Here is a 57,671-nt window from a genome sequence, read left to right on the forward strand (position 1 = left end):
GGCAACGGCGACATCTTCTTGAAAGGTGCCTGTAAGGGCGGCCGGTTCGCCGGCACCCGTGTGCTCAAGCCCGCCGGCGTATGGATCCGGCAGCGGGTGAGAGGCTGAGCGGTGACGTCCGCGCATTTGGCGAATACGTCGATGACGACCACGGGGGCCGTCGCCGCGATGCTTGGGCTGCGTGCGCGGCCGCTGCACCGTAACCCCAGGACCAACGCGCCCCCCAGGGGGGAAGTGCGCCGGGGCGGCTGCAGCCGCCCCGTGTCGACGGCGTTGGTGAGACCGCAAGTGTCTCCCGTGCCAGATCCGTCACCCCGGCGGGGCAGGCGATGCGTGCTGAGTCACTCCGCCCGGAGCGGCTCAAACCGGCTACTGATCCGGCACCGGAGAGCAGATCTGCGTGAGCGATGCGTGAGCGATGCGTGAGCGGACGGTTCAGCTCACGGTGGACCGAGCGGCATGGGGATCGAGGCTGCACGTCTCTGAACTGGCAAAAACAGGATGCCGCGTCAGGCGCTGGCACCCCGCCTTTCGCGCCTCGGGTTCCGCGTGCACCGGGAAGGGCGGCTGATCTGCCGGTGCTCTCCCGCAAGGTGCGGTTGAGACTGCACGAGACCCTCGACCGCAAGGGGCGGCTAGAGATCGCCTCCGGCACCGGAGAGCAGCCCCGCGCCGTCCACTCGCTGGCGCTGGGTGCCCGCAGGGATCACCAGGGACCGGCTTCCCGGTGATACCGCTCCATCCCAACGCCCCTTGACCGAGATCCGGCAGCACCTGAGCCGGTCTCTGGAAGCCGCACCCGGCCTGCCGCAAGTCGAACCTGGTGGGCGGGTGTTGTCCTGCTCCAAGACCTTCGAACAGCTCGCCCTGCTCGCCGCCGCCCGGGGCAGGGCACCGCGAGCTGGACGGCAGCTGACGCTCCCCCAACTGCGCACGTCAGCCCCTCTGTTGGCCGACGCGGGACCGTCCCGACGTGCAAGCCCTCATGGAGGCTTGTGGAGCCAAGAACGTCGAGATCTGTCCCTGGTCCACCCGGGAAGGACTACTGCTCGAACACCTAGCGGTGCCCTACACCGCATTCGGCCGCCCCCGGACAGGAGAGCAGCCGTCGAGCTACGGTTCCTTGCCAGGAACTCCGCCCCCGGAGACGGCCCCACCCTGTACGCCAGTGACGGACAGTCCGATCCTGAATCCAGCCGTCGCAGACTGACAATGGCGGGCCCGGCCGTCCGGGCCCGGCATTTGCTGCTGAGCTGTGACATCCCCTACGGCGGGGAAGATGGAGAGGTGCGGGGTGTCCTGGACGTCAGTGAGACGCGCTGCTCGTCAGCTCCACCTCGAGCACCTGGTCGGAGCCGGCGGGCTGCTTGCCGTTGTAGTCGGCGTTGGTGGTCAGCACCCAGAGCGCGTTTTTGCCGGGGACCTTCTCGACGGTGCGGAGTCGGCCGTACTGGTTCTTGTAGAGCTCGACCGGGGTACCCACCTCCGTACCGTCGACGGGGATGCGGTACAGGCGTCTGCCGCGCATGGTCGCCATGTACAGGTCGCCGTCGGCGTAGGCGATCCCGCTCGGTGAGGCGTCCGTGGGCTGCCAGTGCGCCTTGGGGTTGGTCATCCCGTCAGTGGTGCAGGGGCCTTCGCACGTGGGCCAGCCGTAGTTCTTTCCGGGCTCGATCAGGTTGATCTCGTCGTACGTGTCCTGGCCGAGCTCCGACTCCCACAGGCGGCCCTGGGGATCCCACGTCAGGCCCTGAGCATTGCGGTGGCCGTAGGAGTAGACATACGAGTCGAACGGATTACCGGGTGCCGGCTTGCCGTCGGTGGTCAGCCGCAGGATCTTCCCGTTGAGGGAGTTCTTGTCCTGTGCCGTGGCCGACACGTTGGCGTCCCCGGTGGTGGCGTAGAGGTAGCCGTCGGGGCCGAACTTCAGGCGGCCGCCGTTGTGGATCAAGGACTTCTGGATCCCGCCCAGCAGCACGTGGTAGTCACTGAGGGTGGAGCCGTCGTATTTCATGCGCACGATCCGGTTTCCCTCCTCGGCCGTGTGCATCACATAGATGTAGTGGTCCTCTTCCCAGCAGGGCGAGACGGCGATGCCCAGCACGCCGTCATTGGCGTCGACGGTCAGGCTCCCCCTGGCCGTCGCCTCCGGCACGGTGCCGATGAAGGTCTTCTCGCCGTTCCGGGTGAGTCGGAAGAGCTTGGCCGAGTCGCGCTCGCCGATCAGTGCGGAGCCGTCCGGCAGCCAGCTCAGGCCCCAGGGGACGGTCCAGCCTGTGGACAGGGTGCGGACGGTGCCGGGTTGCGAACCCGCGTGGTGTCGGGGCGGTGAGGCCGTACTGCTGCTGGTGCCGGCGAACCCGACCAGCGTCGAGACGGCCATGACTCCGACCGCGATCACCGCGCGAAGCCGCCTGCTGCCGGTCGTTCTCCGGGGAATCGTCAAGATGGACACTCTGCTCCCTCCGGGGGCTCTGCGTACGTTGTGACGGAACGTAGGAGGGTGTTGGCCGGAGGTATGCAAGGCGCGCCGCTGATCCACCGGTTGGCCGGGGTGCGGTTGCGGGGTTGTCACCGGTGCCGAAGGTGGCAGAGGAATGTCCGAACTCCTCATGAAAGGACGGACACATCATGGTGATGAACACCATGGAGCCGACAGCGGAGCGGACCCAGGATCCTGGCTCAGCGGGAGCCGGCGACAATCGCGCCGGGAATGGTGCCGGGGCCTGGCAGGCACCCGGATACACGGTGGTGGAAACCGCGCTGGAAGTCACCGCGTACTCCCTGGCCACCCGCTGGCGGTGCCGCTGACGTGCTGCTCAAGGTCTTGGGTACCGCGGCCGGCGGGGGCGTACCGCAATGGAACTGTGCCTGCCCTCAATGCTCCGGGGCACGGGCGCACCCGGGGGCGCCGCCGCCTGCACGCCTCGCTCGCCGTCAGGGCGGGTGAGGGCCGCTGGTGCGTGGTCGACGCGACACCCGACATCACCGAACAGATCGAGGAATACGCCGAGTTGCCCCCCCGGACCCGAGCGGCGGCGTACGCCGGTGGCCGGAGTCGTGCTGACCGACGGCGAACTCGACCACACACTTGGCGTCGCGCGGCTTCGGGAGGCCGATCGGCTGGAACTGCTCGCCACGGACGCCGTACGCCACGCGGTGCTGGACCGCCAGCACCTGGGAGCAGTGCTCGCCCCCTACACCGAACTGACGTGGCGCGAGCTTCCCTCGGGCGGGCACGGCGAACCGCTCGGCGCGCAGTCCGCGGTTCACGTCAGCGCCGTCCCCGTCTCCGGCAAGCGGCCCTGCTATGCCGTGGAGGACGGGGCCGCGCCCGGTGATGACGGCCACTGGGCGCGCGCGCTGCGGCTCACCGATCGCTCCACCGGCGGTAGCGCCGTCTACGCTCCCGCGTTCGGCGTTTGGTCGGACGCCCTGAAGGAGGCGGTCGCCGAGGCGGACTGCGTCAGGCTGGAGACCGCTGAGCGGGCCGTCAGCGAGAAGCCTGCTCTGCGCGCGGTCGTCTCGGCCGCCGCGTCCGGTCCTGTCCTCCTGGGGGCTGCCGCTCCGTCCGTCCGCGCCGCTCCGCCAGCCGGGTGGGCTCGTCCCGGCGTGCTTCGTGAAATGCGTCGAGGAGGGCAATTCCCTGCGTAACCGTATCTATTGCCCTTCCTGAGCGAACGCCAAGGAGTAGGCAGTGGGTGACGTCGATGCGTTGGTGACAGGGGCCGGGGGATTCACCGGCGGGCATCTGACGCGGGCCCTGCTCGCCGAGGGACGCCGGGGCGACGGCGAGCAGACCCTGAGCTTCACCTACATCGACGACTGCGGCGAGGGCGGACGCCGCCCTCGCCGCAGTCCTGCTGTGCGTCATCACCCGCCGCGTGCCCAGCCCGCGGTTCGTGATCTGGATCCTCGGCCTCGCCGCCGTCCGTGCCACCTGGCAGGCCTCTCGCCCGAAGCTCCCCATCGCGCTCATCCTCACGGCCAAGGGGCTGACTCCGCGCACCACCGTCACGCCCGTCACTCCATGGCGACTGCCGGGCCGAGAAGCACGCGGTGACGACGTGCGGGGGCGTAGGGCCGGGAGGGCGTCGAGCCCGGTGGCTCCGGTGACCCCGGAACCGCCGGCCACGCTGCGCGATCGTTCCGACAACCCCCTGCGCGCTTCTGAGCACATCGGCACATGTGAAAGGCGATCAAGTGAAGCACCCCGAGCTCGACGAGGCATCGGTTCCGAGTCCCTCCGCGCGGCCGCCGGACGACGAAGGGCCTCGAAGCACTCCGACCGATCCGGACCGCCGGCCGTGCTCCCCTGAGAGGGATTCGGAATCCGACGGCAACATCAACCATGCACCCCGCGTCTCTCCCGCCGCCCCCTCCCGCATCACGCCGAACGAGGCCGCGCGCGCCCTTGTGTGGTCCGCGGCGCTGCTGCTGAGCGTCCTGCTGCTGCTCCTGGCCATGAGGCTGCCCTGGAACGGTGACCTCGGCATCCATGCGGCGACCATCGAGCGACTGCGCGCCGATCTGATTCATCCCGGCGGTCTGCAGGTCGACGCCGACGTCGACAGCCCGTACTACTCGCCTTGGACGGTGCTCCTCGGCATCGTGGCCAAGGCGACCGGGCTGGGCACCTTCAAGGTGTTGCGCCTGGCGGCCCTCACCGCCCTCCCCCTGCTGCTCACAGGTGTCTGGCACTTCACACGGACGCTGAGCACCCGACGCGTCGCGCCGGCCCTGGCCCTGCTGTGCCTGCTGCTGCTCTGGGGTCCTCCGGTCCTTGCGTGGAGCGGGTTCCTCAACCTCGGCTCGCTCGCCTTCACCCTCGCCTACCCGAGCACCTTCGTGCTCGGGCTCTCCTTCCACTTCTGGGCACTGCTCACCAAGGCACTGCGCTCCGCCGGCCGGTGGCCGGCCTTTCTCGGCCTCGGCCTGATGTGGGCGGTGATCCTGCTCAGTCACCAATTCACGGGGCTCGTCGCGACGTTCGGGGCACTGGGCGTGCTGCTTGCCGTACGCCCTTGGCCCGCCCGGGAGGTCTGGCTGCGGCTGGGAGCCGGGATCGTGCTCGCGGTCGTGGTGCTCGCCCTTTGGCCCTACTACTCGTTCTTCTCGCTGTTCGGTGTCGGCGGGCTCGAAGAGATCCACCGTCCGTTGTACGACAACATGGTGACGCGCTTCGGCCCGGCGCTGATCGGGGTCGCCGCCCTGTACTTCCGGTGGCGACGAGACCGGCGCGACCCGTTGGTGATCTTCTTCGTGCTGGGGACGCTGACGGTCGTGGGCGGTGGTGTCACGGGCCACTGGTCATGGGGCAGAGCGCTGCCCGCGGCTGTCATCCCCGCGCAACTGGCCGCCGCACTCGCGGTGGCGGACGCCGGAAGCAGGAGGGTCCGCAACGTCCTCGCGGCGGTCCTGGGCGGTGCGATGCTGTTGGGGGTGCTGCTTCAGGCCTTCACGTTCGGCTACGTCATCGCCGATGAGGCGTTGCCACCGGCCGTGCGGCACAAGAGCTGGTCGTCCGTGGAGGGCTACGCGTGGATGACCCCCTGGGTGCAGCGCGGCGACACCGTCATGACCACCCGGGACACCAGTCTGCTGGTCCCCGCGTACGGCGCCTACACGGTGGCCCCCGGCTATCCCGATCTCGTCCTGCCGGACGAGAAGGAACGGCAAGCTGCCGTCGCGCGCTTCTTCGCACCCCACTCCTCGCGTGCGGACCGACTGGACGTCCTGCACCGCTACCACGTCAGGTGGCTTCTGCGGAGGGAGAACGAGGGCGGACTGCCCGCGGACGACCCGGCCCTGCACAAGACGACCGTCGGGCCAGGGGGCCAGGCGCTGTACAGGGTGGTGGGATGACGGGGCGCCGAGGCCGACAACGAGCCGGCGGCCGGGATCCGGTGAACCAGCGGAGGTAAGCGGCGGCCGTCTCCTTCACGTCGAAGTCGGCCGCTGCATGCGCCCGTCCCGCGTCTGCCGGACGGGCGCGCAAACCGTGGTCGCCGCCGAGACCGCGTTGTACGGCCGTCGCGTACACGGGCATCCAGCGGCGTGCGGCCACCCAGGCGAGTGCCACCGGGACCATGCCGAGCAGCGAACAGCACGCCGCGGCCAGGGGAGTCCCGCCGAGTGACGCTCCGGCGAGGCCGCTCGCACAGAGCACTCCGCCGAAGGCCGCGTGCACCCGAGGCCGTAGGGCTTCCAGCCCAGGGCGAGCACAGCGGGGCCATCCCGCAGACCGGTCCGAGGGCCGAGAAACGGCCCTGGTCGAGCCGGCGCAGCGCCGTGGCCGCGACCGATGCCGCGGGCTGCACCGGGAACTGCGGCCGGCCAGGCGCAGCAGGGGATCCGCTGCCGCCAGGTCCAAGGCCGCGACGCACAGCGGAGTGACGGCCTGCAGCACCGCACAGCACACTGCGCCGTGGGCCACCGAGAGCCACCAGGCGCTGTGCACCATCCACCGGGTGAGCCGCTCGGCGCGCAGCAGATAGGTGCCGAGTCCGAGGCGGCGTAGGCCCCGTAGGCGCCGGTGGGCACCAGACGGGCTGTGTAGGCGGTGTAACAGAGCTGGAGGATCGGGCCGATGACCGCCCCGGAGGAGTTCCAGGCGACTACGACGAGGACTCCGCGCGATCAGGCTGCCCCTGTGTATTAGTCGACGACGCTGTGGGCGTTCACACCGATCCCCTTCTCGTACTCGACACCGACGATGGTGATCGGTTTTCCGTCGCCCGCGGCACTTTCGCCGTTGTTCGTGTTCCGTTCGACAGGACCCCAGCCGTTCGCCGGTGAACGACAGGTGGTCTCCAGCGTCAGATCGCAGACGCCGGTGTCCGTCCCTTCCGGAGCCTCCACGGTCCACGCCGTGGTGAAGAACCTGCCCGCGGGGACGTCGTTCGCGATCGTCGGTGAAGTGGTCTCGAGCTTCCGGTCCGAGGGGCCGGTGAAGGTCACCGCGACGTTCCGGGCGGGTGCGCGGCCGAGGTCGGTGGCCGTGGTGGTAAGCGCGACGGGTCTTTCCGGCTTCGACCAACGTGCTGCCGTCCAGAAGGAGCTCGACGGCAGGAGGGTGGGCGGCTCACTTGTCGTCGGCCGACACTCGCAGCAGGACGGTGCCGTGCGCGGGCACGGTCGCCGCGATGGTGCCCGCGGTGTGGTAGCTCTTGTGCTGCCACAGGTCGCGCAGGGTGTACGCATCGACGCCGGGCAGCCCGACTGCCGTCGTTGTCGTGGCGATCCGCTGTGCACTGCCTGACTCGTTGAAGAGGGCGACCGCGCGGCTGCCGTCCTGCATCTTCTTGGCGACGACCCAGCGCTCGCCCTCGGAGGAGACGACCTCGCCCTGTTTGCCCAGCGGGTCCTGGTCGACCGCGATCACCTCCCGGTTGCTGATGATCTTGAAGGTCGCGTCCGACGCTTTGCGTAGATCGGAGCCGATCAGCAGCGGCGCGGCCATCACGGACCACATCGAGAAGTGCGTGCGGTACTCGGTGTCCGTCATCCCGCCATTGCCGACCTCCAGCATGTCGGGGTCGTTCCAGTGCCCGGGGCCCGCGTACCGAGCGAGCGGAAGGTTGCTCTTCATGATGGACAGCACGGACGGCCAGCTGTCGGAAATGTCGCCGGTCGTACGCCACAGATTGCCCACGTCGGCCGCCCACTCCCAGGGCTTGTTCTGCCCCCACTCGCAGATGCTGTACACGATGGGCCGGCCCGTTGTGCTGGAGGCAGCCTTGAGGGCGTTGCGCATCGTGGTGTATCTCTGCTCGGCGTCCACACCCTGGTTGTTGCAGTTGTCGTATTTTCAGTTAGTCGACGCCCCAGTCTGCGAACTGCTGTGCGTCGCTGAACTCGTGGCCGAGCGCGCCGGGGAAGCCCGCGTCGTTGTTGCAGGTCTTGGTGCCTGCGCTGGTGTAGATGCCCAGCTTGAGCCCCTTGGAGTGGACGTAGTCGGCCACCGCTTTGATGCCGTTAGGGCGGCCGGTTTCACCGCGTTCCATACAACTGGGGAAACCATGAGCCGGCGCCCAACAGTGCCGCAGCGAGCACTTGGAGAGCTCTTCACATGGCTGGACGGGTGAGGAGATGACACATCGTTATGTTCCTCTGTGTTGGTCTCCGAGAGCGTGCGCACTCAGCGATGTGTTGCGGTGGCCCCTTGGATCACACGGGGAACACCGTCGGCCTGCTGGTCGCGGGGGACGGTGGGCCGGCCGGTCGCAGCCCGGCCCACTGGGCAGCGAGAAGCAGCAGGTAGTACGGGTTGAGGAAGAGGTACCGGCGCCACAGCCGGCGCGGTTCCAGACCCAGTCGCCACAGCCACTCCAGGCCGTGGTCGCGCATCCACATCGGCGGTCTGCGCAGGGTCCCCGCGTGGAAGTCGAACGCGGCACCGACCGCGAGCAGCGGCATCGGCAGCAGCGGACGCATGGCGTGCACGAAGGTTTCCTGGCGCGGGCAGCCGAGCCCGACCAGGACGATCCGCGCTCCGGACTCGGTGATCCGGGCGGCGATCTCCGCGTCCTCGCCAGGGCGCGCCGCACGGAACTTGGACGCCTCGTGGCCGGCGATCTTGAGGGCCGGAAGCGTGTTCTGCAGGTTCAGCATCAGACGCTCCAGCGTCTGCTCCGTCGAGCCGTACAGATACACCGGGAGGCCTTCGTCGGCCGCTTTGCGCAGTACGTGCCACGTCAGGTTCGGGCCGCACACCGGGTCGGTGAGGGCCGAGCCGTGCAGCAGGTTCAGTGCCCAGCGCACGGGCTGACCGTCCGGGGTCACCAGGTCGAAGGAGTTGAGGCGGGCGCCGTGCTCCCGGTCCAGCACGCCCGTCATCACGCCGTGGACGGCCAGCGCGGTCACCGCCAGCGTGCGCCGGGCGCGGGCCGCGGCGAGCACGGTGTCCACCGCCTCGCCGTAGCTGGTCGCGTCGACAAGGACGCCGAGAACGTTCTTCTTCACCGGCCCGGGACCCACCTGTCCACATTGGCCTCGTAGATCTCGTTCATGATCAGTGGCACGTCGTACGTCAACTGCCATTCCGGATAGTGCTGTTCGAAGCGCGCGTTGGAGCTGATCCACCAGATGTGGTCGCCGGTCCGGGGCGTTTCCACGTGTTCGACGCGCATCTCGTTCCCCGAGATCTTCTCGGCCAGCGCGATCGCTTCGAGGTTGGAGGCGTTGGAGTACCGGCCGCCCCCGAGGTTGTAGACCTCGGCGCTGCGCGGGTTGTGGAAGAACGCCTCGAACGCGGTGACGACGTCATGGCTGTGGATGGCGTCCCGCACCTGTTTTCCCTTGTATCCGATGAGTTTGTACGTGCGCCGTTCCATGGCGCAGCGCATCACGTAGGCGAGGAAGCCGTGCAGTTCCGTGGCGGAGTGGCCCGGGCCGGTGAGGGTACCCCCGCGGAAGCACGCCGTTCTGAGTCCGAAGTAGCGGCCGTATTCCTGGACCATGATGTCCGCGGCCACCTTCGAGGCGCCGAAGACCGAGTGCAGGCAGCCGTCGATGGACATGTCCTCGGAGATGCCGGCGCCATAGCGGTGACCTGGGGTGATCTCCCAGCGCGTCTCCTGCTCGACCAGCGGCAGGGAGTTGGGGCGGTCGCCGTACACCTTGTTGGTGGAGCAGTGGATCAGAGGGGCGTCGATGCAGTGTTCGCGTACGTTCTGCAGCACGTTGAGCGTGCCGCCGGCGTTGATGTCGAAATCGAGGAGCGGGTCACGCGCGGCCCAGTCGTGGGACGGCTGCGCCGCGGTGTGGATGACGACGGCGATGTCCCGGCCGTACTTCCGGAAGACGGCCGCCAGTGCGTCCCGGTCGCGGATGTCCACGTCGTGGTGGACATAGGCCTTGCCGAGGTCCACGGACAGTCGTTCCACGTTCCACGCGGTCGACGCTTCCGATCCGAAGAAGCGTGAGCGCATGTCGTTGTCGATGCCGATGACATCAAGTCCCAAGCGCGCGAAGTGCCGTACCGCTTGTGACCCGATCAGACCGGCCGATCCGGTTACCACTGCGACGCTCATACGATCGCCTCCTGAGGAGAGCTGGCAAAGGTGTTCTGTTCCGGCTTGTGCCGGCGGCGGGCCCGTCGTGACCGGCCGCCCGCGAGCAGGATTCCGGCCGCCCAGAAGAAGGGAGCGGCGCCGAAAGGCGATTCCAGGATGACGCCCAGCAGGGCGACGATGAGGAGCGAGATCACCAGCAGCACGCACAACGACGTCAGCTCGTCGGGTGGCCCTCGGCGCACGGTCTGGATCACCAGGGCCACAAGCCTGGCCAGCAGAGCGACGACGACGGCGAGACCGATGAAGCCCAGCCGGGCAAAACAGGTGACCAGGTAGTTGTGCGGGGACCGCACGCCGATTCCTCGGCCGATGGGAAGGTCGCCATTGGACAGTTGGAGAAAGTCCGGTCCGAATCCCACACCGACGGCCGCCCGTACCGGATCGTCCAGGGTGTACGTCACGACGCGTTCCCACGCGGTCAGACGTGCACGCTTGGTGCCCTGAGCGTTTTCCTCGAACTCTGAAGACGCTGTCGTGGGTCCGTTGAGCACGAGAAGGCGCTGGCCGGCCGGAGACATCGGGAGCGCCACCACCACGGCAAGGACCGCGGTCGCTCCGAACAGCAGTGCGCGGCCGGTGAGGCGACCGTTCCGGCCCGCCCTGAGCATGGCTGCCACCAGCACGCACGCGCAGCACGAGATGAGGCCGGCTCTGTTCACCTGCGCCAGACCGGTGGCGAGGGCAGCGATCGCCACCGGCGCATGCAGCCAGATCCGGCCCCGTGCGATCCGCAGGATCGACATGCCCGCCAGCACGCCGAGCACCGCCACGTCGAAATCCGTCCTGATCTCGAAGATGCGGGTATCTCCCACTGTGGGTAGCGTCGCGACGAACTCCGGTGCAAGGGTTGCCACCAGCATCCATCCGAGGTGCAGCAGCAGTCCGCCGTGGATCATCCGGAGCGTTCGCTCTCTGCCGCGATCGCTCACTCTTTGGTAGGCGCCTGCGGACAGATAGGCGATCGCGGCATAGACGAAGGGCTCCGCGTCACGGGCGGCCATCCACACATCGCCCTGCAGGGCGAGCAGCCGGGCCCCCGTGACCAGCAGCAGCAGTCCGATCAGGAGTCCCGGCCCGTGGATACGCCCATACTTTTTGCCGGAAAGGAGATTCGACCAGATGGCGTGCAGGAAAGCCGCGCAGAGCAGGGCATCACTGATGTAGAGCGGCCCTACGTTCACGTGGGAGACCCAGCGGCCTCCGGTGAGCAGAACGGCGACCGCCACCGATCCGGCGATCAAGTGGTGGTCGATGGTGGGATTTCGGCCGGACACCTGAAGTTCGGACGGGCTGTTGCCCGTTTCCGTTTGCCCGGCCACGTCAGTTTGCGGGTACGCCATGCGCACTTCCGTTTTCACGAATCACTCGCCCTTCAGGTGGCCTTTCCTATGCGGGCGCCGCGACGCGGTCGCTTGCGACGCGAACCGCCTCCTCGTATGCCCTGGTGATAACGCTGATCCAGGCCCGCTCGGTGAAGTGGTCGGCGTACACCTGACGGCAGTGAGCGCGGAGTGACGGGAAGCGGGTGGCCGCGTCCTTCAGGACCGGGGCGAGCGGCTTGTTCCACTCGGTGACCAGGCCGGTTCCGTGTTCCCGTACCGCCTCGGCCACCGACGAGCCCGCGAACGCCAGGACCGGAATCCCGGCCGCCAGGGCCTCGGCGTACACGCAGGGCGCGACCTCGTACCAGCGACTGGGGAAGACCAGGCCCCGGTAGGAGGGCATCCGCCGGCACAGTTCGTTCCGCTCGAGGTGGCCCACGAAACGGACGGAAGCGGGAGCGGCCGCGCGGCACTCGGCGAGGAGTTCGCCGTCGCCGATGACGTCGAGCGGCTCGTCGGCCGGCCACTGGCGCAGCAGTTCCAGGACGCCCTTCTCGGGTGTGAGACGCGCGGCGACGAGCCAACGGCCGGTGTCGTCGCCCTGAGTCCCGTCGGACTGCGGTGCGTCGACGAAGTTGGGGACGAGCGTCAGCCGCTCGGCGGGCACACCGGCACGCTGGTATGTCCGCTCGCTCAGCCGGGAGTTCACGACGATCCGGTCCGCGCGGGCCAGCAGCGGGTCCCGCGTATGGCCGTGCCGTCCTGCCCATGCCAGGGGCAGCGTCGCGGCCCGGGAATCGCGGTAGCAGCCGTACCGCAGGGCGGACCAGGGCTCGCCGTCCGGGCACCGTGTGCAGACGGCGCCCGCACGGTAGAGCGTCGCCGCGGCGCACAGTGGCCGGTAGTTGTGCAGGGTCGCCACGAGCGGGCCGGTCCAGTGCCGTACCCAGGAACGGGCGAAGTTGGGAAACAGGTTGTGCACGTGCACCAGGTCGGGGGCGTACGCGCGCAACCGGGCGAGCGGGTTGTGTCCTCGTCCGGTCGCCACGCGCGCCGCTGCCCGCAGAGGGTAGAGCGGATCCTGGGCCAGTTCGTCGGTGTGGGCGGCGAACAGCTCGACCTCGTGGCCCGCCGTGTGCAACGCACGCACCTGGTCCCGTACGAGTGCGTTCTCCCCGCTGGGTGTTGCGGAGGTGTAGAAGCTGTGGACCACGGCGATCTTCATGACGGGCTGCCTTCGGTGTCAGCCACGACTGGCTCTCTCTGGCCTTCAATGGTCATTTGGGGCATAAGGGACAAAATTGCGTAACCGGTGATCCGCTCTGACTCTTTGGGGAGGGTGCTCCGGTGAGTCCACTCGCCTGGCCGAGCGGCACGGAACGGACAGCTTTCCGATGCTGCTCATCGGGTGATCGTTCTCCTCGGTCAAGCGTCGCCACCCGCTCCACGCGTACCCGTCGGACAGACTCGGCTGCGTCCGCCCGCCTGCCCTGCCCCGGACGATGAGACCTGTGCCTTCACGGCTGCCATCGTCGGCTTTGATCCCGTGGACGGGTGCATGGACCCAAGTGATCCGCTGAAACCGGTTGGAGAGGGTGCCCGTGACTGTTCAGGGAGACGTCCCGTATGTGCCGCTGTCAGGGCGTCGGCAGGCGCAGGATCGGCAGCCGCCTCGCACCGGGCCGAGACGGGACGGCAAGCCCGTCTGGTACCTGCCGGCCGCGTTGGGCGTCGATGTCGTGGGCGCGGTCGTGTCGGCGTACACGGTCTTCCGCCTGGCCGGTGAGGCGCATGCCGGGTGGTACGCGGTGGCGGCAGCCGCGGCCTGGGTGGTGGTGCGGGCCTCGCGCACGCGGTACGCGTGGCGCAACCTGGGAGAGCGCGACAACGGCTCTCCCTTGCTGCGGGACTGGTTGATCCTGATGGCTGTGCTCGCCGTGATGAGAGCGGCAACCGGTGAATTTCCCGCCTTTCACCTCGTGTTGGCCGGCCTGGTCGTGTGCCTTCCTCTCGCGGCGGCCTGCCAAGGCCTGACGCACCGGCATCTGCTGGCTCGGCGCCGCTCGGGCCGAGGCGTCCGCCGGGCGCTGGTGATCGGCGAGGCGGCCGCTCTCGACGGTCTGGTGAATCACCTCGCGCGACGCATCGATCACGCGTTCGTCGTGGTCGGGGTGTGCCCCGTCGGCGACGACGACCCCCACCTGGTGGCTCCGATCACGGGACGGCTCGACCGGCACACCCCGGCGCAACCGTCCGACGACTCCTCGCCGGTGCTGGCAGCGGCCCGAAGGCTGCAGGTGGATCTGGTCTTCGTCGTGTCCGGACCCAGCATGGCCGCCGAGCGACTGCGACGGCTGTCCTGGGCCGTGCACGAGGACGGTCGTCCCCTCGTCGTCGTGCCCGGCATGACCGAGGTGGCACAACGCCGGGTCAATGTCTCGTCCCTGGCCGGCCTGACGATGCTGCATGTCGCCCCGCCTGTCCGCCGCGGCGCTGCCCTGCTGTTGAAGGCGGTGACGGACCGGGTGGGCGCCGCGGTGCTGCTGGTGCTGCTCGCCCCCGTGTTCGTGGCAGTGGCGATCGCCGTACGGCTGGATTCGCCGGGAACGATCCTCCATCGCCAGATCCGCGTCGGGCGGGGCGGCCGGCACTTCAGCCTGGCGAAGTTCCGCACCATGGTCGCCAACGCCGAGCAGTTGAGGTGCGAGCTCGCCGGGACCAACGAGCAGGACGGGCTGATGTTCAAGATCCGCCGCGATCCCCGGATCACGCGCACGGGCCGTGTGCTGCGCCGCTTCTCACTCGACGAGCTTCCCCAGCTGTTCAACGTGCTGCTCGGGCACATGTCCCTGGTGGGTCCGAGGCCACCGCTGCCCGATGAGGTGGCGAAGTACAACGAGGTGGAGGTGCGACGACTGAGCGTCAAGCCGGGGCTCACCGGACTGTGGCAGGTCAGCGGGCGCTCCGACCTGTCCTGGGACGAGACCGTCACCCTGGATCTGCGCTACGTGGACAACTGGTCCCCCGCCGTCGACTTCGGCATCCTGCGCCGGACGGTGCGAGCCGTCCTCGTGGGCAACGGCGCCTACTGACCGCCCGGATTCCGGCTTCGTTCGTGATCAGCGGCAGAGCACAGCGGGCAGCAGGCCGCGTTCCCGGGCGACGCGTACGCCGTGCAGAGCCGCCCCGTACCGCAGACAGCACAGCGCCAGCACAGCCGCGGCCGCCAGCTTGGCCACGAGGATCACCGGCGCGGGGCAACTGCCTTCGAGCTCCCGTTGAACGGACCACAGGGCGACCCAGAACAGGCCGGAGAGAGCAGCGGCCTGCGCGTACGCCCGAGTGACCGGTCGCCGGGTCGCGGGAAAGAGCCGGTTCAGCCATGCCTGGAACAGCGACAGCCGGACGAGCTGGCCCACCAGCACCACCACCATGAGCGCGTGGAGTCCGCCGCCGAGGCGCAGCGCGAGGGCCGTACCGGCGACGAGCACCGTCATCTGCACCAGATGGATGACCAGTTTGGGTCCCACCACTCCCATGGCCTCTCCCACGGTGCCCGAGAACTGCGCCACCAGACCGAGCACGCCGGCCAGGCCCAGGATCGGGACCAGTGCCACGCTGCCGTGCCACTGGCTGCCGAGCAGCAGTGCCACCAACTGCTCGCTGCTCGCGCCGATCACCGCCCACAGGGGGAAGAGGACCAGCGTGGTCAGTGACGTGCAGTCGGCGTAGGAGGCACCGAGCCGGCTGGTCTCGTGCTGGATGCGGCTGAGGCCGGGCAGGAGCACCTTGCTCGCCGCCTCCTGGATCTGCTGCAGCGGATAGGACGCCAGGAGCGCGGCGCGGTCGTAGAGCCCGGCGGCGGCGACGCCCACGTAGCGGCCGATGGAGAGCTTGGCGAAGTCCGCCGTGAGGTATTCCAGAAAGCCGTTGGCCGATACCTTGCCGCCGAAGCGTAGGACGTCACGCATGGCAGGCACATCGAACAGCGGGCGCAGCGAGTGCCGGACCATGACGTAGGGCAGCAGGTTCAGCAGTACCGTCCATCCGAGTTGGCCGTAGACGAGGCTCCACACGCCCGCGCCGAGGAGCGCGGACAAGAGTGCGACGCCGCAGTAGCCGACGATGAAGGAGGAGAATTCGGTGAGGGCGATCGCCCGATATCGCATGCCCCGGCTCAGCAGCCCGGTGGCGACGGTGCCCAGAGCCCCGATCGGCATGCCCAGCGCGATCACTCGGATCATGCTGGTCAGCTCGGAGGGGCCGTGGGCCAGCTCTGTGCCGTACGGCGCGATGAGCCAGACCGCCGCGTAGGAGCAGGTGCCGAGGGTGAGGGCCAGGGCGAAGATCACGCGTACGTCGCGGCCGGTGAGTGAGGGGCGCTGGACCACCGCGGAAGCCAGGCCGCCCTGGGCGAAGTGGTGAGCGAAACGCGGCACCAGGTATGCCAGTGCCATCAGCCCGAAGTCCTCGGGGGTGAGCAGGCGGGCCATCACGGCTGAGTAGGGAATCTGGACGGCGGCGCTGGCCGCGCTGGCGAGGTAGGCCCAGCGCATGCCTCGGACCGTGACGGACGTCAGTTGGGTCATGGGGACACCGGGTCGTCGGTTTCCAAGGGGGCTCCTCGCGTGTGCCTCGTGCGGGCAGGATCCTCTCGCGGTGCAAAGAGGGAGCCCCGGCGGCCACGCAGAACCCGGGGCGAAGTAGCCCCTGAGGCGTAGTAGTCACACAGGTGGCGAGGTGCGCGACGCGCGAGACGCCCATTCACACGTGCGAGTGACCAGTACGAACGCGGCATCGACTGTCCGCCCTGGCCGTCTCCTTCCGGGTACGGCCAAACAGTGCACGGATTCAGTTGCCCACACAAGGTTCGTCAGACATCCGCTCATATCCTTTTCGATGCTTCGGGAGTATCTCCCGACCTCTTCCTGCATTCATGGAGAAAAGCCATGCGCATTGCCGTGACCGGCGGGGGCGGTTTTCTGGGATCACACCTGTGTGAGGCATTGCTGCGGCGTGGAGACGCCGTAGTCTGCCTGGACAACTTCAGCACAGGGCGGCCGGAGAACATCGCACACTTGCGGAAATTCCCTGCCTTCGAATTCATCCATTCCGACGTGAGCGTCGCCGCGGACGTCCCCGGCCCGCTCGATGCCGTCGCCCATCTCGCAAGTCCCGCGTCGCCGCCGGACTATCTGCGACTTCCCCTCGAGACCCTCGCCGTGGGAAGCCGCGGCACAGAGAACGCCCTCGAACTGGCCCGGCGCAACCACGCCCGGTTCCTGCTCGCCTCGACGAGCGAGGTCTACGGCGATCCGCTGGTCCACCCCCAGGAAGAGGAGTACTGGGGGAACGTCAATCCGGTCGGACCGCGCAGCGTGTACGACGAGGCCAAGCGGTACGCCGAGGCCGTCTCGCTCGCTTACCACCGCAGTCACGGCGTCGACGTCGGAATCATCCGGATCTTCAACACCTACGGCCCGCGCATGCGCCCGCACGACGGCCGGGTCGTCACCAGCTTCATCAACCAGGCCCTCGGCGGCGAACCGCTGACCGTTTACGGCGACGGCAAGCAGACCCGCAGTTTCTGCTACGTGAGCGATCTGATCCGCGGCCTGGTCGCGATGCTGGACGCGTCCGTGACCGGGCCGATCAATCTCGGGAACCCGGACGAGTGGACGGTGTCCGAGCTCGCTCAGCTCGTCCTCGAGATCACGGGTTCGGACTCGGAGATCCAGTACCACCCGCTCCCCACGGACGACCCGACCCGTCGCCGACCGGTCATCACACGTGCTCGTGAGCACCTCGGCTGGTACCCGGAGGTGTCGGTCGCGGACGGAGTGCACCGGACCGTCGAGTGGTTCAGAGGCCGACCGCACGACGACGGGCTGCTCGCGGCCTTCGATACCCCGGCGCTCTGAGGCAGACGCTCTGAGGCAGAGAGGAAACCCATGCCCGGACGCACCACAGTGCTGGTGACCGGTGGCGCCGGTTTCATCGGCAGCCACACCTGTGTCGAACTCCTCGGCCACGGCTATGACGTGGTGGTCGTCGACGACTACTCCAACAGCTCGCCCGGCGCGCTGGAACGCGTAGCGAAGATCGCCGGCCGCCCCCCGGCCGCCGTCCACGAGATCGACCTGCTCGACCGCCGGGCGCTCTCCCGGGTGTTCGACGAGCACGACATCGACGCGGTGATCCACTTCGCGGCGAAGAAGGCCGTCGGGGAGTCCGTGGAACTGCCCGTCGAGTACTACGACACCAACGTCGGCGGCACCACGGCACTGCTGCGCGCCATGCACGACCACGGAGTGCACCGCCTGGTGTTCTCCTCGTCCTGCTCGATCTACGGCAACGCCACCAAGGTGCCGCTCACCGAAGAGGATCCGGCGGGCCCCACCAATCCGTACGCCACCTCGAAGTTGCTCTGCGAGCAGGTGCTCACGGACGTCTGCCGGTACCTGCCCGGGCTGTCCGTCCTGGCGCTGCGCTATTTCAACCCGGTCGGCGCGCACCCCAGCGGGCTGCTCGGCGAAGTGCCCCGGGGAGCCGCGCCCAACAACGTCATGCCGTACCTCGCCCGGGTCGCCGCCGGCCGGCTCCCGAAACTCAGCGTCTTCGGCGACGACTACCCCACCGTCGACGGCACGGGTGTGCGCGACTACATCCATGTGATGGACGTCGCCGAAGGCCACCGTGTCGCTCTGGATCACCTCGACAAGGGCAGCGGCATGCAGGTCTTCAACCTCGGCACGGGGCAGGGCACTTCGGTGCTCGAACTCGTCGCCGCGTTCCAGCGTGCCTCCGATACGCCCATCCCCTTCGAGATCACCGGCCGCCGCCCCGGCGACGTCGCCGCCCTCGTCGCCGACCCGAACGCCGTGGCCCGTGCCTGGAACTGGACCACGACGAGAGATCTCACCGCTATGTGCGAGGACGCCTGGCGGTTCCAGGAACTCAACCCGTCCGGCTATCCGAACTGACACAGAGAAGAGGCGAGCGAGATGCGACTCACCGTCATCGGAACGGGATACCTCGGTGCCGTGCACGCCGCGTGCATGGCGGACATCGGGCACGAGGTGCTCGGCGTCGACATCGACTCCGCGAAGATCGCGGCACTCGGAGAGGGCAGGGTGCCCTTCTTCGAACCAGGTCTGCAGGACGTTCTCGGCAGAACCGTCGCCTCGGGGCGACTGCGCTTCACCACCTCCCTCGACGAGGCGGCCGACTTCGGCGACGTGCACTTCGTCTGTGTGAGCACCCCGCAGCGCCCGGACTCGCCCGCCGCCGACCTGGGGGCGGTCGACGCCGTCATCGACGGACTGGCGCCCCGGTTGCGCCGCCGCTGCCTGATCGTGGGCAAGTCCACGGTCCCCGCGGGAACGACGGCTCGGCTCACCGCGCGCGTCCAGGAGCTCGCCCCGGAGGGCACGGACGTCGAGGTCGCCTGGAATCCGGAGTTCCTGCGGGAGGGCTTCGCCGTCCAGGACACGCTCCGCCCGGACCGGCTGGTGGCCGGCATCCAGTCGCGGCGGGCCGACGAAACCCTGCGCGAGGTGTACGCACCCATGCTGCGCGCCGGAGTGCCCTACATCAGCACGGATCCCGCGACCGCCGAGCTCGTGAAGGTCGCGGCGAACTCGTTCCTCGCCACCAAGATCTCGTTCATCAACGCCATGGCCGAGGTCTGCGATGCGACGGGAGGCGATGTCACCACTCTGGCCGAGGCCCTCGGCCACGACACCCGTATCGGCCGCCGCTTCCTCTCGGCCGGTCTCGGCTTCGGAGGCGGATGCCTTCCCAAGGACATCAGGGCGTTCACGGCACGCGCCGACGAACTCGGCGTCGGCAGCGCCGTGTCGTTCCTTCGCGAGATCGACGAGATCAACGCCCGGCAGCGGCGGCGCACCGTCGACATCGCCCGGGACATGGCGGGCGGAGGATTCGACGGCCGACGCATCGCAGTGCTCGGCGCCACGTTCAAGCCCGACAGCGACGACATCCGCGATTCGCCGGCCCTGGCCGTCGCGGCCGCGATCCACCGCGAGGGCGCGGACGTACGGCTCCACGACCCGGAGGGAATGGACAACGCGCGGGCCGTGCTGCCCCTGCTCGATTACGTCCCCGATGTGGCCAAGGCGTGCGAGGGCGCCGATCTCGTGCTGCATCTGACCGAGTGGACCGAATACCGCCGGATCGACCCCGCCGCGCTCGCCGCCGTGACCCGCGCGCGGAAGATCCTCGACGCGCGCAACGCGCTCGACGCGGCACTGTGGCGGTCCGCCGGCTGGACCCTGCGGGCGCTCGGCCGGCCGACGCCGCCCCCGCTGCCGAGCCAGCAGAAGGCCTTCGACCGCGTGTCGGCGGTCTCCCCCGCCGAGTTGGGGTGAGCCCGCCCCGGCTGCGGTCGGGCGCCCCGTTCACCGGCGCCCGGCCGCAGCCGGGCACGATCCTGGCCGGTGTCCGGGAAGAGCCGACGGACTCGGCCCCGTCCGTGCCTCGGAGCAGAACTCAGATTCCGCCCTGGGCAACGGCACTCGGCGTACGGCGAACCGAAAGATGCGCCACGATGCGGCGCAGCGTGTACCAAGGCCGGGCCGCCAGGGCGAGAGCGCACAGCGGGGTCGCCCTGACGTACCGGCCTTCCATCGCCAGCATGCCGGCGTCACGAAATCGCCGCGCCGCGGCGTCCTGCCGTCGCTGCGCTCTCGTGGGGCGATACGAGGACACGAAAGATTCCAGGTCGGGTGTGGGCCGGCCCTCGAGCCGGGCGGTGGCTCGCTGCTCGACGAAGCGCATGAACATCTTCACCCTGGCGTGCTGACGGGGGGCGGACAGGGAGCCGCTGTGAAGTCGGTAGGCACCGAGTGGTCGCATGACCGTGGCAACCGATCCGGCCAGGGCAAGTCGACTCATGAGGTCGATGTCCTCGACGACCGGAAGTGACTCGTCGTACTCTCCCGCGGCCCGGACGGCGTCGGCCCAGGCGATCAGGCAGGAGTTGATCGGGAACGGGGCCAGCTGACCCCGTTGCATGCGCTCTCGGGTGTCGGCGTTCCGGGCGTCCTGACCGATCTGGCTCAGTGGGCGGCGGCCGTCTTCGGACAGATAGTGGAAGACCGCGCCGACCGCGACGACGTCGCGGTCGCTCCGAAGGACGCTGATCTGCTCGGAGAGCTTGTCCGGATACCAGAGATCGTCAGCGTCGAGGAAGGCCACGATCTCACCCTTGGCGAGGGCGAGACCGCGATTGCGGGCGCCTGCTCCTCCCCGGTTCGGGCCTCGGTCGACCCGGACACGCTTGTCGGCGATGCTCTCCGCGATCGCCGCGCCGCCATCGGTGGACCCGTCGTCCACCACGATGACTTCGAGCTCCCGGTGCGTCTGGCTGAGGACGGACGCGATACAGGCTTCGATGTACTTCTCCGTGTTGTACAAGGGGATGATCACCGATACGAGCATGGTTGCCTCTCGGAGGTTGGGGCGGAAGACCGCCGGAGAACCGTCCCGCGGCCCGGACACCGGAGCCGGAGACCCCTCAGGTTCCGCTGTGGGCAACGGCACTCGGCGTACGGCGTGCCGGAAGACGCATCGCGATGCGGCGCAGGATGTACGACGGCCGGGCCGCCAGGGCGACAGCGCACAGGGCGGTCGCCCTGACGTACCGTCCTTCCATCACCAGCAGGCCGGCGTCACGAAATCGCCGCGCCGCGCCGTCCCGCCGCCGCTGCGCCTTCGTGAGCTGATACGAGGACACGAAAGATTCCAGGTCGGGTGCGGGCCGGCCCTCGAGCCGGGCCGTGGCCCGCTTCTCGACGAAGCGCGCGAGCATCATCATCTCGGCGGGCTGACGGGCCGACATGGCGCTGCTGTGAACTCGGTAGGCGCCGAGCGGCCGCATGACCGTGGCAACCGATCCGGTCAGGGCCAGCCGAGCCACGAGGTCGAGATCCGCGACCGGCGGAACCGACTCGTCGAACCCTCCCGCGTCCCGCACCGCGTCGGTGCGGGCGATCAGGGACGAGAGCGGGAACGGCATCAACTGCCCTCGCTTCAGGCGCTCGTGGGAGGCGGCGTCCCGGGCGCCCTCACCTGCCCGGCCGAACCGGCGGCCGTTCCCGGACAGATACTGGAAGACCGCGCCGACCGCGACGACACCGGCGTCGCTCTGAAGGACGCTGATCTGCTCGGAGAGCTTGTTCGGGTACCAGAGATCGTCGGCGTCGAGGAAGGCCACGATCTCGCCTTCGGCGAGGTCGAGTCCGCGATTGCGGGCGGCCGACACTCCCTGGTTCGGGCCTCGGTCGACCCGGACACGCTCGTCGGCGATGCCTTCGGCGATCGCCGCGCCGCCATCGGTGGACCCGTCGTCCACCACGATGACGTCGAGATTCCTGTGCGTCTGGCTGAGGACGGACGCGAGACAGGCTCCGATGTATTTCTCCGTGTTGTACAAGGGGATGATCACTGAAACGAGCATGGTTGCCTCTCGAAGGTCTGCGCGGACATCGACACTGCCGGTCACATCGGCCGTCTTCTCGAGGCGGGCAGAATGGCGCGGTAGAGCTCTTCGGCGGTTTCCGCCTTCGCCGCCCATGTGTGTTTCCGCGCCCATGCCAGCGCGGCTCGTTCCATACAGTGGCGTGTCTGCTGATCGTTCAGCACACCGGTGAGCGCGCACGCGAGGCGTTGCGGCAGGTCGGCGGGGTCGCCTAGCGGTACGGAGACCGACCCGCCCGGCGCCGAGAAGTCACTGATGCCGTGGTGGCCCAGATGAATGACGGGGAGGCCTCTGGCCCACGCTTCCAGGGTCTGCGTGCTGGAGGAGTCCCGCAGGCTGGTCATCAGAAACGCGTCGGCCTCGTCACAGGCCTCGAAAACCTGCTCCCGGGGCAACAGGCCGCGGAATTCGACGGATTCACCTACACCCAGGCGCAGCGCGAGCTGTTCGAGGGACGGTCGCAGAGGTCCGTCCCCGAGGATCACGAGGCGGGCGTCCGGAATCTCCGACCGCAGATGGGCGATCGCACGCACCGCCAGCTCGGGGGTCTTGCGCGGGTGCAGCCTGCCGACCCACAGAACGGTGGGCGGGCGACCGGAGCGAGCCGGCTGAGGCTCCGTCGGCTCCTGGATCAGTGACTCCTGGATACCGTCGGCCAGCATCAGACGCGTGGCCGTACGGCTCAGACGACGAACCCGTCGTTCCGTGTCCCGGTTGGTGGCCAGCACCGCCGCCGCCTCGCGGAGTGTCGTACGGCAGGACGGCCGGCGGCTGAGGCAGCGGACCCACAGCCAGGTCCGCAGCGCCTCCTGCCGGTAGGCGGCGCCCAGGTAACGCCGGTGACTGTGCGGTGCGATCTGGCCACCGCCGACGGGACCGAACACCAGGGGCGGTCCGAGGTGACGCAGGGCAGAGCCACCTTGCAGAGATCCGTACGAGACGTGGTGCACCAGGTCGGCCTTGTCGAGCCCGTGGCTGCGGGCGTACGCCAGAGCTCGCTGCTGCCATCCGTCGTAGCGCCGGACTTCCGCGGCCATGCCGCTCAGCGGGCCGGGCAGCAGACTGGTCCACCGGGGCGCTCGTGGTTCGGGGATGACGTGCAGTCTGATGCGTTCGCCCACAGCCCCCAGGTCCGCCACTCGTCGCTCGGCGTGCCGCACGCTGTCGAATTCGGGGTGCATCAGGACCTCTACGGTGTGCCCACGGCGCGCCAGTGATTCGGCCCAGCCCCACCCGATGGCCGGTTCGCTGCCGCGGGTGGGATCACAGGTGAACGCGACCAGGACGATGCGCAGTTCGCGTGACACGGAGGAGCCGTTCGCGGGCTCCGGCGTCATGGCGTCGAGGCCAAGAGGTGCCGCTTCATCGGCGATTGTCCTACGCATGAAGACCTGTCCGTCCGCTGTGGGAAGCCCGTTCTGCCGCCAGGCATATTGCTGCGGCGCGCGTCCGATTCAGCGCCGAAACCTTCGTCTCGCTGCGTTTTGGGGTTGATTTCCCCCCGATCGGCCTCGGGCTTCGGCCAGACGGATTGAACAGGCCCCGCGAAGGGGGGTCTTACGTGCCCCGTGTTGCCGAGGATCGCGAAGGCGTGGGCCTGCTGTGCCTATCCTGGGCGGCACATTGATGGCAAATGGTACGAAAAGGTACACCTCTAACCCTGTGAGGGACGCACGTTGGACCTTCGTGGATATCTCAAAGTACTGGCCAGACGCTGGCCTACCGTCCTGGTCTGCCTGTTGCTCGGTATTGGCGCGGGCGAGGCCGTGACCGCGTTGACCACGCCGGTCTACGAGGCCCGTACCCAGCTCTTCGTCGCCACCCGGACCGGAGTGGACACCAGTGATCTGACCCAGGGGCAGACCTTCTCGCAGGCGCGTGTCCAGTCGTACGCGTCGATCGTCGCCACCCGCCGGGTGACGCAGCCCGTCGTGAGCGAGCTGGGGCTGAAGTACACGCCGGAGGAGCTCGCGTCCCGCATCACCGCCGAGGCTCCCCTCAACACCGTGCTCATCAACATCACGGTGCGCGACACGATTCCGGCACGGGCGGCGGCCATCGCCGACGCCGTGGCGGAGCAATTCAGCACCGTCGTCGAGAAGCTGGAGACGCCGAAGCAGGCCCAGGCATCCCTCAGGGACTCCGAAGAAGCCAAGGCCCCCGCTTCGCCCGTCTCGCTCCGTATCACCCAGCAGGCGAGCATCCCCGAGAAGCCCGTTTCACCGAAGTGGCTGCTCGACCTCGCCGCCGGACTGCTCGGCGGGCTGCTGCTCGCCGCGGGAGTCGTCTCGCTGCGCGAGGCCCTGGACACCACCATCAAGACCAGCGACGGGCTCGGAGAGCTCACCTCGCTGCCGGTCCTCGGTTCCATCCCGTACGACAGGAGCTCGGTCCGGCAGAGGATCGCGGTGGACTCCACCAACACCTCCTCACGTGCCGAGGCCTTCCGCAAGCTGCGGGCCAACCTGCAGTTCGCGCAGGTGGACGACCGGCCGCGGGTGATCGTCGTGACCAGCCCGGTGCCCGGCGAGGGGAAGACCACCACGTCCGTCAACCTGGCACTTGCTCTTGCCGACGCGGGCATGCGGACCTGCCTGGTCGACGCCGACCTGCGCCGCCCGTCCGTGGCCGGGACCTTCGGCCTTGTCCAGGACGCCGGACTGACCACGGTGCTCATCGGCCAGGCCCGTGCCGAGGACGTCGTGCAGCAGGCCGGAAGCCGGCTCACGGTGCTCACCAGCGGTGCCGTGCCGCCCAACCCGACTGAGCTGCTCGCCTCCGAACGCCTGGGGGAGGTGCTGCGCGAACTCGCAGACACCTACGACGTGGTCATCGTGGACAGTGCCCCCATGCTGCCGGTCGCCGACACCATCGGCCTGGCCCAGCTCGCCGACGGCGTGCTGCTCGTCGTACGCGCCTCCAAGACCGGCCGCGACCAGATCCGCAATGCCGCCGAGCTGCTGAACCGGACGGGCGTACGCATGCTCGGCACCGTTTTCAGCATGGCCTCCTCCTTCAAGGGCAAGGCGTACGGCTACGGCTACGGTTACGGCTCGGCTGAAGTGCCCGTGCCCCGTCCGGCGATTGCGCACGAGGTGGCCGCGGAGGCCGCTGCGGCGCCCGGTTCCGGCGAGAAGTGAGCGGTCCTGTGCGCCGGACCACAGACGATGGGGAGATTGCCCCCGTGACCGCCTTCGAAGTTCTGTTCGTCTGCACCGGCAACCTGCACCGTTCACCGGTCGCGGAACGGCTGCTGGCCGCCGAACTGCCGGGACCGGACTTCACGGTGCGCAGCGCGGGCACGGGCGCCCGGCCGGGGCCTCTGGACCCCACGACGAGCGCGATCATCGACGAACTCGGTGGTGACGTACGAGGGTTCAGTGCCAGGGCCCTTGACGTCGCCCAGATCGAACGGGCTGATCTGGTGCTCGGCTTGGAGAGGTGCCATCGGGAGGCCGCGGTGCGGCTCTGCCCGCTGGCGCTGCGTCGCTGTTTCACTCTTCGGGAGTTCAACCGGCTCACGGACGGGACCAGGGCCGGCGCGCCGCTCGAGGCGGTCCGACTGGCAGCGTCCCGGCGTGGCCTGCTGGTTCCCCCACCGGACGAATCGGATGGCATCGACGACCCGGTCGGTGCCTCCCCCGGCGTGCACAGGGCGCGGGCCCTGGAGGTCCGTGACGCGGTCCTCACGTTGGCCGGGATCCTGAAACCCGCGACTGCACCGCTTCAGTCCTGATATCGAGCGAAGCCGGAGACACGGTGTGTGCACCGTGTCTCCGGCTTCGTCGTCTGCTCAGCCGCGCCTCTGCTCAGCCACCGCACGGACCCGCTGGTTTCACGGTGACCCGCAGCGGCGTCACCAGGGCCTGCCGCAGAATCGTCGGGGCGTGATCGGCCTCGGGTTCGTTCAGGCGCAGCACGAGCGTGCGGCTGGACTGCCGGGGGAGTTCCAGGTCGAGGGTGTAGACCGGGTGGCCGCGCTCGACGCCGGGGATCATGGCGACCCTGCGGCCGTCCAGCGTGGCCCCGGTCAGACGCGCCCCCTTGCCGGCGTAGTAGGACAGGAGGAGCCGGTTGTCGCCCGGATGGGTCCGGTAGGACGGGTAGTCGACCCGCTGGGTCACGTACTCGGGCAGGCCCGAGACGGGCGCCCGGTTGGTGAGGGTCATGGTCGTCGTGACCGAACGCCCGCGATCCGTGCAGGCGCCGGGCGCCCAGACGAGGCTGCGGTCGAGGTAGTAGTCCAGCTTGGTGCCGGCCGCGTTGTTCACGACCAGCCCCGCGAAGGGACCGGGACCGTCGGGGAGCACGCCCGAGAACGGCCGCGAAGCGAGCTGACGCTGCTCGTCCGCGTGCGCGCTCCACACCTGCAAGCGGCCCTCCCGCTGAACGTCGCGCACGGCACTCAGCAGCGCGGGGATCATTCGCGGGTCGTCGGCTGCCGTCATCAGCCGTCCGGCGGCGGCGCGGGCGGTGTCCACGAAGTACGCCTTGCGCTGGGCGATGTTGTCGAACTTCGCGTAGGCGTCCCGCTGGGTGATGTCGACGACGTTGTCCGCGGTGAGTGCGGTGCCGTCGGGCATCCGGGCAGGCCCGGTGGCGCGGAGCAGCAGGCCGAGCGCACCGGGGTCGATGGCGAACGCACCGTCCAGGCGTCCGCCGGTGTGATTCCGCCATGCCGCCGTCCAGATGCGGGCGGCGTTCGGGAAATGCGGGCTCAAATTGGAGTTGGCCCAGGCGCTCTCGGGCTGGTTGTTCCCGTACTGGGCGGTGAACTCGGCTCCGAGGTTCACGTGGGTGGTGGTGCTGTCCAACTCCGTGTTGTTGCCGAAGTGCTCGAACGAGAGATGGCCCCGGTCGGCTCGCAGCACGGCGAAAGCTCCGGGCAGGCCGCCCGTGCCGCGCGCCTCGGCCGTGTTCTGGAAGGCCAGGAAGTAGCGCCGTTGCCCGTGCGATCCGAGCATCGACGGCATCACACGCGCCGCGACGGCGGCGTCGCGGGTCTGCGGGACGAGACGATCGAGCTGGTCCGACAGCTGCGTACGGGCACGGTCCACGGCCGGCAGCCATGTTGAGCCGGGCAGACCGTGGGCGTCGTCCCGCACCTCGGCCGCGACACGTGCCGCACGGGCGAACGCGGGTGCCTCGCTCTCCAACCGCGTGAGGACGCGGGGGATGCCACCCGTCCGAGCACCTGCCTCGAGTCGGGGGACGGCTCCCGCCAGCGGTGACAGTACGGCCCCGGCCAGTCTGTCCGAGGCCTGTGCGATGCCGCGCACCGTCTCCAGAGGGCCGCCCAGGAAGGGCAGCTGGGCGGCGGTGTACCAGGCCGGTCCGGTGGTGAGGTCGTGAGCGCGCGCGGCGTGTCCGGCCGCGGAACGCGCCAGCCGCTCCTGGGCGGACTCCGCCGGGGCCCCTGCGGCGACGCCCTTGGAGGGGAGGTGCTCGGCCGATGTGGCGAACGAGTCCCGGAGCGCGGTGAGATCGTGCTGGGCGGCGAGGAGCTCGGAACGGGCGAGGACGCCGGTGACACCGATCCAGGCGGCCGCCGCCGCTGGAACAGCGGCGGCGGCCAGCAGCACGTTCCGGGCCAGAGGCCCGGAGACGCGCCGTCTTGCCCGCCGGGCGTCCCGGGCACGCCCGGGACGCCCGGTGAAGGGCACACGCACTTTGGGAACGGTCATGAGTTGTTGCGGCGGCGCACTACCAGCAGGGAGCCGGCGCCCAGTGCGACCAGGCCGGCCGCCACGCCGCCCAGGATGAGCTCCTGCTTGTTGTCGGCACCGGTGTGGGCGAGGTGTCCCGAGCCCTTTTCGTGGCCCTTGTCCTGGTCACTGCCGGAGCCGTTCTCGTGGCTGCTGCCCGAGTCGTCCCCGTGCTCGCCGCCGGAGCCGTTCTCGTGGCTGCTGCCCGAGTCGTCCCCGTGCTCGCCGCTGGAGCCGGAGCCGTTGTCGTAGCCGGAGCCGTTGTCGTAGCCGTTGTCGTGGCCCTTGTCGTGGCCCTTGTCGTGGTCGTTGTCGGAGGGGCAGTCGTCCCCGTAGCCGTTCTCGTCGCCGTAGCCGTTCCCGCTGCTGTCGCCGTACCCGTCCGACTCGTCCCCGTAGCCGTGCGGCTTCGGGGGGTACGGAGGCTTCGAATGCGACGGGCACGGGTGCGGGTTGTCCATGGCGAGCGCGGTTCCCGCACCGGCAAGCGGCGTCGCGAACAGCGCGGCGGCAGTGGCGGCCGAGGCCACGACAGCCCGCCATCTGGGCGATGTCGTCATCTTTTCCACTCTCCTCGAAATGAGTAGGCCTGACTGCACTACGGGTACCGTCAAAGGCCCTGATAGAGGAATAAATAGGACATCTGAGCCACGGATAATGCTCCGGCGTGCACAACTCACCGGATGGGGTGGCGCGAATGGAGGGAGGTGGCTCGAATGGACGGCCTGGCTGTTCAAAGCCGGCCGCCGGCCCGTTTCCACGAGGGTCGTTGAAACATCCCGACCGTCTCACCGCATCTAAAAGGTGTGGGCGATGAGGGGGAGGGCGCCTGATGAGGCGGTCCAAGGAGAGTGGTTTCCGGGAGTTCGCGCAGGCCCGGACAGGGCACCTGTTCCGTTCGGCGTGCCTGTTGACCAGTGGCGACACGCATTTCGCCGAAGACCTGGTGCAGGAGACGCTGGGCCGGATGTACGTGGCGTGGGGGCGGTCCTCAGGGCTCGAGAACCCGGCGGCGTACGCCCAGACCGTTCTCATACGTGCCTTTCTCGCGCACCAGCGGCGGCGCTCCGCGCACGAGCAGCCCAGCGACGAGCTTCCGGAGGGCACGGCCGGCGTCCCGGGTGACGCTTCGCTGCGGATCACCCTTCTCGACGCGCTGCGGCAGCTGCCGCCGAAGGACCGCGCCGTGATCGTCCTGCGGTACTGGGAGGACCGGTCCGTGGCGGAGACCGCGGACATTCTGAACGTCAGCCAGGCGGCGGTGCGTACGCGGAGCACGCGGGCGCTGGCCCGGCTGCGTGAGCAGCTCGGCAGCAGCGTGGCCGAGCTGGCCGCGTAGGGGAACGTGACTCGATCTTGTGTGAGGAGTGGTGGTTCGGCATGTCAGGAATTCAGGAAGACCGTGACCGGGATGCCTTCGCGGGCGGCCTCGGGGAAGCCCTGCGCATAACCGGTGACTCGTTCGACGCCCCTGGCGGATCGCTGGTCGAGGGCGGGGTGGCACGCGGCCGTCGCAGGCTGCGGCGCCGGCGGGCCGCGACGGTGACGGGGAGCGTCGCCGCGCTGGCCGTGGTCGGGTTCGGCGCGTCGTACGCCGCCGGGGCGTTCGGCGCCGGCGCGGTCCACGGCAGCCCGGTCGCCGCGCGGCCCGAGCCCGGCCGTACGGCCCAGGGGAAGACGGGCGCGTCGGCCTCGGGGAAGCAGTACCCCGCGAGCCACGTGATCAAGACCCTCGAAGGGCTGCTGCCCCAGGGCGAGCTCACTCATCGCACGGGACGCGGCACGGACGAAGACGGCGGGCCTTTCGCCTCGGTCGTCTTCGACGACGGCAAGGGAAAGGCGGCCATCAGTGTGAGCCTGGGCCGGGTCGACCCTGAAGACAGAATGGCCACGGACCAGCTCGCCTGCCCCGGCAAGGTCTACACCCCGTATGACGCGTGCTCCAGCAAGACTCTGGCCGACGGCACCCGACTGCTTCTCCTCCAGGGCTACGAGTACCCGGACAAGCGCGTGGACACGAAGTGGTGGCACGCGTACGCGGTCACGGCGGAGGGCTACACCATCGACGCCGGCGAGTGGAACGCGCCGGCCGAGAAGGACGCACCCGTCTCCCGGGACGAACCACCCCTCAGCGCCGGGCAGTTGAAGACCCTGGTGACCGCCGAGGAATGGCGTCCGATACTGCGGGCGCTGCCGGAACCGCAGCTCCAGCCCGTCCAGCAGCCGGCCCCGCAGGCCGCCACCGCGGACACCATCGTCAGGAACCTCACCTCGCTGCTTCCGAAGAGCACCAAGGTGACGACCAGTCACGGCGACGACGGCTTCGCCTATGTCGTGGTGAACGACGGCAAGGGGGCGAGCCTCGTCCAGATCAACGTGCAGCCGGACATGAAGGACGAGGAGGGCGACCTCTTCGGTTCGGACGCGCAGACCCGGCCGGACGGCATGAAGGTCGCCACGCATCAAGGGGCCGGCGACAAGGGGGTCCAGGGCGCCGCGATGTGGACCGTGGACACGATCAGCAAGGACGGGTTCCGTGTGGTCATATCGGCCTTCAACTCGGGCTCGCAGATCACGGCGCCCACGAGGAAGACGCCCGCGCTGACCATGGATCAGCTGAAGGCGATAGCCACGAGTGAGAAGTGGCGGGGGTAGCGGGGCCGTTGCGGCTGCGGTGGTCGTGGTCGTGACCTCGAGAGTGGCCGGTCGGCGACGTCACTTCGCGTCGGCGTAGCACTTCACCACCGCGGTGGTGAACGGGAAATGGACCGGGGTGTCGCCGAAGGTGAGGTGGCCCGCGAGCTCCGCGGCCTCGCGGATCGCCGCGGTCACCGCCTCCGCTTCCTCCTCCGGGCAGTGCACGATCACCTCGTCGTGCTGGAAGAAGACCAGCTCCGCCGCCATCCCCGCGCACGACTGGCGCAGGGCGGCGAGCATCAGGTCGGCCCAGTCGGCGGCGCTGCCCTGGACGACGAAGTTACGGGCGAAGCGGCCGCGGGCGCGGGAGTTGGACGAGGCGTATCCGGGGGTGAACTCATTGTCTCCCGGGGCCTGTTCGGGGGAGGGGTCGTCCTGGGGGATGCCCGCCTCGTCCTGGTCGCCGACACCGGCGGCCGGTGGGCAGGTGCGGCCGAGCCAGGTCCGTACGAGACGGCCCTCCTCGCCGGCGCGGGCCGCGTCGTCCACGTAGGCGACGGCCCGGGGGAAGCGGCGGCGCAGGGCGGCCAGGTTCTTCAGCCCGTCGCCGGACGTCTGGCCGTACACCGCGCCGAGCACGGCCAGCTTCGCCTTGTCGCGGTCGCCGGAGAAGGCGCGGTCGGAGACGGACTGGTAGAGGTCGGTCTCCCGCCCGGCGACCTCCATCAGGCCGGGGTCGCGGGAGATCGCGGCGAGGACGCGGGGCTCCATCTGGTCCGCGTCGGCGACGACGAGCCGCCAGCCCGGGTCGGCGACGACGGCGCGGCGGATGACCTTGGGGATCTGGAGGGCGCCACCGCCATTGGTGACCCAGCGACCGGTGACGGTGCCGCCGGGCAGGTACTCGGGGCGGAAGCGGCCGTCGCGGACCCAGTCCTGGAGCCATGACCAGCCGTGTGCGGTGTAGATCCGGTACAGCTTCTTGTACTCGATCAGGGGCCGCACCGCCGGATGGTCGATCGACTGGATCTCCCAGCGGCGCGTGGACGTGACCTTCACGCCGCTCTGGGCGAAGGCCTTCACCACGTCGGCCGGCAGGTCGGGGCGCACGCGGCGGCCGAACGCCTCGGACACCTCGTCGGCCAGCTCGGCGAGGCGACGCGGTTCGCCGCCGCCGGCGTAGCGCTCGCCGAGCAGTTCCTGCAGGACGGAGCGGTGTACGTCGGCGCTCCAGGGGAGGCCTGCCGCGTTCATCTCGGCGGCGACGAGCATGGCCGCGGACTCGGTGGCGGTCAGCAGCCGCATCCGGCCCGGGTGGGCGGTGGCGTCGTGCCGGCGCTGTTGATCGGCGTAGACCTCGACGAGGTCTTCGAGGGGGACATGGACGGGCTGGGGTTCGAAGAGGGAGGACTGGGAGCCGGGGGTCGCGGCGCGTTGCGGAGGGTCCGGGGGGACGGCTGTTCCACGGATGCGGGCGAGGGCGGCGGCAGCGGACCGGGGTTCGCCGAAGCGGCCGGCGTGGCCGAGCAGGAGGGTTTCGGCGTCCTCGACGTCGTAGCAGCGGGATACACGGACGCCTTGGGCGAGGAGGCGGGGGTAGACGGCGGACGTCGATCGCCAGATCCAGCGCGTGACGTCCGGACGGGAGCGGACCGCCTGCGCGAGGTCGGGCTCCTTGCGGACCGGTGCGGCGAGTGTGCCGTCGGCACCGAGCGGCGCGAGCTGGGCCCCGCCGTCCTCGGTGGCCGCCACGGCCCACTTCTCGGTCATGCGGGTGAGTCTTGCACCGGGCACTGACAGAGCCGGGGCCGAAGGGGCGGAAGGGGGTGGGTGAGGCCAGCTGTCGCCGCCCTAGCTGCCCGCGTCGTCCTCACCCGGCAAGCTGCTCACTCGACAAGCTGCTCACTCGACAAGAAGGACGAGCTTCCCCCGTACATGGCCTTCCTCGCTCAGGGTCTGGGCCTTGGCCGCGTCGCGGAGGGGGAACGTGCGGCTGATCGTCATGCGGAGGGCGCCGTCCGCGGCGAGGGAGGCCTGGTGCGCCAGGCTCTCAGCAGCCTTGGCGCGGTCGCCGCCGCCGGATGCGAAGGTGACGCCGTACTTGGCCGCCTCGGGGTCGGCGATGGTGACGACCCGGTCCGGGGTGCCGCCGCGCAGCTCGACCGAATCCGCCAAGGCGCCCCGGCCCGCCGCGTCGAACACCGCGTCGACGCCCTGCGGGGCCACCGCGCGGACGCGTTCGACGAGACCGTCCCCGTAGGCGACAGGGATGGCGCCGATGGAGCGCAGGTACGTGTGGTTGGCGGGCGAGGCCGTGCCGATCACCGTCGCGCCGAGCGCCACGGCCAGCTGTACGCCCATCGAGCCGACCGATCCCGCGGCGCCGTGGATCAGAAGGGTCTCGCCGGTGCGGACGCCGAGCAGATCGAGGACGCGTTGTGCCGTCTCGCCGGCGATGGGGAGGGCGGCGGCCTCGGCCGGTTCGAGTCCGACGGGCCGCGTGGCGACCGCTTCGGCCTGGGCGAGGGCGTAGGTGGCGTAGGCGCCGGTGGTGGTCCAGCCGAGGACTTCGTCGCCGACGGAGAGGCCGGTGACGCCCTCGCCGACCTCGTCGACGGTTCCGGCGAACTCGTTGCCGGGGATGGCGGGCAGGGCGGTCGGGAAGACCTGTTCCATCCACCCGTTCCTGATCTTGTACTCGATGGGGTTGACCCCGACCGCGGCGACCTTCACGCGGACCTGGCCGTGACCGGCGTGCGGCTCCTCGATGCCGTCCTTGAAGTGCAGTACCTCGGGTCCGCCGAACTTCTCGAAAACGATGGCTTCCATTCCGGTGCCTCTCACTGCGTCGTCGACCGGGTTCCTTGGGGCGATTGTTCCCGGGGCCGGACCGGCCCGCCTTTTCGGAGGGGGCCATCGGCGGGAGATGATCACGGTGGAGGGTGCCTGACCGGGAGGGTTGCGGAGCGACTTTTTATCCACAGGCTGTGGATGGGGGATCTGCGTTCTCGTCTCCAGAGACCCCTCAGACCCCTGAGACCATGGAGGTCGCATGGGTCGACGAGGTGAGGAGGCGGTCCCGGTATGACGGAACGCACGACGCGGGCCACCGTCGAGCAGGCATTCGCCGCCGCCCTGTACGGGGAGGGCGCGGAGGCAGGTCTCGACACGGGGGCGTCCCTGCTCGCCGCCGACCCGTCGGCCGACACCCAACTGGCGCTGCGCGGACAGGAGTTCGTGCGCCGGGCGTGGGAGCGCGGATGGCAGCCCGCCGACGTCGTGCGCCTCGTCGTACGCGACCTGGACGAGGCCCCGCACGCGCACATCGCGGCTCGCCTGATCCGTGCCGAGACCGCCCGCTACGCGCACCTGCCGCCCCGCTGGGACGCACAGCTCGCCGACCTGCCCGGCCTCCCCCAGGACGCGGCGCCCGGTAAGGGGTCGGGGTCGGGGTCAGGGCCACGCCTCGACCGTTTCTCGTACGCGACCGCTGTCCTGGAGCTGTACCGGCTGCTGCTGCGGCTCCCGCCGATCGAGGCCGTGGGGCCTGTTCCGGGTGAGTCCGTGGCGCGGCCCGTCGCGGGGGAGCCGCGCGAGCTCGCCCGGATCCGCGCGCTGCTCGCCAAGGCGGAGGCAACCGGTTACCCGCCGGAGGCCGAGGCGCTGTCGGCGAAGGCGCAGGAGCTGATGGCCAGGCACAGCGTGGACGCGGCGCTCCTCGCGGCCCGCACGCACGCGAAGGACGTGCCGGGCGCGTGCCGGATCGGTGTGGACGCCCCGTACGAGACGGCGAAGGCGGCTCTCCTGGACGCGGTGGCGTCGGCGAACCGCTGCCGCGCCGTGTGGAACAGCGGTTTCGGCTTCTCCACGGTCGTCGGGTTCGAGTCCGACCTGGAGGCGGTGGAACTGCTCCATACGTCGCTGCTGGTGCAGGGCACGGCGGCGATGACGCGCGCCGAGGCCGAACAGCGCGCCGGGGGGCGCAAGAGGACCAAGACGTTCCGGCAGGCGTTCCTCGCCGCGTACGCGCATCGCATCGGGGACCGGCTCGCGGCGGTCGCCGAGGAGGTGACCGGCCAGAGTCAGGAGGGCGGGCTGCTGCCGGTCCTGGCGGCGCGTGACGTCGCGGTGACGGACCGGACCGACGCCATGTTCCCGCAGGTCGTGACGACGCGGGTGCGGGGCGTCAGTGACGGTGCCGGCTGGGCGGAGGGCGTGGCGGCGGCCGACCGCGCCCGCGTCTCGGACCGGGCGGAGGTACGGGGCGGCACCAAGCGCGGGTGAGCCCGCGCCCACACGCACGCCCACACGGCACCGGAGAACCAGCAAGCGCCGGAGGACCAGCCAGCCCAGGCCGATCAGCCAGCCCAGGACGAACGAGCCCCCTAGCGCCCGCCCCCCCCCCCCCCGCGAAGCCCCGCTCCCCGCGAAGCCCCCGCCCCCTCAGGACGTAGGCAGGCCCATCGTCGGGAATCCCGAAGGCAGCTTCCCGTTGTCGGTCCTGCTGAACGTGTCGTCCCCGGAGCCCTGCCACGACACCTTCAGGGTCGTGGCGTCGACGGACTTGACCTGGCCCAGGTTCCGCTCGGTGTTCCCGTCGGCGCACTTCAGCGTCAGCGTCCGCAGGCCCGCCTCGTCCCCGGCGATCCCGCTGCACACGTGCTCGCCGACCAGGGCCACCTTCTTGCCGCTGATGAGGAGCGCGATGCTCTTGCCCTGGGACTTCGTGACCCAGCTCCCCTCCAGACTCCCGGACTGCCCACCGGAGCCACCGCCGGAATCGGAGCCCCCGGCAGGCGCCGTGGCCGAGGCCTCCGGCGTCCCCTTCGACTTCCCGCCGCCGGAAGCGCCCCCGCTGCCCCCGTCACCACTGTCGCTGCTGCATCCAGTGATCACGAGCGCCGCGGCAACTCCCGCCGCCGTGGCACCGATCCGTACGCGCCTGAGCACAAGATCCCCCTACGTCGCGGATGTGACTGCCGGTAAGTAGCCGGCCCGCAGCAAGCTACCAGCAGCCCGTCACCGCACTCCGCAGCCCGTCACCGCACTCAGAAGGGGAACTGGCTCCGGCCGTGCTGCACGGAGATCCACTTCTGCGTGGTGAACGCCTCGACGGTCGCCTCGCCGTTCAGCCGGCCGAGCCCGGACCGCTTCTCGCCGCCGAACGCGACGAGCGGCTCGTCGTGCACCGTCCCGTCGTTGACGTGGATCATCCCGGTGTCGATGCGCCGCGCGAACGCGACGCCGCGCTCCACGTCCCGCGTGTGCACGGCCCCGCTCAGCCCGTACGGCGTGTCGTTCGCGACGGCCACCGCCTCCTCGTCCCCGTCGAAGGGGATGAGCAGCGCGACCGGGCCGAAGATCTCCTGCCGCAGTACGGGGGAGTCGGCCGGCAGGCCGGTCAGCACGCTGGGTTCCACCACGTTGCCGACGGTCCTGCCGTGCAGCAGCGCGGTCGCGCCCTCCGCGAGCGCCTGGTCGACGACGCCCGAAATGGCGTCCGCCTGCGTGGAGTTGATGACCGGTCCGATGACGGTCGACGGGTCGCGCGGGTCGCCCACCTTGAGGGACCTGACCTTGGCGACGAACTTCTCGGTGAACTCCTTCTCCACCTTGCGGTCCACCAGGATCCGGTTCGCGGCCATGCAGACCTGGCCCTGGTGCACGTACCGGCTGAAGACCGCCGCGTCGACCGCGTAGTCCACGTCGGCGTCGTCGAGCACGGTGAGGGCGCTGTTGCCTCCCAGCTCCAGGACGGCGTGCTTGAACTGGGAGGCGCACACGGTCGCCACGTGCTGGCCCACCGCGTCCGACCCGGTGAAGGAGATGACCTTGGGCACGGGGTGGGTGAGGAAGGCGTCACCGATCTCGGCGATGTCCGTGATGACGACGTTGAGCAGTCCGGCCGGCAGGCCCGCGTCCTCGAAGATCTTCGCGACGAGCGCGCCACCGCAGATCGGCGTGTTCTGGTGCGGCTTGAGGACGACGCCGTTGCCCAGGGCGAGCGCGGGCGCGACCGACTTGAGCGAGAGGAGGAAGGGGAAGTTGAAGGGGCTGATGACGCCCACGACGCCGACGGGAACGCGGTAGAGCCGGTTCTCCTTGCCGTCGACGGGCGAGGGGATGACCCGGCCCTGCGGGCGCAACGCCAGTTGGATCGCCTCGCGCAGGAACTCCTTGGCGAGATGCAGCTCGAACCCGGCCTTGAGCCGCGTACCGCCGAGTTCGTCGACGATCGCGTCGGATATCTCCGCCTCGCGCTCCTCGACGAGCCGCAGGGCCCGCTCGAAGACGAGGCGGCGCGTGTAGGCGTTGGTGTCCGCCCAGTCCTTCTGCGCCCGCTGCGCCGCGCGGTAGGCCTCGTCGACCTCGTCGGCCGACGCCACGGTGATCGAGGCCAGCTTCTCGCCGTCGTACGGGTTGAAGTCGATGATGTCCCACGCCCCTCGGCCGGGACGCCATGAACCGTCGATGTACTGAAGGGCCAGTTCGGTGAAGTAGGACATGAGATCCCTTGCTGCTGCCGGCGTCACCTAATGGCTCGTCATCTTACGTCTGCAAGAGTCGAGTTGGGGTGCTGTCAGGCGCAGGAACGGTCGCGGAGTGCCCCTGAGGGAGCGGCTCTCAGTCCATTTCGGACAGCAGGCCTCGGATGAGGTCGACGCTCTTCGCGGGCGTCGGGCATTCCGCCTGGAGCTGCTCCATGGCCCGCGCGTACTGCGTGACGTCCTCGCGCTTGTCGAGGTACAGGGCGCTGGTGAGCTGCTCCATGTAGACGATGTCCGAGAGGTCGGACTCGGGGAACGTGAGCATCGCGAAGGCGCCCGTCTCGCCCGAGTGGCCGCCGAAGCCGAACGGCATGACCTGGAGCGTGACATTGGGCCGCTCGGCGATGTCGATCAGATGCTGGAGCTGACCCCGCATCACCTTGCGCCCGCCGTACGGGCGCTGGAGCGCGGCCTCGTCGAGTACCACGTGGAAGTCGGGGGCGTGCTCGGAGACGAGGAGTTTCTGGCGCTCCAGGCGCAGCGCCACGCGCCGGTCGATGTCGGCCTGCGCGGCGTCCTTCATGCCACGGGCGACGACCGCGTGCGCGTACCCCTCGGTCTGCAGCAGGCCGTGCACGAACTGCACCTCGTAGGCGCGGATGAACGACGCGGCGCCCTCCAGGCCGACATAGGTGGGGAACCAGCCGGGCAGCACATCCGAGTAGGTGTGCCACCAGCCCGCGACGTTCGCCTCCTTGACGAGGGAGAGGAGCGCGCCGCGCTCGGCCTCGTCGGCGACGCCGTACAGGGTCAGCAGGTCCTCGACGTCCCTGGACTTGAAGCTCACCCGTCCCAACTCCATGCGGCTGATCTTCGATTCGGATGCGCGGATCGAGTAGCCGGCGGCTTCCCGGGTGATTCCGTGGGACTCGCGAAGGCGCCTCAGCTGTGAGCCCAGCAGGATGCGCCGCACCACCGAGCCTCCCCCGGGACTCAGCGTCTGGGGGGACCCCCACGACTCTCCTGCGCTCACGTCGCTCATCCCTCCCCATCGCTATCGCTCAGATTCCGAAGTCTGCCATTAAAACGCTTCGGCCTGTACTCGTTCGGTTACGGAAACGGAAAGGTTGCGAAAGCTCTCCGCAAGAAGTCATGGGAAGAAATGAGCAACAAGTGGTACGTGGCGCCCCAAGCCGGGCGCGTGCACGTGCATCTGCCCTTGCATCTGCTGTACGCATTCGGAACGATGGCTCCGCACCACCGCTCCACTCGCTCTGTACCGCGAATCCCGGGAGTGCCTCGCATGGGGACGAATGGACCGGCCATGCTCGAGCCGTTAAGGCAGGGGCTTCCGCCACTCGACCCATCAGCCGTTTCCAGTTCCGCTTCCTGCGCCCTGCCCGCCCGGTACGAGGCGGTGCGCAGCGCCCGCCGGTTCACGCGCGGGACGCTCGACGGCTGGGACGTGGCGGACAGGTTCGACGACGTCTGTCTCGTCGTCTCCGAACTCGTCACCAATGCCCTGCGGCACGCGCTGCCCTCGGACACCCCGCGCGCCCAGGACCCGCCGGTGCGTCTGCACCTGATGCGCTGGACCTCGCGCCTGGTGTGCGCGGTGCGTGACCCCAGTGACGAGAGCCCCGTCGCCCGTGACACGGACGACGACTTCAATGCCGAGTCCGGACGCGGTCTGTTCCTCGTCGACTCGTTCAGCGACAGCTGGGGCTGGCACCCGCTCGCGAGCGGCCCCCACGGCAAGGTGGTCTGGGCGCTGTTCCGCCTCTGACAGCCGGCAGTGGACAGTCGGCAGCGGACGGCCGTCAGCTGACGGCCATCAGCTGTTGGCCATCCGCTGTTGGCCGTCAGGGGTCAGCTGTCGGCTATCAGGTGGTCGAACTCGCCGTCCTTGACGCCGAGGAGCAGCGCCTCTATCTCGGCCGGCGTGTAGACAAGGGCCGGCCCCTCGGGGAAGTTCGAGTTGCGCATGGCGACTCTGCCCCCGGGCAGTTTCGCGAACTCCACGCAGGAGCCCTGCGAGTTGCTGTGCCTGCTCTTCTGCCAGACCACACCGTGAAGTTCCGTGGCCGCCATGCCGTTGTACACGTGGTGCACAGGTCGCTCCCCGGTGGTGCTGTGGCCTATGTGGCACTAGTGGCTCGTGATGCAGGTGTAGTGGTCAACTGTCCTGGATCATAGCTGCGTTCACATGCTGATGCATGGGCAGATGCACGTGCACGGGGGGTGTTCCCCCGGTTACAGTTCTTCGGGCGTCTGCCCCCGTGCTGCCATGCCATGCGGGCGCCGTAGGGAGAGACGCGCGTCACGGCCTTCCGGCTCCCGGTTCCCGCTTCTGGGGCGCGGGAGTGACGTCCTACGCTGGGCCTCATGTCAGCGATCCGCCTCCTGGTCCTCGGGGCTGTACGGCAGCACGGCCGCGCGCACGGCTACCAGGTGCGGAGCGACCTCGAGTACTGGGGCGCGCACGAGTGGTCGAACGCCAAGCCCGGCTCGATCTACCACGCGCTCAAGCAGCTGGCGAAGCAGGGATTCCTCCTCGCGCACGAGACCGCCCCGTCCACGGCAGGCGGCCCGCCGCGCACCGAGTACGAGATCACGGACAAGGGCACCGAGGAGTTCCTGGCGCTGCTGCGCGAGGCCCTCGTGACGTACGACCAGAAGCCGGACGTGCTGTCGGCGGCGCTCGGCTTCGTCGTCGACCTGCCGCGGCGGGAGGCGGTGGAGCTGCTGCGGCGGCGGGTGGCCGGCATCGAGGAGTGGCGTCGGTCGGTGACCGAGTACTACACGCCCGAAGAGGGGCCCGAGCGGCTCGGCCACATCGGGGAGATCATGAATTTCTGGGTGCACTCGGCAGACACGGGCGCGGAGTGGACGCGGGGTCTCATCGCCCGGATCGAGGGCGGGGCGTACACATTCGCGGGGGAGGGCGAGCCCTTCGTGGGGGTGCTCACCGAGGGGCAGGAGAACCCCTACGCCACGGGTGAGCCACATCCCGGGGACCGCTGACCGGGGACCGCTGACCGAGGCCCGCTGACCGAGACCCCGGGGCGTGCCGGCGGTCAGTGGTGGAAGCCGGTCGCCGCGTCCTTGTCATAGGTCAACGGGTGCCGCTGTCGGCGCAGTTCGGGCAGCAGCCGCCTGAGGTCGGCGAGGAACAGCTCCGCCAGGTCGGCCGAGAAGCCGTTGCGGCACACCACCCGCAGCACCGCCAGGTCCTCGCGGTGCGGGGGGAAGGTGTACGCGGGCACCAGCCAGCCGGACTCGCGCAGGCGGCGCGACACGTCGAAGACGTCGTACGCCTTCACCTCGGGCGCCGTCGTGAAGGCGAAGACGGGGAGCTGGTCGCCGCGCGTGATCAGCTGGAAGTCGCCCATGGCCTCGACGCGTTCGGCGAGGCCGCGCGCGACGTCCCGCGTCGACTGCTGCACCGCCCGGTAGCCCTCGCGGCCCAGGCGCAGGAACGTGTAGTACTGCGCGACGACCTGGGCGCCGGGCCGGGAGAAGTTCAGGGCGAAGGTCGGCATGTCGCCGCCCAGGTAGTTGACCCGGAAGACCAGCTCCTCCGGCAGGTCGTCCGACGTGCGCCACAGCGCCCAGCCGACGCCCGGGTAGACGAGCCCGTACTTGTGGCCCGAGGTGTTGATGGACGACACCCGCGGCAGGCGGAAGTCCCAGACCAGGTCCGTGTCGATGAAGGGCGCGACCATGGCGCCGGAGGCGCCGTCGACGTGCACCGGGATGTCGAGGCCTGTCTTCTCCTGGAGGGTGTCGAGCGCGGCGCACAGCTCGGCGATCGGCTCGTACGAGCCGTCGAAGGTCGAGCCGAGGATGCCGACGACGCCGATCGTGTTCTCGTCGCACAGCTCGGCGGCGGCCTGCGGGTCGAGGTGGTAGCGGTCGCCGGACATGGGGACCTGGCGCGCCTCGACCTCCCAGAAGTTGCAGAACTTCTCCCAGCAGACCTGCACGTTGACGCCCATGACGAGGTTGGGGCGGGCGTTCCTTGAGGGGTAGCGGTCGGCGTTCCGCTTCGTCCAGCGGCGCTTGAGCGCCATCCCGGCGAGCATGCACGCCTCGCTGGACCCGGTGGTCGAGCAGCCGACCGCGTCGTCCGGGTCGGGCGCGTTCCACAGGTGGGCGAGCATCGCCACACAGCGGCGCTCCAGCTCCGCCGTCCGCGGATACTCGTCCTTGTCGATCATGTTCTTGTCGCGGCACTCGCCCATCAGGATGCCGGCCTGCGGCTCCATCCAGGTGGTGACGAACGTGGCGAGGTTGAGCCGCGCGTTGCCGTCCAGCATCAGCTCGTCGCGGACCAGCTGGTAGGCCGTGGTGGGCGGCATGGGGTTGTCGGGCAGCCGGTGCTTGGGCGGGGCCTCGGTCATGCCGCTGACCGGATCGGCCGCGCCGTAGAAGGGGTTGATGGCCGTCGGCCGCTCGTCGCGCCCGTGGGGACCGTGGTGCAGCGGAGGCATCGGCGACTCCTTCTCGGGCGGCTGTCCACACATCCCCCGCGACAGCCTAGACAGAGATCACGAAGTGGGCATATCGGGCCATACGTTCATGAGGGGCGCCGGCGCTTGCACCTCACGCGGCGTGAGGACCCAAGCTGAAGCCCGTACCGGGAACGACAGGGAGAGGGCGGGGCCGTGAGGTATTCCGTGGGACAGGTCGCCGGGTTCGCCGGGGTCACGGTGCGCACGCTGCACCACTACGACGAGATCGGCCTGCTCGTCCCGAGCGAGCGCAACCACGCGGGACACCGCCGCTACAACGAGACCGACCTGGACCGGCTCCAGCGGATCCTCTTCTACCGGGAGCTCGGCTTTCCGCTGGACGAGGTCCAGGCCCTGCTCGACGACCCGGCGACCGACCCGCGCGAACACCTGCGGCGCCAGCACCGGGTGCTGCGTGCCCGTATCGAGAAGCTGCAGAAGATGGCCGACGCCGTCGAACACGCCATGGAGGCACAGAAGATGGGAATCCAGCTCACACCGGAAGAGCGCTTCGAGGTCTTCGGGGACAAGGACCCCGAGCGGTACCAGGAGGAGGCCGAGCAGCGCTGGGGGAACACCGAGGCCTGGGCCGAGTCCCAGCGCCGCGCGGCCACGTACACCAAGGAGGACTGGCAGCGCATCCAGGCGGAGACCGAAGACTGGGGCCGGCGGTACGCGGCGCTCGTGGCGGCCGGCGAGGAGCCGTCCGGCGAGGCCGCGACGGCCCTCGCCGAGGAGCACCGGCAGCACATCAGCCAGAACTACTTCGAGGTCTCCTACGAGATGCACGTCTGCTTCGGCGACATGTATGTGGCCGACGAACGCTTCAAGGCGTTCTACGACTCCATGGGTGAGGGCGTCGCCGAGCACCTGCGGGACGCGATCCACGCGAACGCCGCCCGCAACGCGTAGCCCGCGCTACACCGGCGCGATCACCACCGCCGTACCGTACGCGCACACCTCCGTGCCGACGTCCGCCGCCTCCGTGACGTCGAAGCGGAACATGAGCACCCCGTTGGCGCCACGCGACCGGGCTTGTGCGACGAGCCGTTCCATCGCCTGGTTGCGGGTCTCCACCAGGGTCTTGGTGAGGCCCTTCAGCTCCCCGCCGATCATCGATTTGAGGCCCGCGCCGATCTGGCTGCCCAGGTGCCTGGAGCGGACCGTGAGGCCGAAGACCTCGCCGATCACTCTGTCCACCCGGTAGCCCGGCACGTCGTTCGTGGTGACGACGAGCACATCCGTCTGGTCCTGGCCGCCGCCGAAGTCTTCGATACCCATACACACAGGTTTGCGACAGTTGGCACACCGTGCATCCTGAGAGGGCCACTGGAACCTGGTGCTGTCATCTTGCGTTGATAACTTTGCACCGCCATTGCCCTCGCTTCGCCAGCCCCTCAGGAGTCCAGAACCGTGACGACGCTTGCTCTCGGACCAAGCTGGCTGGACCCCAACCACCTGCTCAACACGTTCGGCATCTGGGGCCTGCTCCTCGTCGTGTTCGCGGAGTCCGGGCTGCTCATCGGCTTCTTCCTGCCAGGTGACTCGCTGCTGTTCACGTGCGGCCTGCTGATCACCGCCGGCACGCTGGACTTCCCGCTGTGGGCGGCCATCGCCCTGATCTGTCTCGCCGCGGTCCTCGGCGACCAGGCGGGCTACCTCTTCGGCAAGAAGGTCGGCCCCTCCCTGTTCAACCGCCCGGACTCCCGCCTCTTCAAGCAGGAGAACGTGGTCAAGGCCCACGAGTTCTTCGAGAAGTACGGCCCCAAGTCCCTGGTCCTGGCCCGCTTCGTGCCGATCGTCCGCACGTTCACGCCGATCATCGCGGGCGTCAGCGGCATGAAGTACCGCTCGTTCATCACGTTCAACGTCATCGGCGGTGTGCTCTGGGGCGCGGGCGTCACGCTGCTCGGCTCCTGGCTGGGCAACATCGAGTTCGTCCACAAGAACATCGAGCTGATCCTGATCCTGATCGTCCTCGTCTCGGTGGTCCCCATCGCGATCGAGTTCCTGCGCGCCCGTGGCAAGGCGAAGAAGGCCGCGGCGGCCGCGCCCGAGCCCCAGGCACCGGCCCAGGGCCAGCGCGGGCGCCACGCGAAGCGCTAGGGCGTGTCCGGCGGATCAGGGTCGGACACGCCCTAGCGAGCCGTCGGTCAGAACCCTCGGGTCCGCTTCGCCGCCCGGCGCCCCGCCGCGCCGGGCGAGCGCAGGAACAGGCGGGCGATCTCCGATCCGAGATTCACGCCGATCGCGATCGCCATGGCGAGGGCCGCCGCCTTGGACAGGGACACCAGGCCCGCGTTGACGTCGTTGTTGGCGATCGCCAGCAGACCGAAGTACGTCGCGGAACCCGGCAGCAGCGGCCCGATCGCCGCCGTCACGTACGGCAGCGCGGACGCGAACCGGTAGCGCGAGAGCAGCTGCCCGAACAGACCGACGAGACCGGCCGCCGCCGCCGTCGACGCGACCGGCGAGATCCCGCCGGTGAAGTGCATCGCCCCGTACACGACCCACGCCACACCACCGTTGAGCGTGGCCGCGAGCACGGTGGAGCGTTCCTGCTGGAGCAGGACGGCGAAGGAGAGCGACAGCGCCATCGAGGCGGCGATCTGCCAGTACGGGCGCTCGATGACCACGAGCGCCTCCTCCGGGTTCAGCTGCGCATGCAACTGGACGCCGAGATAGAGCACGATCAGGACGCCGAGGACGATGCCCACGAAGAAGTACATGACTTCGAGCAGGCGTGCGGACGCGGTGATGTAGTAGCCCGTCAGACCGTCCTGCACGCCCGCCACCAGGGCCCGCCCCGGGAGCAGCGCGAACAGTCCACCGGTGATCACCGCGGAGGCGCGTACGTCCACGAGGTTGTGCGCGAGGGTCAGCGCGACCCCTATCGCGGCGGGCGGCATCGCGGCGACCGTGAACTGGTAGAACTCCGGCAGCCCGCGGCCCGCGCACAGCCAGGCGAGCCGGTCGCCGAGGATCGCGCCGAGCGCCGCCGCGACGAACACGATCGCGTCACCGCCGACGAGGATCGAGGCGCCGCCCGCGAGGAGCCCGGTGGCCGCGGAGAGCGCCCAGCCGGGGTAGGGGTGGCGGTTGCGGCGGATCTCGGCGAGGCGCCGGTAGGCCTCCTCCAGGGAGACGTCGACCTCCTCGTCGCTGATGTCGTACACCAGCTGGAAGACGGCCGCGAGACGCGTGTAGTCGGTGCCGCGCCGCCGCACGGTCCGTGACGAGGTCACCGGGTCGTCGACCAGGGACGGCTGGTACGAGATCGACAGCAGTGTGAAGGTGACCGTCGGCTCGCAGCGGTCGAGGCCGTAGGAGCGGCACACGGCGAACATCGCCGCCTCCACGTCCTCGGCGCCCTCACCGCCCGCGAGCAGCAGCTCGCCGATACGCAGCGTCAGGTCGAGGACGCGAGGCACGGCGGGCCCCGCCTCCTCGTCGTGCCTCTGCGCGGGCTCGGCCGCCGGGCGCTCGGCCACCGGCATGCGCAGCATCGTGCGCATCCGGTCGTGCCAGGGCGCCTCCTTGGCCAGCTTGACCATGGGGACGCCGTGCGCGGGGGTGAACGCGGGCGGGGCGTGCCGGGAGCTGTAGGTCTGCGGGGGAGTGAAGGCGGAGCCGGCGGCGTCTGCGGGGGCGCCGGCCGGTTCGGCGACCCCGTCGGGGATCGCGAACTCGGACGTCGTCTGCGACTCGTCCTGCTCCGGCGCCGGCGTCTGCGGCACCACCCCCGGCGGCGGGGTGAAGGCGCTGCGTGCCTCGTCCGACTGCGGTTTGCGGTCTTCTTCCGCCTCCGGCTCGCGCTCCGTCACCAACTCGCCCTTCGTACGACGCCTGCGCACCTCCAGTACGCCTCAGTATGCGCACAGATACGCCGACGGGCCGCCCCACCCCTCTCGGGGTGGAACGGCCCGTCCGTGGCCGGGGAGGTCAGTGACCGCCCTGGTCCTTCAGGCGCTTGTAGGACCGCTCGATCTCGGCCTCGGCCTCCGTGCGGCCGACCCAGTCGGCACCCTCGACGGACTTGCCGGGCTCCAGGTCCTTGTAGACCTCGAAGAAGTGCTGGATCTCCAGGCGGTCGAACTCCGACACGTGGTGGATGTCACGCAGGTGCTCCACCCGGGGGTCCGAAGCCGGGACGCAGAGCAGCTTGTCGTCGCCGCCCGCCTCGTCCGTCATACGGAACATGCCGATGGCGCGGCACTTGATGAGGCAGCCGGGGAAGGTCGGCTCCTCCAGGATGACGAGCGCGTCCAGCGGGTCGCCGTCCTCACCGAGCGTGTTCTCGACGAATCCGTAGTCGGCCGGGTAGCTGGTCGAGGTGAAGAGTCGACGGTCCAGGCGGATCCGACCGGTCTCGTGGTCCACCTCGTACTTGTTCCGCGAACCCTTCGGAATCTCGATCGTGACGTCGAACTCCACCGGTGGCTCCTCCATGATCAACACATACGACTGGTGATGGTGCATCTCCCGGGGGACGACCCCCGGACCCCCAGCCGACTCGGGAGCCGGTGTGCCGCCCAGAAATGATCGTGCGGCGAGGGGCAGTGATTAAGTGTCCCTCACGCAGGTGTGTGATCGCGAAAGGGGCTGGTCCGTGGTGCCCGAGCTCAAGGCTTCGCAGGCAGTTTCACAGTCAGTTTCACAGGCGGTGAAGCTGCTCGCGAAGGTCAGTACCTGGCAGCTCACGGCGGGCGCCGCCACCCTGGGCCTGGTGCTCTCGGCCGTGGCGGTGGCCTCGGCCGGTCCCTGGGACTCCAGCGGTCAGCGTACGGCGGAGGCACGCCGTGCCGCCCTCCAGGACGCCGGGGGTGGCGCAGATCACGGCCGTGGCGGGCGCTCCGGGGAGCCCGACGCCGCTCCGAGCGCCCCCTCGGTGCTCGCGGCGCCCGGCGGCTCGGTCCCCGGCCCCACGAAGGCCGCACTCGCCGGCGTGCTCGACCCGCTCCTGAAGGACCCGTCCCTCGGCAGGCGCAGCACCGCCGCCGTCGTCGACGCGGCCACCGGTGAGCGGCTGTACGGCAAGAACTCCGGCGACGCCCTGACGCCCGCCTCGACCACCAAGCTCGCCACCGCGGTCGCCGCCCTCTCGATGCCGGGATCCGACCACCGCATCGTCACGAAGACCGTCCTGGAGCCCGGCTCGGGGAGCCGCGAGGTCGTCCTCGTCGGCGGCGGCGACCCCACGCTTACTGCCCGCAAGGACGCGGGCGGCAACGCGAGCCTGCGCACCCTCGCCGACGCCACCGCCAAGAAGCTCAAGGACAGCGGCACGACAGAGATCACCCTCTCCTACGACACCTCGCTCTACTCCGGACCCGTCCTGCACCCGATCGGGCCCAACGAAAATCTCGCCCCGGTCAGCGCCCTCATGGCCGACGAGGCGCGCCTCGACGACTCGACCAGCGGCACCGCCCCCCGCGCGGCGGACCCGGCGGCGGCCGCCGCGCGGACGTTCGCCGGCCTGCTGAAGGACCGCGGGATCAAGACGAAGGGCGACCCGGGCCCGGGGAAGGCCTCGGGCCGCGCCGAACAGCTGGCCAAGGTGTCGTCCCCGCCGGTGTCGGCCCTCGTCGAGCGCATGCTGACGCACAGCGACAACGACATCGCTGAGGCCCTGGCCCGCCAGGTGACCCTCGCGACGGGCGGCACGGCGAGCTTCGACGGGGCGGGCGCGGGGGTCCGCAAGGAGCTGGAGAAGCTCGGACTCCCGCTCTCCGGCACGCACTTCGCCGACGGCAGCGGTCTCGACCGCTCCGACAAGGTCTCCGCCGACCTGCTGACCCAGGTCCTCGCGCGCGCCGCCGACCGTGGGCGCCCGGGGCTGCGCCCCGTCCTCACCGGGCTGCCCGTCGCCGGCTTCACGGGCACGCTCAGCAAGCGCTACACGGACGCGGCCGACGCGGCGGGCATCGGCCTCGTACGGGCCAAGACCGGCACACTGACCGGGGTGAACACGCTGGCCGGCGCGGTCGTCGACGCGGACGGGCGGCTCCTGGTGTTCGCCTTCATGACGGACGGCACCGTGAACCCGGCGGCGGCCCAGTCGGCCCTCGACCGCCTCGCGTCGACGGTGGCGAACTGCGGCTGCCGCTGACCCGTCGGGCGTGGTGACGGCCCCCGTCCCCTAGGGGGCCGAACCGGGGCGCCGTCCGGGGACAAGGCCCTGTGCGGCAGGACCCGAGCACGTACGGTTGACGCATGACGAGCATCGGTGGTGCTTCTGGGATGGTCGACTGGAATCTCGCGGTGGCGACCGCGACCCGACTCGTGCGGCCGGGCCCGGAGGTGAGCCGGGACGAGGCGCGGGCGATCGTCGCGGAGCTGCGCCGGCACGCCAAGGCCGCCGAGGAACATGTGCGCGGCTTCACGCGCATGACCACCGACGAGGTGCACGACACCCCTGTCCTCGTCGTCGACCGCCCCGGCTGGGTCCGGGCGAACGTGGCGGGGTTCAGAGAGCTCCTCAAGCCCCTCCTGGACAAGATGGAGGAGCGGCGCGGCTCGGGCCCCGGCGGCGCGATGCTCGGCGCCGTCGGCGGCAAGGTCACGGGCGTCGAGCTCGGCATGCTGCTCTCGTTCCTGTCCTCCCGCGTCCTCGGCCAGTACGAGACCTTCGCCCCCGCCACCCGCGACCTGCCGGCCGCGCCGGACGGCGGCGGAAGGCTGCTGCTCGTCGCGCCGAACATCGTGCACGTGGAGCGCGAACTCGACGTGGATCCGCACGACTTCCGGCTCTGGGTGTGCCTGCACGAGGAGACGCATCGCACGCAGTTCACGGCCGTGCCCTGGCTGCGTGACCATCTCGAGGGCGAGATCCAGTCATTCCTCGGCGAGACCGACGTCGATCCGATGACGTTCCTGGAGCGCATCCGGGAGGCCGCGCAGTCCCTCGCGGGCGCGCGTCCCGAGGGCGAGCGGGGCGAAGGCGACGACGGCGGCCGCTCCCTGGTCGAGCTCGTGCAGTCGCCGGCCCAGCGCGAGATCCTCGCCCGGCTCACCGCCGTGATGTCGCTCCTCGAAGGGCACGCGGACTTCGTGATGGACGGCGTCGGACCTGCGGTGGTGCCGTCGGTGAGCGAGATCAGGGAGAAGTTCAAGGAGCGGCGGCAGAAGGGTGCGTCCCGCCTGGATCTGGCGCTGCGCAAGCTCCTCGGCCTCGACGCGAAGCTGCGCCAGTACCGCGACGGCGAGCGTTTCGTCCGGGCTGTGGTGAACGAGGTGGGAATGGACGGATTCAACCGCGTATGGACATCGCCGAACACGCTGCCGACCAAGGCGGAGATCGCCAAACCGGCGGACTGGGTCGCTCGGGTGCACCGCAAGGCCGAGGGTGCACCGTAAGGCAGGGTCGTGAAACAAATACGGCCAACGGCAGGAGAACGCCCCCGTAATCACCCATCCGAGGGACCGTGAGCCGTGGGTAGGCGTGCAATGCTCGGGGAATGGCTCGGCTCTGTCACCATCGACACACTCTGAGTGACCGAAGTCACCGGGTCACTGTTGAGTGACTAGTCCGAGCGTCACCCCCACCGAAAACTTCATGAAGGGAACCGGACATGGGTCCCCATCCTGCGGTCGCGGCGATACGCCTGGCGGTCCGCCGCGTACTCCACGACGTACTCAACGAGAACAGCGCCCCGCACACAGCCCCGCACGACGCACCCCGCGCCACCACACCCCTGGTGCTGGTCGCCTGCTCCGGCGGTGCCGACTCCATGGCACTCGCCTCCGCGCTCGCCTTCGAGGCCCCCAAGCTCGGCGTCCGCGCCGGTGGCGTGACCGTGGACCATGGTCTGCAGCCCGGCTCCGACCTCCGCGCAGCCGACGTCGTCGCGCGGCTCGCCGCCCTGCGTCTCGATCCCGTCGAGTCCGCGGCCGTGCGCGTCGGCCGCGACGGCGGGCCCGAAGCCGCCGCGAGGGACGCCAGATACGCCGCGCTCGACGCCGCCGCGGACCGCCACGGCGCCGCCGCGATCCTGCTCGGCCACACCCGCGACGACCAGGCCGAGACGGTTCTCCTCGGCCTCGCCCGCGGCTCCGGTATCCGCTCCCTGTCGGGAATGGCCGCGACCTCGGGGGTCGGCGGCCGTTACCGAAGGCCCTTCCTCCAGCTCGACCGGCAGACCGCCCGCACGGCGTGCATGGCCCAGTCGCTGCCCGTCTGGGACGACCCGCACAACGCCGATCCGGCCTACACGCGCTCCCGGCTGCGCCACGAGGGGCTGCCCGCCCTGGAGAAGGCGCTCGGCAAGGGCGTCGTCGAGGCGCTCGCCCGTACGGCCCAGCTGTCCCGGGACGACGCCGACGCCCTGGACACGTGGGCCGCGCAGGCCGAGGCCGCCGTGCGGGACCCCGCCGGCCTCCTGGAGTGCGCCAAGCTCTACGCGCTGCCGCCCGCCGTGCGCCGCCGTGTGCTGCGCCGAGCGGCCATCGAGGCCGGTGCCCCGGCGGGTTCGCTGTTCGCCCGGCACATCGAAGAGGTCGACCGTCTGATCACCGGCTGGCGCGGTCAGGGGGAGATCAACCTCCCCGGCCGGGTCGTGGCTCAGCGGCAGGGTGGCAGACTGGTCATCCGGCAAGGCTGACGAAGGACGCCTGTCCTTCAGCGGCCGGTGGGACGACCGAAAGTGATGCGGGTGGACGCGAAAGACATGGGCACCGACCTCCAGTCGGTGCTCATCACCAAGGAAGAGATCGACGCGAAGCTGGCCGAGCTGGCCGCGAAGATCGACGCGGAATACGCGGGCAAGGACCTGCTGATCGTCGGTGTACTCAAGGGCGCCGTCATGGTCATGGCGGACCTCGCGCGTGCGCTGTCCACCCCCGTCACGATGGACTGGATGGCGGTGTCCTCGTACGGCGCGGGCACCCAGTCGTCCGGCGTCGTGCGGATCCTCAAGGACCTCGACACCGACATCAAGGGCCGGCACGTCCTGATCGTCGAGGACATCATCGACTCCGGCCTGACGCTGTCGTGGCTGCTCACCAACCTCGGCACCCGCGAGCCCGCGAGCCTCGAGGTCTGCACGCTGCTGCGCAAGCCGGAGGCGGCGAAGGTCGCGATCGACGTGAAGTGGACCGGCTTCGAGATCCCGAACGAGTTCGTCGTCGGGTACGGCCTGGACTACGCGGAGAAGTACCGGAACCTGCCGTTCGTCGGCACTCTGGCACCGCACGTCTACGGCGGCTGACCCCGGTACCCCAAACCTGTGTGAGACGGTCGGGAACCCCTGAGGGTTTCCCGCCGTTGAGCAGGCGAAGGCGAGATTGCCAGTCGTCCCCTGCGGTATCGGGTGACAATGCTGGGGTACCGTCCGAAGAACAGTCTTCAAAACAGCCTTTATCAAACTCACTATGGCAGGAGGGACGGGGCGGCATCGCTCCGTATGGATGGACGTGAAGCGATACTTCCGTGGGCCGGTCATGTGGATCGTGCTGGCCGTCCTTGCCGTGGTCGTGTTGATGCAGGTCGTCGGTTCGTCCGGCGGCTACAAGACGGTGGACACCGGCCAGGTCATTCAGGCCATCGACGACAACAAGGTGCAGTCGGCCAAGCTGACCACCGGCGATGAAAACACCATCAAGGTCGAGCTCAAGAGCGGCCAGAAGATCCAGGGCTCCAGCAAGATCCAGTCGAGCTACATCGGCGACCAGGGCGTCGACGTGGCCAAGGATCTGCAGGCCAAGTTCGAGGACAAGAAGATCCCGGACGGGTACACCGTCTCCCCGACGAAGCAGAACGCCTTCGTGGGGATCCTGCTGTCCCTGCTCCCCTTCGTCCTGATCGTCGTCGTCTTCCTGTTCCTGATGAATCAGATGCAGGGCGGCGGCTCCCGAGTCATGCAGTTCGGGAAGTCCAAGGCGAAGCTCATCACCAAGGACACCCCGAAGACGACGTTCGCCGACGTGGCGGGCTCTGACGAGGCCGTCGAGGAACTCCACGAGATCAAGGAATTCCTGCAGGAGCCGGCCAAGTTCCAGGCCGTCGGCGCCAAGATCCCCAAGGGCGTGCTGCTCTACGGCCCGCCCGGAACCGGTAAGACGCTCCTCGCGCGCGCCGTCGCCGGTGAGGCCGGGGTCCCCTTCTACTCGATCTCGGGTTCCGACTTCGTCGAGATGTTCGTCGGTGTCGGTGCCTCCCGAGTCCGTGACCTGTTCGAGCAGGCCAAGGCGAACGCTCCGGCGATCGTCTTCGTCGACGAGATCGACGCCGTCGGCCGGCACCGCGGTGCGGGTCTCGGCGGCGGTCACGACGAGCGCGAGCAGACGCTCAACCAGCTGCTCGTCGAGATGGACGGCTTCGACGTGAAGGGCGGCGTCATCCTGATCGCCGCCACGAACCGGCCGGACATCCTCGACCCGGCGCTGCTGCGCCCGGGCCGCTTCGACCGGCAGATCGCGGTCGACCGCCCGGACATGCAGGGCCGTCTGGAGATCCTCAAGGTTCACCAGAAGGGCAAGCCGGTCGCGCCCGACGTCGACCTGTCGGCCGTCGCCCGGCGTACCCCGGGCTTTACCGGCGCCGACCTGTCGAACGTGCTGAACGAAGCGGCGCTCCTCACGGCGCGCAGCGACCTCAAGCTCATCGACAACTCGATGCTGGACGAGGCGATCGACCGCGTCGTGGCGGGCCCGCAGAAGCGGACCCGGATCATGTCCGACAAGGAGAAGAAGATCACCGCGTACCACGAGGGCGGACACGCCCTGGTCGCGGCGGCTTCGCCCAACTCCGACCCGGTTCACAAGATCACGATCCTGTCCCGTGGACGGGCCCTCGGTTACACGATGGTCCTGCCCGACGAGGACAAGTACTCGACCACGCGCAACGAGATGCTCGACCAGCTCGCCTACATGCTGGGCGGTCGCGCGGCCGAGGAGCTGGTCTTCCACGACCCGACCACGGGCGCGGCGAACGACATCGAGAAGGCGACCGCGACCGCGCGGGCCATGGTCACGCAGTACGGCATGACCGAGCGGCTCGGCGCGATCAAGTTCGGCGGCGACAACACCGAGCCCTTCCTGGGCCGGGAGATGTCGCACCCGCGTGACTACTCGGAAGAGGTCGCCGCGCTCGTCGACGAAGAGGTCAAGAAGCTCATCGAGACCGCGCACAACGAGGCCTGGGAGATCCTGGTCGAGAACCGCGACGTCCTCGACCAGCTGGTCCTCGCCCTCCTCGAGAAGGAGACGCTGAACAAGGAGCAGATCGCCGAGATCTTCGCTCCGATCGTGAAGCGCCCGGCCCGCCCCGCGTGGACCGGCTCCTCCCGGCGCACCCCGTCGACCCGCCCGCCGGTGCTCTCCCCCAAGGAGCTGTCACTGACGAACGGTTCGAACGTCACGGCACCGGCCGTGGAGACGGGTATCGAGATCGCGCCTCAGGACAGCCCCGAGGCCTGATCACCCCGGAATGGATGCCGCGTCCCCCACGCTTTACCGTGTGGGGGACGCGGTTTTTTGTTCAAGGAAGAGGCACAGATGACCGACCCGGTGACGCTGGACGGCGAGGGCCCGATCGGCGAGTTCGACGAGAAGCGAGCCGAGAGCGCCGTACGCGAGCTGCTCATCGCGGTCGGGGAGGACCCGGACCGTGAGGGCCTGCGAGAGACCCCGGGCCGGGTGGCGCGCGCGTACAAGGAGATATTCGCGGGTCTGTGGCAGAAGCCGGAGGACGTCCTGACGACGACGTTCGACCTGGGCCACGACGAGATGGTCCTGGTGAAGGACATCGAGGTCCAGAGCAGCTGCGAGCACCACCTGGTGCCGTTCATCGGGGTCGCCCACGTCGGCTACATCCCGTCGCACGACGGCAAGATCACGGGCCTGTCGAAGCTGGCCCGCCTGGTGGACGTCTACGCCAAGCGGCCGCAGGTCCAGGAGCGCCTGACCACGCAGATCGCCGACTCCCTGATGGAGATCCTGGAGCCGCGCGGCGTGATCGTGGTCATCGAGTGCGAGCACATGTGCATGACGATGCGCGGGGTGCGCAAGCAGGGCGCGAAGACCATCACGTCGGCCGTGCGCGGGCAGCTGCGCGACCCGGCCACGCGCAACGAGGCGATGAGCCTGATCATCGCCCGCTGACCCGGCCTGCCCGGAGGGGCACGGGGAGGGGCGCGGCCTGCGCTACGCGGCGCGCGCCGCCCCGCCGTGGTCCTCGTCGTCGTCCTCCGGGAGCTTGCAGACGCGCTCAAGGAACAGGGCGGCCGCTATCACGGCGATGCCGGTGAGGACCGAGAAACCGGCGTAGATCGCCTGGTCGCGGCGGGCCGGGTTGTCGAGGCGCTCCAGGAGGAAGACGCCCGTGCCGCCGTAGAGGCCGGCGACGAGGGCCGCCACCAGGGCGCTTGCCTGACCGAAGACGAGGGCGCGCGCCGCCATCAGCGGGTCGACACCCTTGGCACCCGGGCGCCGCTCGCGCTGGGCGCGCAGCCGGGCGCGGATGGAGAGCGCGGTCGCCAGCAGGATGACGGCGATCACCGCGAGGACGATCGGCGCCGCCAGCGGAACCCGGGGCAGCGTGCCGATCGAGTCCCACAGACGGGCGCCCGCCCAGCTCAGCACGCCGGCGATCGCGAAGAGGCCGGCCAGCGTCCTGATGCGCAGTTGCTTCATTCCGGTGGTCGCCCCTCAGTCCCCGCGTCGCTGTGCGTATGTCTGTGTGTGTCTGCCCGCACGACCCTAACGACTATTCGGGCAGCTGGAGTTCCAGGTCGGCGCGCGGCGCGACGCCTTCGCGGGTGACCGTGGCGAGCAGCTGGGCGATCGGTCCGTGGCCCGGCAGCTGGGCCTCGGGGTCCACGTCGTACCAGGGAGCGAGGACGAAGGCGCGCTGGTGCGCGCGGGGGTGAGGGAGCGTGAGGACCGGGTCGTCGGAGACGACGTCGGCGTACGTGACGATGTCGACGTCGATGGTGCGGGCGCCCCAGCGCTCGTCGCGGACGCGGTCGAAGGCCTCCTCGACGGCGTGCGCCCGCTCCAGGAGGGAGGACGGGGGCAGCGTCGTCCTGACCACGATCACCGCGTTGAAGTACGCGGGCTGGCTGCCCGGGTCGACGCCCCACGGCTCGGTCTCGTAGACGGGGGAGACGGCCTTGACGCGGACGCCGGGGGTGTCCTCCAGGGCGTCGATGGCGCCCTGGAGGGTCTCCAGCCGGTTACCCAGGTTCGAGCCGAGGGCGATCACCGCGCGCTTGGGGTTGGAGAGCGTGGTGTCGGCGGCGTCCACCTGTTCCACCACGGAGGCGGGCACCGGCTGTACGGTCGGGTCGCTCTGCGTCGGTTTCATACACGGCTCCGGGTGATGGTGACGGTCACGTCGTCGAAGGGGACGGTGATCGGGGCGTCCGGCTTGTGGACGCAGACCTCGACCTCCAGGACGCCCTCGTGCTTCAGACACGTCCCGGCGATGCGCTCGGCGAGAGTCTCGATGAGGTCGACCGGCTCGCCCTCGACGACGGCCACGACCTCCTCCGCCACGATGCCGTAGTGCACGGTCTTCGCCAGGTCGTCGTCGGCCGCGGCCGCGCGTGTGTCCAGTCCGAGCACCAGGTCCACGATGAAGGTCTGGCCCTCCTCGCGCTCCTTGGGGAAGACGCCATGGTGCCCGCGGGCCTTGAGGCCGCGCAGCGCGACACGATCCACGCGAATCACTCCTGCAATCGTCGGTAGTGGCGGGTTCGTACCGAGTGCGGTCGGTACACCAGCCGCGATCGAATCTACCTGCGAGCACCGACAGCGCTTGCCCGCGGGGGCTCTGGACAAGGCGGCTCCCCGCTGGTAGCCGCCCCTACCCATCGGTGACCTCAGGCAATCACGAGGAAACCCACGGGGACGCGTTCACGCCGTCCGGACCGCCAGGAGCCACTCAGGGGGCGGTGTCGGCGTCTTCCGGGCCTTCCGGGTCTTGTGGGCCCGCGTCCGCCTCGTCCTCGGTGAGGACCGGCGACGCGTGGTGCGACCAGAGTTTCCAGCCGTCACGTGTGCGACGGAACACATTCGTGGCGACGACGCGCTGGCCGACGAGCGGGCCGAGCTCGCCGCCCTCCTCGGGGGCCGGGCCGCCGCTGAGGATGTTCTCGGTGCAGGTGACCAGGGCCGTGTCGGCGACGACGCTGATGCGTACATCTGTGAGGAAGAACTGGATGTACTCGGTGTTCGCCATGATCAGCACGTACGACCGCAGGACCTCGCCGCGGCCGGTGAGGACCGGCCAGCCGGGGTGAACGCAGCTGACGGACGTGTCGTCGGCCTCTTCGGAGTCCTCGGTGTAGGTGACGTCCTCTGGGGCGAGCCAGAGCGTCGTCAGGAGTTCGAAGTCGCCCCGCTCCAGGGCCTCGTAGAAGGCGCGGTTGGCGCGGTCCACGGCGTCCGTGTCGGTGCGCGGGCCCTTCGGGCCGCCCGGCTCGTCGGGCTCCCTCGGTGGGGTCACTGGGCTCCTTCTACGGCGCGGGCGACCCGGACGGCGTCCGCGGTGGCGCGGACCTCGTGGACGCGGACCGCCCAGGCGCCCTGGTGGGCGGCGATCGCGGAGACGGCGGCCGTGGCGGCGTCGCGTTCGCGGGCCGGCGGCGGGGCGCCCTGCTCGCCGGCCAGCACATGGCCGAGGAACCGCTTGCGGGAGGCGGCCACCAGGAGGGGGTGGCCGAGGGCGCGCAGCTCCTTCAGGTGGGCCAGGAGCCGGAGGTCGTGGCCGGCCTCCTTGGAGAAGCCGAGGCCGGGGTCGACGACGACGCGGTCGGGGGCGATGCCGCCCTCGATGACGGCCTCCACGCGCGCGTGGAGCTCGGCGACGACTTCGGCGACCACGTCCTCGTAGACGCCCTTGACGTTGCCTCCCTCCAGGAAGCCGCGCCAGTGCATCACGACGAAGGGGGCGCCCGCCGCGGCGACGACGGGGACCATCGCCGGGTCGGCGAGGCCGCCGCTGACGTCGTTGACGAGGGAGGCGCCGGCCGCGAGGGAGCGCTCGGCCACGGAGGCGCGCATCGTGTCGACGGACACGGCGACGCCTTCGGAGGCCAGGCCCCGGACGACGGGGATGACGCGCTTGAGCTCCTCGTCCTCGTCGACACGGGTGGCGCCGGGACGCGTCGACTCGCCGCCGACGTCGACCATGTCGGCGCCTCGCGCGACCAGGTCGAGGCCGTGCTTCACGGCGGCCGTCGTATCGAACCAGCGGCCGCCGTCGGAGAAGGAATCGGGCGTCACATTGACGACTCCCATGACCGCGCAGCGGTCCCATTCGGGAAGGCCTGTGACATGGCCTCGGTGGCCCTGCGACGTGCTCATGCCTTCAAGCCTAGGCCCGGCGGCCCGGTGGCCGTGCCACGGCGGGATGCCGTGGGGCGTCAGGCGGCCGCCGCCTCCCGTTCGCGGGGCTCGTGGGCGCAGGGCAGGGGCGTGGCCGGGCGCCGGCGCAGGAGGCGCGGCGGGGTCAGGTGCACGAAGCCCTCCGCCTGCATCGCGGCGAGGCCGATGCGGGGCAGGTCGCGGGGCGAGCGGTAGACGACGAAGCGGGGCTCCCAGCGCGGCCGGAACTTCGCGTTGAACCGGTACAGCGACTCGATCTGGAACCAGCGGGACAGGAAGACGAGCAGTCCGCGCCACGCCCGCAGGAACGGACCCGCGCCGATCTTCTCGCCGCGGGCGAGGGCCGCGCGGAACATCGCGAAGTTCAGCGAGACACGGGTGATGCCGAGTCCCGGGGCGGCCTGGAGCGCGGCGACGATGAGCAGTTCGTTCATGCCCGGGTCGGCGGCGCGGTCGCGGCGCATCAGGTCGAGGGAGACCCCGTCGGCGCCCCAGGGCACGAAGTGGAGGACGGCCTTCAGGTCGCCGTGCGGGCCGGCCGGGCCGTCGGTCCTGTGGGCGGTGGCGACCAGGCAGTCCCCGTCCGCGGCGTCGCCGATGCGGCCGAGCGCCATGGAGAAGCCGCGTTCGGTGTCGGTGCCGCGCCAGTCGTCGGCGGCGCGCCGGATCCGCTCCAGCTCCTGCTCGCCCAGGTCACGGACGCGCCGCACCCGGGTCTCGTAGCCATTGCGCTCGATTCGCTTGACCATCTGGCGTACGTTGCGCATCGCACGCCCGGCCAGGGAGAAATCCGAGGTCTCCACCACCGCCTCGTCGCCCAGTTCGAGTGCGTCCAGGCCGGTCTCGCGGGTCCAGACCTCGCCGCCCGTCTCGGAGCAGCCCATGACGGCGGGGGTCCACGAGTGGGCCTTGGCCTCGTCCATGAACCGCTCGATGGCTCCCGGCCATGCCTCCACGTCCCCGATGGGGTCGCCGCTCGCGAGCATCACGCCCGACACGACGCGGTAGCAGACCGCCGCCTTGCCGCTGGGCGAGAAGACGACCGCCTTGTCGCGGCGGAGCGCGAAGTGCCCGAGCGAGTCGCGGGCGCCGTGCTTCTCC

Annotated in this window: 48 protein-coding genes and 2 pseudogenes (1 of these 50 running past the window's edge); 22 read left to right on the forward strand and 28 right to left on the reverse strand. The window is 69.8% G+C overall.

All coding sequences use genetic code 11. The features are described from left to right. Window positions 1–1,306: 1,306 nt before the first annotated feature. On the reverse strand, window positions 1,307–2,446 hold the full coding sequence (locus EOT10_RS35595; RefSeq protein ID WP_223281394.1) for a PQQ-dependent sugar dehydrogenase: 1,140 nt from the start codon (window positions 2,444–2,446) through the stop codon (window positions 1,307–1,309). Window positions 2,447–2,631: 185 nt separating this feature from the next. On the opposite strand from EOT10_RS35595, the gene EOT10_RS41510 reads away from it, so the two are divergent. From EOT10_RS41510 to EOT10_RS35610, 3 genes are all read left to right on the forward strand, one after another. Beyond that, window positions 2,632–2,811 carry a pyrroloquinoline quinone precursor peptide PqqA gene (locus tag EOT10_RS41510; protein WP_317617384.1) on the forward strand — a complete coding sequence of 60 codons (180 nt, stop codon included), beginning with the start codon at window positions 2,632–2,634 and terminating at the stop codon, window positions 2,809–2,811. Window positions 2,812–3,060: 249 nt separating this feature from the next. Then, on the forward strand, window positions 3,061–3,654 hold the full coding sequence (locus tag EOT10_RS42930; RefSeq protein ID WP_317617385.1) for an MBL fold metallo-hydrolase: 594 nt from the start codon (window positions 3,061–3,063) through the stop codon (window positions 3,652–3,654). A gap of 549 nt (window positions 3,655–4,203) precedes the next feature. Beyond that, window positions 4,204–5,865 carry a hypothetical protein gene (locus EOT10_RS35610; protein WP_317617386.1) on the forward strand — a complete coding sequence of 554 codons (1,662 nt, stop codon included), beginning with the start codon at window positions 4,204–4,206 and terminating at the stop codon, window positions 5,863–5,865. Window positions 5,866–6,660: 795 nt separating this feature from the next. Here the strand turns inward: EOT10_RS35610 and EOT10_RS35615 are convergent. The 5 genes and pseudogenes from EOT10_RS35615 to EOT10_RS35635 all read right to left on the reverse strand — a co-directional run. After that, window positions 6,661–8,051, reverse strand: a pseudogene (locus tag EOT10_RS35615) (NEW3 domain-containing protein); the annotation flags it as partial. 118 nt (window positions 8,052–8,169) lie between these two features. Beyond that, complete coding sequence (locus EOT10_RS35620; protein ID WP_223281395.1) at window positions 8,170–8,964, reverse strand: WecB/TagA/CpsF family glycosyltransferase; 795 nt, start codon at window positions 8,962–8,964, stop codon at window positions 8,170–8,172. Next, window positions 8,961–10,034 carry an NAD-dependent epimerase/dehydratase family protein gene (locus tag EOT10_RS35625; RefSeq protein WP_127832530.1) on the reverse strand — a complete coding sequence of 358 codons (1,074 nt, stop codon included), beginning with the start codon at window positions 10,032–10,034 and terminating at the stop codon, window positions 8,961–8,963. The genes EOT10_RS35620 and EOT10_RS35625 overlap by 4 nt, the downstream gene beginning before the upstream one ends. After that, window positions 10,031–11,434 (reverse strand): O-antigen ligase family protein, encoded by a 1,404-nt coding sequence (locus EOT10_RS35630; protein ID WP_127832531.1) that lies wholly within the window; start codon window positions 11,432–11,434, stop codon window positions 10,031–10,033. Before EOT10_RS35630 ends, EOT10_RS35625 begins: the two co-directional genes overlap by 4 nt. Before the next feature lie 28 nt (window positions 11,435–11,462). Next, entirely contained in the window at window positions 11,463–12,623 is a 1,161-nt protein-coding gene (locus tag EOT10_RS35635; protein ID WP_127832532.1) for a glycosyltransferase family 4 protein, read from the reverse strand. Between the two features lie 376 nt (window positions 12,624–12,999). Here EOT10_RS35635 and EOT10_RS35640 point away from each other — a divergent pair, with 376 nt between their 5' ends. Further along, on the forward strand, window positions 13,000–14,490 hold the full coding sequence (locus tag EOT10_RS35640) for a sugar transferase (RefSeq protein ID WP_223281396.1): 1,491 nt from the start codon (window positions 13,000–13,002) through the stop codon (window positions 14,488–14,490). Between the two features lie 27 nt (window positions 14,491–14,517). On the opposite strand, the gene EOT10_RS35645 is transcribed toward EOT10_RS35640, so the two are convergent. Continuing rightward, window positions 14,518–15,987 (reverse strand): oligosaccharide flippase family protein, encoded by a 1,470-nt coding sequence (locus EOT10_RS35645; RefSeq protein WP_127832533.1) that lies wholly within the window; start codon window positions 15,985–15,987, stop codon window positions 14,518–14,520. 360 nt (window positions 15,988–16,347) lie between these two features. Between EOT10_RS35645 and EOT10_RS35650 the strand changes: the two genes are divergently transcribed. The 3 genes from EOT10_RS35650 to EOT10_RS35660 are packed head-to-tail and all read left to right on the forward strand — an operon-like array spanning window position 16,348 to window position 19,788. Continuing rightward, window positions 16,348–17,319, forward strand: coding sequence for a UDP-glucuronic acid decarboxylase family protein (locus EOT10_RS35650; protein ID WP_127832534.1), 972 nt, complete (start codon window positions 16,348–16,350; stop codon window positions 17,317–17,319). A gap of 30 nt (window positions 17,320–17,349) precedes the next feature. Beyond that, window positions 17,350–18,381 (forward strand): UDP-glucose 4-epimerase GalE, encoded by a 1,032-nt coding sequence (gene galE / locus EOT10_RS35655; RefSeq protein ID WP_189492511.1) that lies wholly within the window; start codon window positions 17,350–17,352, stop codon window positions 18,379–18,381. Window positions 18,382–18,402: 21 nt separating this feature from the next. Next, window positions 18,403–19,788, forward strand: a complete 1,386-nt coding sequence (locus EOT10_RS35660; RefSeq protein WP_127832535.1) for a UDP-glucose dehydrogenase family protein — start codon at window positions 18,403–18,405, stop codon at window positions 19,786–19,788. Window positions 19,789–19,909: 121 nt separating this feature from the next. Here EOT10_RS35660 and EOT10_RS35665 read toward each other — a convergent pair whose 3' ends face one another. The 3 genes from EOT10_RS35665 to EOT10_RS35675 all read right to left on the reverse strand — a co-directional run bounded on the left by EOT10_RS35665 (window position 19,910) and on the right by EOT10_RS35675 (window position 23,236). Next, window positions 19,910–20,848 (reverse strand): glycosyltransferase, encoded by a 939-nt coding sequence (locus EOT10_RS35665; RefSeq protein WP_189492514.1) that lies wholly within the window; start codon window positions 20,846–20,848, stop codon window positions 19,910–19,912. 88 nt (window positions 20,849–20,936) lie between these two features. Continuing rightward, window positions 20,937–21,866, reverse strand: coding sequence for a glycosyltransferase (locus EOT10_RS35670; RefSeq protein ID WP_189492517.1), 930 nt, complete (start codon window positions 21,864–21,866; stop codon window positions 20,937–20,939). 53 nt (window positions 21,867–21,919) lie between these two features. After that, window positions 21,920–23,236: a glycosyltransferase family 4 protein gene (locus EOT10_RS35675; RefSeq protein WP_189492522.1), complete on the reverse strand. Its 1,317-nt coding sequence runs from the start codon at window positions 23,234–23,236 to the stop codon at window positions 21,920–21,922. A 339-nt stretch (window positions 23,237–23,575) separates the two neighbouring features. Here EOT10_RS35675 and EOT10_RS35680 point away from each other — a divergent pair, with 339 nt between their 5' ends. Next, the gene (locus tag EOT10_RS35680) at window positions 23,576–25,039 is read left to right on the forward strand and encodes a tyrosine-protein kinase domain-containing protein (protein WP_127832539.1); all 1,464 of its coding nucleotides are present in this window, start codon (window positions 23,576–23,578) and stop codon (window positions 25,037–25,039) included. A 44-nt stretch (window positions 25,040–25,083) separates the two neighbouring features. Then, on the forward strand, window positions 25,084–25,635 hold the full coding sequence (locus EOT10_RS42935) for an arsenate reductase/protein-tyrosine-phosphatase family protein (protein WP_127832540.1): 552 nt from the start codon (window positions 25,084–25,086) through the stop codon (window positions 25,633–25,635). A gap of 73 nt (window positions 25,636–25,708) precedes the next feature. On the opposite strand, the gene EOT10_RS35690 is transcribed toward EOT10_RS42935, so the two are convergent. Together EOT10_RS35690 and EOT10_RS35695 are read right to left on the reverse strand one after the other, a co-directional pair. Further along, window positions 25,709–27,568 (reverse strand): DUF4012 domain-containing protein, encoded by a 1,860-nt coding sequence (locus tag EOT10_RS35690; protein ID WP_223281398.1) that lies wholly within the window; start codon window positions 27,566–27,568, stop codon window positions 25,709–25,711. Between the two features lie 11 nt (window positions 27,569–27,579). After that, complete coding sequence (locus EOT10_RS35695) at window positions 27,580–28,164, reverse strand: LPXTG cell wall anchor domain-containing protein (RefSeq protein ID WP_127832542.1); 585 nt, start codon at window positions 28,162–28,164, stop codon at window positions 27,580–27,582. Window positions 28,165–28,436: 272 nt separating this feature from the next. On the opposite strand from EOT10_RS35695, the gene EOT10_RS35700 reads away from it, so the two are divergent. Further along, a complete protein-coding gene (locus tag EOT10_RS35700; protein WP_127832543.1) occupies window positions 28,437–28,943 on the forward strand; it encodes a SigE family RNA polymerase sigma factor in 507 nt (168 codons plus the stop codon). A gap of 41 nt (window positions 28,944–28,984) precedes the next feature. Next, a complete protein-coding gene (locus tag EOT10_RS35705) occupies window positions 28,985–30,259 on the forward strand; it encodes a hypothetical protein (RefSeq protein WP_127832544.1) in 1,275 nt (424 codons plus the stop codon). A 60-nt stretch (window positions 30,260–30,319) separates the two neighbouring features. Here EOT10_RS35705 and EOT10_RS35710 read toward each other — a convergent pair whose 3' ends face one another. Then, window positions 30,320–32,011, reverse strand: a complete 1,692-nt coding sequence (locus tag EOT10_RS35710; RefSeq protein WP_127832545.1) for a bifunctional 3'-5' exonuclease/DNA polymerase — start codon at window positions 32,009–32,011, stop codon at window positions 30,320–30,322. A 132-nt stretch (window positions 32,012–32,143) separates the two neighbouring features. After that, on the reverse strand, window positions 32,144–33,070 hold the full coding sequence (locus tag EOT10_RS35715; protein WP_127832546.1) for an NADP-dependent oxidoreductase: 927 nt from the start codon (window positions 33,068–33,070) through the stop codon (window positions 32,144–32,146). A gap of 255 nt (window positions 33,071–33,325) precedes the next feature. On the opposite strand from EOT10_RS35715, the gene EOT10_RS35720 reads away from it, so the two are divergent. Continuing rightward, window positions 33,326–34,525 carry a DUF2786 domain-containing protein gene (locus EOT10_RS35720; RefSeq protein ID WP_127832547.1) on the forward strand — a complete coding sequence of 400 codons (1,200 nt, stop codon included), beginning with the start codon at window positions 33,326–33,328 and terminating at the stop codon, window positions 34,523–34,525. Between the two features lie 159 nt (window positions 34,526–34,684). Here EOT10_RS35720 and EOT10_RS35725 read toward each other — a convergent pair whose 3' ends face one another. From EOT10_RS35725 to EOT10_RS35735, 3 genes are all read right to left on the reverse strand, one after another. Beyond that, complete coding sequence (locus tag EOT10_RS35725) at window positions 34,685–35,191, reverse strand: hypothetical protein (protein ID WP_127832548.1); 507 nt, start codon at window positions 35,189–35,191, stop codon at window positions 34,685–34,687. A gap of 98 nt (window positions 35,192–35,289) precedes the next feature. Next, entirely contained in the window at window positions 35,290–36,747 is a 1,458-nt protein-coding gene (locus EOT10_RS35730; RefSeq protein WP_127832549.1) for an aldehyde dehydrogenase family protein, read from the reverse strand. A gap of 118 nt (window positions 36,748–36,865) precedes the next feature. Further along, the gene (locus tag EOT10_RS35735; protein WP_189492526.1) at window positions 36,866–37,771 is read right to left on the reverse strand and encodes a Sco1979 family transcriptional regulator; all 906 of its coding nucleotides are present in this window, start codon (window positions 37,769–37,771) and stop codon (window positions 36,866–36,868) included. A 261-nt stretch (window positions 37,772–38,032) separates the two neighbouring features. On the opposite strand from EOT10_RS35735, the gene EOT10_RS35740 reads away from it, so the two are divergent. Further along, window positions 38,033–38,515, forward strand: coding sequence for an ATP-binding protein (locus EOT10_RS35740; RefSeq protein WP_189492529.1), 483 nt, complete (start codon window positions 38,033–38,035; stop codon window positions 38,513–38,515). Between the two features lie 83 nt (window positions 38,516–38,598). Here EOT10_RS35740 and EOT10_RS35745 read toward each other — a convergent pair whose 3' ends face one another. After that, the gene (locus EOT10_RS35745) at window positions 38,599–38,841 is read right to left on the reverse strand and encodes a DUF397 domain-containing protein (RefSeq protein ID WP_127832551.1); all 243 of its coding nucleotides are present in this window, start codon (window positions 38,839–38,841) and stop codon (window positions 38,599–38,601) included. Between the two features lie 273 nt (window positions 38,842–39,114). Between EOT10_RS35745 and EOT10_RS35750 the strand changes: the two genes are divergently transcribed. After that, window positions 39,115–39,753 carry a PadR family transcriptional regulator gene (locus tag EOT10_RS35750; RefSeq protein ID WP_127832552.1) on the forward strand — a complete coding sequence of 213 codons (639 nt, stop codon included), beginning with the start codon at window positions 39,115–39,117 and terminating at the stop codon, window positions 39,751–39,753. 53 nt (window positions 39,754–39,806) lie between these two features. Here EOT10_RS35750 and gad read toward each other — a convergent pair whose 3' ends face one another. Beyond that, the gene (gene gad, locus EOT10_RS35755; protein ID WP_127832553.1) at window positions 39,807–41,222 is read right to left on the reverse strand and encodes a glutamate decarboxylase; all 1,416 of its coding nucleotides are present in this window, start codon (window positions 41,220–41,222) and stop codon (window positions 39,807–39,809) included. A 174-nt stretch (window positions 41,223–41,396) separates the two neighbouring features. Between gad and EOT10_RS35760 the strand changes: the two genes are divergently transcribed. Then, a complete protein-coding gene (locus EOT10_RS35760) occupies window positions 41,397–42,155 on the forward strand; it encodes a MerR family transcriptional regulator (RefSeq protein WP_127832554.1) in 759 nt (252 codons plus the stop codon). A gap of 6 nt (window positions 42,156–42,161) precedes the next feature. On the opposite strand, the gene EOT10_RS35765 is transcribed toward EOT10_RS35760, so the two are convergent. Further along, window positions 42,162–42,524, reverse strand: a complete 363-nt coding sequence (locus EOT10_RS35765; protein WP_127832555.1) for a YbjQ family protein — start codon at window positions 42,522–42,524, stop codon at window positions 42,162–42,164. A 132-nt stretch (window positions 42,525–42,656) separates the two neighbouring features. Here EOT10_RS35765 and EOT10_RS35770 point away from each other — a divergent pair. Next, window positions 42,657–43,325 (forward strand): annotated as a pseudogene (locus EOT10_RS35770) (DedA family protein); the annotation flags it as partial. Window positions 43,326–43,396: 71 nt separating this feature from the next. On the opposite strand, the gene EOT10_RS35775 reads toward EOT10_RS35770, so the two are convergent. Next, window positions 43,397–45,097 (reverse strand): threonine/serine exporter family protein, encoded by a 1,701-nt coding sequence (locus EOT10_RS35775; protein WP_223281399.1) that lies wholly within the window; start codon window positions 45,095–45,097, stop codon window positions 43,397–43,399. An 88-nt stretch (window positions 45,098–45,185) separates the two neighbouring features. After that, entirely contained in the window at window positions 45,186–45,677 is a 492-nt protein-coding gene (locus EOT10_RS35780; protein WP_127832557.1) for an inorganic diphosphatase, read from the reverse strand. Between the two features lie 178 nt (window positions 45,678–45,855). Between EOT10_RS35780 and dacB the strand changes: the two genes are divergently transcribed. The 6 genes from dacB to folE all read left to right on the forward strand — a co-directional run bounded on the left by dacB (window position 45,856) and on the right by folE (window position 53,342). Further along, window positions 45,856–47,352: a D-alanyl-D-alanine carboxypeptidase/D-alanyl-D-alanine endopeptidase gene (gene dacB, locus EOT10_RS35785; RefSeq protein WP_127832630.1), complete on the forward strand. Its 1,497-nt coding sequence runs from the start codon at window positions 45,856–45,858 to the stop codon at window positions 47,350–47,352. 104 nt (window positions 47,353–47,456) lie between these two features. Beyond that, window positions 47,457–48,599 (forward strand): zinc-dependent metalloprotease, encoded by a 1,143-nt coding sequence (locus EOT10_RS35790; protein ID WP_127832558.1) that lies wholly within the window; start codon window positions 47,457–47,459, stop codon window positions 48,597–48,599. 215 nt (window positions 48,600–48,814) lie between these two features. Beyond that, window positions 48,815–49,843: a tRNA lysidine(34) synthetase TilS gene (gene tilS, locus EOT10_RS35795; protein ID WP_127832559.1), complete on the forward strand. Its 1,029-nt coding sequence runs from the start codon at window positions 48,815–48,817 to the stop codon at window positions 49,841–49,843. A gap of 45 nt (window positions 49,844–49,888) precedes the next feature. After that, window positions 49,889–50,449: a hypoxanthine phosphoribosyltransferase gene (hpt, locus tag EOT10_RS35800; RefSeq protein WP_100597704.1), complete on the forward strand. Its 561-nt coding sequence runs from the start codon at window positions 49,889–49,891 to the stop codon at window positions 50,447–50,449. A 199-nt stretch (window positions 50,450–50,648) separates the two neighbouring features. Beyond that, on the forward strand, window positions 50,649–52,658 hold the full coding sequence (ftsH, locus tag EOT10_RS35805; protein ID WP_127832560.1) for an ATP-dependent zinc metalloprotease FtsH: 2,010 nt from the start codon (window positions 50,649–50,651) through the stop codon (window positions 52,656–52,658). Between the two features lie 78 nt (window positions 52,659–52,736). After that, window positions 52,737–53,342, forward strand: a complete 606-nt coding sequence (gene folE, locus EOT10_RS35810; protein WP_127832561.1) for a GTP cyclohydrolase I FolE — start codon at window positions 52,737–52,739, stop codon at window positions 53,340–53,342. A 42-nt stretch (window positions 53,343–53,384) separates the two neighbouring features. Here the strand turns inward: folE and EOT10_RS35815 are convergent, their stop codons facing one another. From EOT10_RS35815 to EOT10_RS35840, 6 genes are all read right to left on the reverse strand, one after another. Continuing rightward, window positions 53,385–53,873 (reverse strand): DUF3180 domain-containing protein, encoded by a 489-nt coding sequence (locus EOT10_RS35815; protein ID WP_127832562.1) that lies wholly within the window; start codon window positions 53,871–53,873, stop codon window positions 53,385–53,387. 73 nt (window positions 53,874–53,946) lie between these two features. Further along, window positions 53,947–54,546: a 2-amino-4-hydroxy-6-hydroxymethyldihydropteridine diphosphokinase gene (folK, locus tag EOT10_RS35820; RefSeq protein ID WP_127832563.1), complete on the reverse strand. Its 600-nt coding sequence runs from the start codon at window positions 54,544–54,546 to the stop codon at window positions 53,947–53,949. Then, window positions 54,543–54,902 (reverse strand): dihydroneopterin aldolase, encoded by a 360-nt coding sequence (gene folB / locus EOT10_RS35825; RefSeq protein ID WP_127832564.1) that lies wholly within the window; start codon window positions 54,900–54,902, stop codon window positions 54,543–54,545. Before folB ends, folK begins: the two co-directional genes overlap by 4 nt. A 223-nt stretch (window positions 54,903–55,125) precedes the next feature. Next, on the reverse strand, window positions 55,126–55,689 hold the full coding sequence (locus tag EOT10_RS35830; protein ID WP_127832565.1) for a nuclear transport factor 2 family protein: 564 nt from the start codon (window positions 55,687–55,689) through the stop codon (window positions 55,126–55,128). Continuing rightward, window positions 55,686–56,549, reverse strand: a complete 864-nt coding sequence (gene folP / locus EOT10_RS35835) for a dihydropteroate synthase (protein ID WP_127832566.1) — start codon at window positions 56,547–56,549, stop codon at window positions 55,686–55,688. Before folP ends, EOT10_RS35830 begins: the two co-directional genes overlap by 4 nt. Before the next feature lie 59 nt (window positions 56,550–56,608). Continuing rightward, window positions 56,609–57,671, reverse strand: partial view of a phosphatidylglycerol lysyltransferase domain-containing protein gene (locus tag EOT10_RS35840; protein ID WP_127832567.1) — the 3' portion only. The gene runs 743 nt beyond the window's last position; 1,063 of the gene's 1,806 nt are visible here — the last part of the coding sequence; its start codon lies beyond the right edge, outside the window; it ends in the stop codon at window positions 56,609–56,611.

This window comes from Streptomyces antnestii, from assembly GCF_004005495.1.
GTDB classification, from domain to species: Bacteria; Actinomycetota; Actinomycetes; order Streptomycetales; family Streptomycetaceae; genus Streptomyces; species Streptomyces antnestii.

What these genes read in the sequence shown, in the direction of transcription:
- tilS (WP_127832559.1), top strand. Translation starts at nt 48,815, where the DNA reads ATGGGTCCCCATCCTGCGGTCGCGGCGATACGCCTGGCGGTCCGCCGC.
- EOT10_RS35710 (WP_127832545.1), bottom strand. Translation starts at nt 32,011, where the DNA reads ATGACCGAGAAGTGGGCCGTGGCGGCCACCGAGGACGGCGGGGCCCAG.
- folE (WP_127832561.1), top strand. Translation starts at nt 52,737, where the DNA reads ATGACCGACCCGGTGACGCTGGACGGCGAGGGCCCGATCGGCGAGTTC.
- EOT10_RS35730 (WP_127832549.1), bottom strand. Translation starts at nt 36,747, where the DNA reads ATGTCCTACTTCACCGAACTGGCCCTTCAGTACATCGACGGTTCATGG.
- ftsH (WP_127832560.1), top strand. Translation starts at nt 50,649, where the DNA reads ATGGACGTGAAGCGATACTTCCGTGGGCCGGTCATGTGGATCGTGCTG.
- EOT10_RS35695 (WP_127832542.1), bottom strand. Translation starts at nt 28,164, where the DNA reads ATGACGACATCGCCCAGATGGCGGGCTGTCGTGGCCTCGGCCGCCACT.
- EOT10_RS35645 (WP_127832533.1), bottom strand. Translation starts at nt 15,987, where the DNA reads ATGACCCAACTGACGTCCGTCACGGTCCGAGGCATGCGCTGGGCCTAC.
- EOT10_RS35790 (WP_127832558.1), top strand. Translation starts at nt 47,457, where the DNA reads ATGACGAGCATCGGTGGTGCTTCTGGGATGGTCGACTGGAATCTCGCG.
- EOT10_RS41510 (WP_317617384.1), top strand. Translation starts at nt 2,632, where the DNA reads ATGGTGATGAACACCATGGAGCCGACAGCGGAGCGGACCCAGGATCCT.
- EOT10_RS35650 (WP_127832534.1), top strand. Translation starts at nt 16,348, where the DNA reads ATGCGCATTGCCGTGACCGGCGGGGGCGGTTTTCTGGGATCACACCTG.
- EOT10_RS35815 (WP_127832562.1), bottom strand. Translation starts at nt 53,873, where the DNA reads ATGAAGCAACTGCGCATCAGGACGCTGGCCGGCCTCTTCGCGATCGCC.
- folK (WP_127832563.1), bottom strand. Translation starts at nt 54,546, where the DNA reads ATGAAACCGACGCAGAGCGACCCGACCGTACAGCCGGTGCCCGCCTCC.
- EOT10_RS35750 (WP_127832552.1), top strand. Translation starts at nt 39,115, where the DNA reads ATGTCAGCGATCCGCCTCCTGGTCCTCGGGGCTGTACGGCAGCACGGC.
- EOT10_RS35765 (WP_127832555.1), bottom strand. Translation starts at nt 42,524, where the DNA reads ATGGGTATCGAAGACTTCGGCGGCGGCCAGGACCAGACGGATGTGCTC.
- EOT10_RS35700 (WP_127832543.1), top strand. Translation starts at nt 28,437, where the DNA reads ATGAGGCGGTCCAAGGAGAGTGGTTTCCGGGAGTTCGCGCAGGCCCGG.
- EOT10_RS35625 (WP_127832530.1), bottom strand. Translation starts at nt 10,034, where the DNA reads ATGAGCGTCGCAGTGGTAACCGGATCGGCCGGTCTGATCGGGTCACAA.
- gad (WP_127832553.1), bottom strand. Translation starts at nt 41,222, where the DNA reads ATGCCTCCGCTGCACCACGGTCCCCACGGGCGCGACGAGCGGCCGACG.
- EOT10_RS35675 (WP_189492522.1), bottom strand. Translation starts at nt 23,236, where the DNA reads ATGACGCCGGAGCCCGCGAACGGCTCCTCCGTGTCACGCGAACTGCGC.
- EOT10_RS35660 (WP_127832535.1), top strand. Translation starts at nt 18,403, where the DNA reads ATGCGACTCACCGTCATCGGAACGGGATACCTCGGTGCCGTGCACGCC.
- EOT10_RS35740 (WP_189492529.1), top strand. Translation starts at nt 38,033, where the DNA reads ATGGGGACGAATGGACCGGCCATGCTCGAGCCGTTAAGGCAGGGGCTT.
- EOT10_RS35705 (WP_127832544.1), top strand. Translation starts at nt 28,985, where the DNA reads ATGTCAGGAATTCAGGAAGACCGTGACCGGGATGCCTTCGCGGGCGGC.
- hpt (WP_100597704.1), top strand. Translation starts at nt 49,889, where the DNA reads ATGCGGGTGGACGCGAAAGACATGGGCACCGACCTCCAGTCGGTGCTC.
- EOT10_RS35735 (WP_189492526.1), bottom strand. Translation starts at nt 37,771, where the DNA reads ATGAGCGACGTGAGCGCAGGAGAGTCGTGGGGGTCCCCCCAGACGCTG.
- galE (WP_189492511.1), top strand. Translation starts at nt 17,350, where the DNA reads ATGCCCGGACGCACCACAGTGCTGGTGACCGGTGGCGCCGGTTTCATC.
- folP (WP_127832566.1), bottom strand. Translation starts at nt 56,549, where the DNA reads ATGAGCACGTCGCAGGGCCACCGAGGCCATGTCACAGGCCTTCCCGAA.
- EOT10_RS35720 (WP_127832547.1), top strand. Translation starts at nt 33,326, where the DNA reads ATGACGGAACGCACGACGCGGGCCACCGTCGAGCAGGCATTCGCCGCC.
- EOT10_RS35635 (WP_127832532.1), bottom strand. Translation starts at nt 12,623, where the DNA reads ATGAAGATCGCCGTGGTCCACAGCTTCTACACCTCCGCAACACCCAGC.
- EOT10_RS35715 (WP_127832546.1), bottom strand. Translation starts at nt 33,070, where the DNA reads ATGGAAGCCATCGTTTTCGAGAAGTTCGGCGGACCCGAGGTACTGCAC.